Origin of the sequence: Curtobacterium sp. MCBD17_023 (assembly GCF_003224415.1) — a bacterium.
Classification (GTDB): Bacteria; Actinomycetota; Actinomycetes; order Actinomycetales; family Microbacteriaceae; genus Curtobacterium.
Window position 1 is genome coordinate 1 of the sequence record NZ_QKLJ01000016.1, and the last position, 56926, is coordinate 56926.

The following is a 56926-nucleotide window of genomic DNA, read 5'->3' on the forward strand; positions in this document are numbered from 1 at the left end:
GTCCGCACCCGACCGGGAGCAGGCATCGACGTCATGCGACCAACCTATCCCCGTCCCGCCGGTCCACCCGCCGTCCGACGGCTCACGCCGCAGCGGCGAAGCCGCGCTCCAGGTCCGCGATGACGTCGTCGACGTGTTCGAGGCCGATGGACAGCCGGATGAGCCCCTCGCCGACGCCCGCCGCGGCCCGCTCGGACGGGGTCATCTGCACGTGGGTCGTCGACGCCGGGTGCACGACGAGGGAACGGACGTCGCCGATGTTCGACACGTGGTCGAAGAGCTCGAGCGCGGACACGAAGCGCCGCCCGGCCTCGACCCCGCCGGCCAGGTCGAACGCGAGGACGCTCGACGGCCCGTTCGGCACGTACCGCTGCTGCAGGTGGTGCCACGGGGAGCTCGGCAGGCCGGCGTAGTGCACGTGCTCGACCTGGTCGTGTGCATCGAGCCAGGACGCGACCGTCGCGGCGTTCGACACGTGCCGGTCCATGCGGAGCGACAGCGTCTGGATGCCCTGCAGCACCAGGAAGGCGTTGAACGGGGCGATCGCCGGGCCGAGGTCGGCGGAGAGCTTCGAGCGGGTGCGCTGGATGAACGCACGGCGACCGAACTTCTCCGCGAAGTTCGTACCCGAGAAGCCCGAGTGCTCGGTCGTGGTCAGCTGCGGGTACTCGTCCGGGTGTGCCGCCCAGTCGAAGTTGCCGCTGTCGACGATGAGTCCGGCGATGGCGCTGCCGTGCCCGGCGAGGTACTTCGTCGCGGAGTGCACGACGATGTCCGCGCCGTGCTCGATCGGCCGGACCAGGTACGGCGTCGCGATGGTGTTGTCGACGATGAGCGGGACGCCGGCCTCGTGCGCGACACCCGCCACCCCGGCGAAGTCGAGGACGTCCCCGCGCGGGTTCGGGATGGACTCGCCGAAGAACGCGCGCGTCTCGGGTCGGACGGCCGCGGCCCACTCGTCCAGGTCCGTCGGGTCCTGCACGAACGTGAACGCGATGCCGAGGTCACGGAGCGTCGACGCGAAGAGCGTGTACGTCGCGCCGTAGAGCGACGCGCTCGACACGATGTGGTCCCCGGCACGGGCGAGCCCGAGCACGGCGAGCGACGTGGCCGCCTGCCCGGACGCGAGCGCGAGCGCGGCGACCCCGCCCTCCAGGTCGGCGATCCGCCGTTCCAGCGCCGCGGCCGACGGGTTGTTCACGCGGGAGTACGTGTGCCCGGGTGCGTTGAGCAGGAACCGGTCGGCGGCGTCCTCCCCCGACGGGTAGACGAAGGCGGCGGTCTGCGCGATCGGCGGCACGTTCCCGCCGAAGCCCGGGTCGGCCTTGAACCCGGCGCGGATCTGCCGGGTCTCGAACGCCCAGTCGTCCTCGGCGGCCATCAGGACACCGTCTCCACGGGGACGGACGCGCGCACGAGCGGGATGACCTGCTCGCCGAAGCGCTCCATCTCCTCGAGCTGCGGCGAGAACTGCAGGAGCAGGGTGTCCACACCCGCCTCCTCGTACTCGCGGATCCGTGCGGCGACCTGCTCCGGCGTCCCGACGAACTGCGGGCGCAGGCCCCGGTTCGACACCGAGTAGTCCTCGAGCGACGGCACGTGCTCGAGCTGCGACTTCGAGATGAAGTCCTGGTACGACTCGTACGCCTTGCCGTGCTGCACGTCGGTGATGCGCGCGAGCTCGGCCTGCGCTTCCTCCTCGGTGTCGCGCACGATCGCGTACGCGGCCATGCCGAACGCCTCGAACGGCGGGAGCCCGGCGTCCTCGCGGCGCCGGCGCATCTCGGCGATCTTCGTGCGGAGCTCCTCGACGGTGCCGCCGTGGGTGACGTAGGCGTCGGCGTAGTGCGTGATGCTCGCCTTGCCGGCCTCGCTCTCACCGCCGGCGTAGATGCGCGGGGTGACGCGGGGCTTCGGCTCGAGGTGGGCGTTCTCGATCTCGTAGTACTCGCCGGAGAAGCTGTACGGGGTCTCCCGCCACAGCCCCTTCATGATCTCGACGAACTCCGCCGTGCGCTTGTACCGGTCGTCGTGCTCCGAGAAGATGCCGCCGTACTGACGGGCCTCCTCCGCCCACCAGGCGCTCACGACGTTGAAGGTGAACCGGCCGCCGGAGATGTCGTCGATCGTCGCCGCCTGCTTCGCCGTCACCGCGGGCAGGTGGTACCCGGGCCGCATCGCCGCCATGATCTCGAGGCGCTCGGTCGTCGCCGCGATCGCCGCCGCGAGCGCCCACGCCTCCAGGCTCGGCGCCGCGACGCCCTTGATGTCGTTGAGGTTGAGCTCCGGCACGAGCGTCAGGTCGAACCCGATCCGCTCGGCGCGCTGCGCCAGGAGCTTCACGTAGTCGAACGTGACCGGCATCTGCTCGTCGTCGACGTTGCGCAGCCAGCCGCCGAAGAGCGGGGTCCAGTATCCGAATCGCACGGGGGTTCCTTGCTGGTGGAGATGACGGTCCGGAGGCTCGGTGCCGGTGGCGAGCCGGGCCTCCAGACCGGTGGGTGGGTCAGGCGGTGCGGTGTGGTGCGGCGGTGTCGTGTCGCCGGTCAGGCGTGCGCCGCCGGTGCGGCGGCCGTGGCGTACTCCGCGTCGAGCAGCCCGCCGAGGTAGCGGGCGATCGACCGCGGGCCCGAGGCCGGTGCGGCCTCCTCGACGGCGGGGTTGTAGTTCGTGTTCGTGTTGATGTCGTAGACGACCGTCCGACCGTCGGTCGTCTCCATGAACTCGACGCCGGCGATCGTGATCCGCTGGTCGGCGAGGAACGTGCGGAGCTGCTGCACGAGCGGGTGCTCCGCCGTCACCTCGGTCCGGACGCTGAACGCCGGCGGGGCGCCGAGCGCCTCGGTACCGGGGACCTCGCAGACCGCGCCGGCGATGACCTGAGGCACCTCGCACGCGTCCGCGGGGCAGAGCTCGAAGCTGCCCGCACTCGTGTCGACGCGGACGGCGTAGACGAACTCGCCCCCCACGAACTCGACGCGGGTGATGAACGGCTCCCGGGCCGTCAGGTACTCCTGCAGCAGCGTGATGCCGTCCACCGGCTCCTCGAACTCCGGGCTGTCGACGTAGGCGTCGAACTCGGCGAGCGAGTCGAAGCGCCGGACGCCGAGGCCCTTGCCGCCCTGGTTGTGCTTCGTGATGAAGGGGCCGTCCTGGCCGCCCGTGAAGTCCGCGGCCGCCTGCTTGAGCGTCGCCGTGCCGAACACCGCGGTGGTGCGGGGCACGTCGAACCCGGCCTGCTGCAGGAGCCCGTGCTGGGCGACCTTCGAGACCTCGAGCTCGAGCACGTGGCTGCCGCCGACGACCTGGCGGCCCGCTCGTTCGAGCCAGCCGAGCACCGCGCGGGTGTACTCCTTGCTGTGCTCGTGCCCGCGTGTGTGCGAGCTGGCCGACATGCGGCTCCAGTACACACCGGGCTCCGGTTCGGCGCCGAGGTCGATCTGCCCCTCGGTCAGCAGGAGCTCCCGCACCGGGACGCCCTCGGCCTCGAAGGCAGCGGCGAGCGGCGGGAACCACTCGGGGTTCTCGTGGATGACGGTCACGCGCGGAGTGCTCACCGCCCCACCCTAGGCACGCACGTGTGGGGGCTGCCAGGTGTGTGACGTGGTGTTGCGGCCGACGCTCAGGCGAAGGTCTGCTGGCCGAGGACGCCGAGCAGTTCGAGCTTCTGGGCGTCCTCGCTCCCCGGCGGTGCCGTGAAGAGCAGGAGCGCCTGTGCCTGGTCGTCCGTGTGCAGCACCTGACAGTCGACGGTGATGCGACCGAGCTCGGCCTGCATGATCGTCTTGTTGTCCGACCAGCGGAGGGCGACCTCGTGCAGCGCCCACAGCCGGGCGAACTCGGGACTGCGCCGCTCGAGTTCGGCGACGAGTTCGGTCGCCCGACGATCGCCGGGTCCGGCGAGACCGACCGCCGCCCGCAGTGACGCCACCACGACCCGCCCCAGTCGTTCGTGCTGCTCCGGTGCGTACCGGTCGAGCTCGGTGCCGGTGACGAACCACCGCCATGCCTGGTACCGGTCGTTGCCCGACAGGCCGACCGACGTGCCGAGGAGCGCCACGGCGAGCCGGTTCTCGACGAGGGTCTCCCCCAGGTGACTGACGACGATCGCCGGCGTGTCCGTCAGCCGGTCGAGCACCCGGAGGATCGCCGGGTCCACGTGGTCGGCGCGGTGCATGCGCACCGGCGCGTTCTGCCCCGCGAGGTGGAACAGGTGGTCGCGCTCGTCGAGGGAGCAGCGGAGGGCACGGGCGATCGCGGCCACCATCTGCTCGGACGGCTGCGGTCCGCGCTGCTGCTCCAGGCGCGTGTAGTAGTCGACCGACATGCCGACCAGCGCGGCGACCTCCTCACGACGGAGGCCCGGGGTGCGCCGACGAGCGCCGGCACCGAGCCCGACGTCCTCCGGGCGCAGGAGCTCGCGTCGGCGGCGCAGGAAGTCGGCGAGGGCGGCACGGTCCATGCGTCCAGTCTGCTGCTCGGCGCGGCCGGGAACCAGGGACCGGCGGTCCCCCGATGTGCGGGCTCTGGATGCGTCGACACGGCGCGGGCATCGTGGTCGTCATGGACACCACCAACAGCACCGTCTTCATCCCCGGCGCGACCTCGGGCATCGGCCTGGCGCTCGCGCTCCGCCTGCAGGCCGCGGGCAGCACCGTCGTCATCGGCGGGCGCCGACAGGCCCTGCTCGACTCCCTCGCCGAGGAGCACGGCCTCGGCACGGTCCAGATCGACGTCGCCGATGCCGATTCGATCCGGGCGGCCGCCGACCAGGTCCTCGCCGCACACCCCGGACTCGACACCCTCGTGACGATGTCGGGCATCATGCGGAACGAGGACCTCCGCGACCCCGGCCACATCGAGGACGCCCTCGAGACGATCCAGACGAACCTGGTCGGGACGATCCGCCTGATCGACGCGTTCCTGCCGCACCTGCTCACCCGCCCGGCCGCCACCGTCATGACGGTGTCGTCGGGGCTCGCGTTCGTGCCGCTCACCGCGACCCCGACCTACAGCGCCACCAAGGCCGGCGTGCACTCGTACACGCAGGCACTCCGACAGCAGCTCGCCGGCACCGCGGTCGAGGTGCTCGAACTCGCTCCGCCGGCCGTGCAGACCGACCTGATGGGCGGAGCGGACTTCGGCGGCATGCCCCTCGACGCCTTCGTCGACGAGGTGATGACGATCATCGAGGCCGGCGGGACGTCGGAGGTCCTCGTGCAGAACGTCCAGCCGCTCCGGTGGGCCGAACGTGACGGCACCCACCAGCAGATCCTCGAGATGATGGCGGGCCGCGAGCACTGAGCCCGCTCTGCGGCTCAGACCGCGGCGAGCAGGTCCCGCAGTCCGGTTTTCGCCTCGGGCATCCGCTCCGGCCCGGTGAGACGTTCACGCGTCGCCGACAGCCGGACGGTGCCCGGGCGGGGGCCGTCCTCCGTCGTGAGCAGCACCGACTCCCGGTCGGCGGACGTCCACCGGGCCGAGGGACGCTTCCCACCCCGGCGCTCCGAGGTCGGGCCGTGCCCGAACGCGGCGGCCGCGACGACGACCGCGCGGTCGAGCACCGCCTCCCGGTCGCCGTCGACCTGCCGTGAGGCCGAGACGGCGAACGTGCCGTCGGAGCGCTGCCCGGGGACACGGAGGCCGCGGGACTGCTCGTAGCCGACGGCGACGCTCTGCGCCCACCAGGGGTCGACGCCCTGACCGACGAGCCAGGCGGCGATGGCCGTGTGGCCGATGGTGCGCCCGTCGGCTCGGTCGAGGCGGTCGTACCAGTCGTCCGGCGCGGCACCGGTGGCCGCGACCACGCGCTCGGCGGGGATTCCCCGTGCGTGCGAGCGGACGACGTCGTCGGTCATGGAGCGAGCGTACCCAGCGCGGACCGGATCCTCCGCCGGACGGCCGCCAGGTGTGGCGGGGTCAGGACGCGGCGCCGCCGGCGGCCGCGAGGACGGTCCGGCCGAGCCGCACGAAGTCGTCCACCCCGAGCTCCTCGCCGCGGGCGGTCGGAGCGATGCCCGCCGCCTCGAGGACCTCCGACGCACGGGCGCTGCCGCCGAGGACGCCGGACAGTGCCTGCCGCAGCATCTTCCGCCGCTGCTGGAACGCCGCGTCGACGAGGGTGAAGACCCGCGACCGCAGCTGTTCGTCCCCCGGCGGTTCGTGCCGGTCGAAACCGACGAGCACGCTGTCCACGTTCGGCACGGGCCAGAACACCTGGCGGCTGACCTGCCCCGCGATCCGCCACGAGCCGTACCAGGCGGCCTTGACGCTCGGGGACCCGTAGACCTTGCTGCCCGGGTCCGCCGCGAGCCGGTAGCCGACCTCGGCCTGCACCATGACGAGCGACCGGACGAGGGACGGGAAGGTGGCGAGGAGGTGCAGGAGCACCGGCACGGAGACGTTGTACGGCAGGTTCGCGACGAGGTGCGTCGGCGCCACGGGCAGGTCCTCGGCGGACACCTGGAGTGCGTCCTGGTGGACGACCGTGAGGCGGGCGTCGGGCTGCATCGCGGCGACGGTGGTCGGCAGGTGCACGGCGAGCCGGGCGTCGATCTCGACGGCGGTCACGGGAGCGCCGGTCTCGGTCAGCCCGAGCGTCAGGGAACCGAGCCCGGGACCGACCTCGAGCACGCGGGAGTCCGGCGTCACCCCCGCGACCGAGACGATGCGTCGCACGGTGTTGGCGTCGTGCACGAAGTTCTGGCCGAGCTTCTTGGTGGGGGTGACGTCGAGCGTCGCCGCGAGGTCGCGGATCTCCGCCGGACCGAGGAGGGCACCCATGACTACTCCCCCACCGTGGTCGGCTCGTCGTCCCACGAGCCGTACACGAGCTCGGTGTTGGACGAGATCTGCTCGGCGAGCGTCGACGGGTCGGTGCCGAGGGTCTCCGCCATCGACCGCACGGTGAGCGGGATGAGGTACGGCGCGTTCGGCCGGCCGCGGAACGGCGTCGGTGTGAGGAACGGGGCGTCGGTCTCGACCATGATGAGGTGCCGCGGCGCCACGTGCAGGGCGTCCCGCAGGTTCTGCGCGTTCTTGAACGTGACCGTCCCGGCGAAGGACATGTACCAGCCGCGTTCGGCGCAGAGCCGCGCGAGTTCGGTGCCGCCGGAGAAGCAGTGGAAGACCGTCCGTTCCGGAGCGCCGACGCGCTCGAGGACCTCGACCACGGCGTCGTGGGCGTCCCGGTCGTGGATCGTCAGCGCGAGGTCGTACTCCTTCGCGATCCGGATGTGCTCCTCGAACGAGCGGACCTGGGCGGCTCGGCCGTCGTCCCCGGTCCGGAAGAAGTCGAGTCCGGTCTCGCCGATCGCCCGGACGCGCGGCAGCCCCGCGAGCGCTTCGATGCCGGCCAGGTGCTCGTCCAACAACCCCTGCTCGTCGAGCACCGGCGCTTCGTTCGGGTGCAGGGCCACCGCCGCGAGGACGCGCGGCTCACGGGCTGCGATCGACGCGGACCACTGCGAGGTGGCCAGGTCGGTCCCGACCTGCACCACGCCGCGGACACCGACGCTCGCGGCGCGGTCGAGGTGCTCGCCGTACTCGAGCGGACCGTCCCCACCGTCACCGACGCCGTCGGCGATCTCCATGTGGGTGTGGTTGTCGTACACCGGGACCGCCAGGGCCTGCGGCAACGGCGGGTACGTCAGGTCCCGCTTCTGCCGGCCACCGTCGCCACCGCGTGCGCGGACGTGCGCGTCCGTCACGCGGCGCCCTGCTCCGGCTGCTCGATGCGCGGGAACAGCCCGGCGGCGAGGGGCGTCACCGTCTCGGAGCCCTGCCACTCCCAGGCACGGTCGACGCGCTGCTCGGCGATCGACCCGCCGGCACCGATCGACGCCCAGAGCTTCTCGGTGGCCTTCGGCATGACCGGCGACACCAGGACCGCGACGGTCCCGAGTCCGCGGAGCGCCGTGACGAGCACGGTCGCGAGCCGCGCACGCTGCGCCTCGTCCTTGGCGAGGGCCCACGGCTCCTGCTCGGTGATGTAGCCGTTGAGGGCGTCCACGAGCTCCCAGACGGTGCTGATCGCGTCGTGCGGCGCGAAGGCCTCGATCGCGGCGTCGGCACGCTCGGTGACGGCCTGCGCGAGGGCGTCGATCGCAGCGTCGGACTCGGTCAGCTCCCCGCGCTCGGGGACGGCACCGTCGAAGTAGCGGTTCAGCATCGCGACGATGCGGGACGCCAGGTTGCCGAACCCGTTCGCGAGCTCCGCCTGGTACCGCGCCGAGATGTCCTCCCAGCTGAAGTTGCCGTCCTGCCCGAAGGTGATGGCACGCAGGAAGTAGTAGCGGAACGCGTCGGACCCGAACGTGTCGGTGATCTCGCTCGGGGCGATGCCGGTCAGCTTCGACTTCGACATCTTCTCGCCGCCGACGAGCAGCCACCCGTGGCCGAACACGCGCTCCGGCACCGGCAGTCCGGCCGCCATGAGCATCGCGGGCCAGATGACAGCGTGGAACCGTGCGATGTCCTTGCCCACGATGTGCACGCTCGGCCAGAGGCGCTGGAAGGCCTCGTCGTCCTCCGTGCCGTAGCCGAGTGCGGTGACGTAGTTGAGGAGCGCGTCGAACCAGACGTAGAGGACATGGTCCGAGTCCCAGGGGATCTGGATGCCCCAGTCGAAGCTCGACCGCGAGATGGACAGGTCGCGCAGGCCCTGCTTGACGAACGACACGATCTCGTTGCGGACGCTCTCCGGCTGGATGAACTGCGGGTTCGACTCGTAGAGGTCGAGCAGGCGCTGCTCGAAGTCGGACATGCGGAAGAAGTAGTTCCGCTCGGCCAGGACCTCCACCGGGATCGAGTGGATCGCGCAGACCTGCTGGCCCTCGTACGGACCGGTCCCGGGCACGAGGTCGCTCGGCTGCTTGTACTCCTCACACCCCACGCAGTAGAAGCCCTCGAACTCGCCCGCGTAGATGTAGCCGTCGTCGTACAGCTTCTGCAGGAACGCCGTCACGCCCCGCTCGTGCCGCTCGTCCGTCGTCCGGATGAAGTCGTCGTTGGCGACGTCCACCGTGTCGAGCAGCGGCTTCCACGCGTCGGTGACGAGCCGGTCGGCCCACTCCTTCGGTGTGACGTCGTTCGCCGAGGCGGTCCGCAGGATCTTCTGCCCGTGCTCGTCGGTGCCGGTCAGCAGCCAGGTGTCGTCGCCGCGCTGCCGGTGCCAGCGCGCGAGGACGTCCGCGGCGACCTCCGTGTACGCGTGCCCGATGTGGGGCACGTCGTTGACGTAGAAGATCGGCGTGGTGATCGAGAACGAGCTGCCGTCGGCCATGCGGACCATCCTAGAGGCGACTCGAAACCGCGTGACGCGCCTCCCGGCCGCCTGTGGATGACCGGACAGGAGGCTCGTCGCGACGTCGCCACGGGCCTCCCGTCCGACTCCCCCCGGTCGGTTCAGCGCGCGGCGAGCGCGCCTTCGTAGAGGTCCCGCTTCGACAGCCCGGTCGCGTCGGCCACCGCGGCGGCGGCTTCCTTCATCCGCGCTCCCGCGGCCACGCGCTCGAGCACGAGGCGGACACCGTCCTCGATCGTGGCGTCCTCCCCCGACCCGGTGGCCCCGGCGACGACGACGCAGATCTCGCCGCGGACCCCGTCGGCCGCCCACTCGGTCAGCTCGGCGAGGGTGCCGCGACGGACCTCCTCGTGCAGCTTCGTGAGTTCACGACAGACCGCGGCGCGCCGGTCGGCACCGAAGCCGGCGGCCATGTCCCCGAGCGTGTCGGCGATCCGGTGCGGGGACTCGAAGAAGACCATCGTCCGCTGCTCCCCGGCGAGCGCTGCGAAGACACGACGCCGCTCCCCGCCCTTCCGGGTCGGGAACCCCTCGAACGTGAAGCGGTCGGTCGGCAGCCCGGAGAGGGCGAGGGCGGTGAGCACGGCGCTCGGGCCGGGGACGGCCGTGACGGTGACGCCTGCGGCCGCGGCGGCCTCGACCAGCGGGAACCCGGGGTCGCTGATCGCCGGCATGCCCGCGTCGGTGAGCACCACGACGTCGTCCTCGCGTGCGAGCTCGACGACCTCGGCCGCGCGCTCCCGTTCGTTGTGCTCGTGCAGCGCGATGAGCCGCGGTCGGTTCTCGATGCCCAGGGCACGCATGAGGTGGATCGCGGTCCGGGTGTCCTCGGCGGCGACCACGGAGGCGTTCGACAGCGTCTCCACGAGTCGACGGGAGGCGTCACCGAGGTTGCCGATGGGGGTTGCTGCGAGGACGATCACGTCCCCATTGTCGTCGCCACGCCTGCGACCTGTGGACAGCGCAGCCGACGCGTGCGCGGCCTCCGTAGGATGCTGCGCGTGACCACGGACCTGGCCGACCCGCTGCAGACCGTGCCGGACGTCCCCCGTGGCTCGCGGCTCGACGACTGGTGGGCGCGCACGCTGTCCGTCGGCTGGCGGGTCGCCGCCTGGCGCTGGGGCGGCCCGATCGCGGTGACGGTGCTGGCCGCGGTGCTCCGCCTGGTCGACCTCGGGCGACCGCACTCCCTGGTGTTCGACGAGACGTACTACGTCAAGGACAGCTGGTCGCTCGTGCACCTCGGATACGAGGGCACCTGGCCGGCGAACCCGAGCGACGAGGGCGCGCCGACCACCGACGACCGGTTCGCGAGCGGGCAGACCGACATCTACTCCCGCGCCGCCGAGTTCATCGCGCACCCGCCGCTCGGCAAGTACCTCATCGGCCTCGGCATGCTGGTGTTCGGGCCGGACAACGCGTTCGGGTGGCGGTTCACGGTCGCCGTGCTCGGCATCGCGACCGTGTTCCTCATCGCCGTCATCGCGCGGTCCTTGTTCCGCTCGACGCTCGTCGGGACGCTCGCCGGCGGTCTCCTCGCCGTGGACGGGCAGGCGATCGTGATGTCCCGGGTCTCGCTGCTCGACGGCATCGTCACCTTCTTCGTCGTCCTCGCCTTCGGCGCCCTGCTGCTCGACCGCCGCTGGTCCGCCCGCCAACTCGACCGGTGGACCGACCGGCGGGCAACGGCCGGACGGGCCACGCTCTGGGGCCCGGTGCTGTGGTGGCGACCGTGGCTGCTCGCGATGGGCGTCGCGCTCGGGCTGGCGTCGTCGACGAAGTGGACCGGGATGTACTTCCTGGCGTTCTTCGCGGTGTACTCGGTCCTCAGCGACATGATGCTGCGACGACGGGCAGGCGTGGTGTTCTGGTCGTCCAGTGCGGCGCTGCAGCAGGCACCGGTCACGTTCCTGCTCACCGTGCCGGTCGCCGCGGTGACCTACCTGGCCTCGTGGTCCGGGTGGTTCCTGACGAAGGGCGGCTGGGACCGCGACTGGATCGGCGGCGGCGGACAGCGCTGGACGGGCGTGCTCGCGTGGGTGCCCGACAGCCTGCAGAACTGGTGGCACTACCAGTCCGAGATCTACGCCTTCAACATCGGCCTGCACACGCCGCACTCGTACCAGGCGAACCCGCTGCTCTGGCTCGTGATGCAACGCCCCACGTCGATGTACTACCAGGGCACGAACGCGGGCCAGGACGGCTGCGGGTTCGACCGGTGCGGCGCTGCCGTGACCGGGATCGCGAACCCCTTCATCTGGTACGCCTCGGTGATCGCCGCCGTGGTGCTGCTCGTGCTCTTCGTCACGCGTCGGCGATGGGAGTACGGGCTCGTCCTGATCGGCATCGGCGCGGGGTACCTGCCCTGGCTGATGTACCTGGACCGGACGGTGTTCCAGTTCTACACGATCGCCTTCGAGCCGTTCCTCGTGACGGCCCTGGCCGCGGCGATCGCGCACCTGATCGGGTCACGGGACGATCCGCGGCGACGGCGGACGCGGGCGCTGCTCGGGCTCGGCGTGTACCTGCTGGTCGTGGTCCTCGCATCGGTGTACTGGTACCCGATGTGGACGGCGATGCAGGTCCCGTGGGACTTCATCCGCTCGCACTACTGGCTGCCGAGCTGGTTGTAGCGCTCGGCCGATCACGCCGTCGCAGGCACGCGCCGTCGCGGGCACGCGCGGTCGCATCCGCGTGCCCTCGGGGGCACCTGGGACGCCGCCGTCAGGACTGCGGCTGCATCGACCGCTCGAGGGCGTCGCGGTCGAGCGGCACGCCGACCATCGGGTCCTGCCGGGCCTGCGGCAGCACGCCGTCGACGAGGACCTGGGCGTAGCGCTTCCAGGCGTCCGGGTCGTGGTTCCGGGTCGCGTCGGCCACGGCGCCGACCATCGTCGTGAGGATGGGCAGGTCACGGGCGTCGAAGCCCGGCCGGACGACCCCGGCCTCGCGGGCACGACGGATGATCTCGGCGACCTGCCGCTCGAGACGGTCCCGCTCCTGCATGACCGACGGTCGGGCCTTGCCCGCGCGGACGATCGCGTCGGCGAGCGCTCGGTCGCGGGCGCGGAAGGCGAACACGCCCATCAGGTACAGGCGGAGCGACTCACGGGGGTCGGTCTCCTCGGCAGCGGCAGCGGCCGCGGCGTTCAGCGCCTCGAACTTGGCGCTGAGCAGGGCCGCGATCAGGGAGTCCTTGTCGGCGAAACGTCGGTAGACGGTGCCGACCCCGACCCCGGCCTCGTGGGCGATGTCGTTCAGGGTCACCGACAGGCCGCGCTCCGCGAAGCACTTCCGTGCCGTCTGCAGGATCAGTTCGCGGTTCCGCGCCGCGTCGGCACGGAGGGGCCGGTCGAGGTCGAGAGGCCGATCGAGATCGGCTGCGGGTCCGGTGGTGCTCACACACCGAATGTAATCGACCTCTCTGGGAACAAGCGGATGCGGTTGCTCCGTTTCGATGTACAGTGACCACAAGCGGATGCCGCGCATCCGCTTCACCCTCCTCCGGGACGCCCGACGGCGCGCGCCCCTCCCCTTCCATCCTTCGAGAAGGAGGCTGTCATGACGGCAGAACAGACCGCGCCCGCTCCCACAGGAGCGACGCCGACGACCGCGGGCACCACCCCGGCCCGCACCGACCACCGCTGGATCGCCCTGGCGGTCATCGCGCTCGCCCAGCTCATGGTCGTCCTCGACGCCACCATCGTGAACATCGCCCTGCCCTCCGCGCAGGAGGACCTCGGGTTCGCCACCGACCAGCGCCAGTGGATCGTCACGGCGTACTCGCTCGCGTTCGGCTCACTGCTCCTGCTCGGCGGTCGTCTCGGCGACCTGTTCGGCCGGAAGAACACCTTCATCATCGGCCTGGTCGGGTTCGCCGTCGCCTCCGTGCTCGGCGGGCTCGCGGACTCGTTCGGGCTGCTCGTCGCCGCCCGCGCGCTGCAGGGCGTCTTCGGTGCGCTGCTCGCCCCGTCCGCCCTCGGCATGCTGACCACCACCTTCCGCGACCCGAAGGAACGCGGGCGCGCGTTCGGCATCTTCGGGTCGATCGCCGGGTCCGGGGCCGCCATCGGCCTGCTGCTCGGTGGCGTCCTGACCGAGTACGCGTCGTGGCGCTGGTGCCTCTACGTCAACGTGGTCTTCGCGGTCCTCGGCGTGATCGGCGCACTCGTCTTCATGGCGAAGCCGCCGAAGGTCGAGCGTCCGCGCATCGACGTCGCCGGCGTCGTCACCATCACCGCCGGTCTCGTCGGGGTCGTCTACGGCTTCTCGAACGCCGAGACGAACGGCTGGGACGCCCCGCTCACGATCGGCATGCTGGTCGGCGGCGTGCTGCTCATCGCCGCGTTCGTCGTCATCGAGACCCGGGTCGCGCACCCGCTGCTGCCGCTCCGTGTCGTGCTCGACCGCGACCGCGGTGGTTCGTTCGTCGCGATCGGCCTCGTCGCGATCGGCATGTTCGGCATCTTCCTGTTCCTGACCTACTACCTCGAGCAGACCCTCGGGTTCTCGGCGCTGCAGACCGGCCTGGCGTTCCTGCCGATGCCGCTGTCGATCATGATCTCCGCCACGCAGATCGGCGGTCGCCTGCTCCCCCGCGTCGGCCCGAAGGTGCTCATCTTCGCCGGGGCACTCGTCGCCGCGACGGGGCTCCTGCTGCTCCTCCGCACCGACCTCGACAGCTCCTACGCGGGCACGGTCCTGCCGGCACTCGTCGTCATCGGCCTCGGGATGGGGACGATCTTCTCGTCGGCCATGAACACCGCCACGACCGGGGTCGCCCGGTCGGACGCCGGCGTCGCGTCGGCCACGGTGAACACCATGCAGCAGATCGGTGGCTCGATCGGTACCGCGCTGCTGTCGACGATCTTCGCGAACGTGGTGGAGAGCAGCCTGTCCGGGCTGACCGCGGCTCCGACGGCGCTCCAGCAGGCGCAGGCCACGCTCGACGGCTACCACGCCGCCTTCGCGATCTCGGCCGGGGTGCTCGTGGTCGTGGCGATCGCCAGCGGACTGCTCATCAACCGCCAGTCCGTCCGTGTCGCCCGTCTCGAGCGGGCCGGGGCCGGTACGACCGGCAGCATCCCGACGGCTGCGCACTGAGCGACGGAGCTGCTGCGACGCACGACACCACGGGACGGACACGGCACCGCGCGGTCGCACGGTGCCGTGTCCGTCCCGTGCTGCGTCGTCCCGTCCGTGCCGGATCGCGCGGCACAAGTCGCCCCGTTGCTCACACCCTGTCGCGGGTCAGGGGTCTGGTTTACCGTGTGGGCATGGCCCCCGTCCTGACCTCGCCGCTCGTCTCGACGCAGTGGCTCGCCGACCACCTCGGTGCGGACGACCTGCTCGTGCTCGACGCGTCGGTGCACACGGACGGCCGCGGCCTCGACATGTCGTGGCACTCGGCGCGCGACACCCACGAGCGCCGCGGCCACGTGCCGGGCGCCGTCTACGCCGACCTCGTCGAGGAGTTCTCCTCGCCCGACACGGGACTCCCCTTCACCCGTCCCGGAGCCGAGCGGTTCGAGGCCGCAGCCCGCGCGCTCGGCGTGAGCCGTGCCTCCACGGTCGTGGTCTACGACGACGGCATCGGCGAGTGGTCAGCACGGCTCTGGTGGATCTTCCGCTCCTTCGGCTTCCGGACGGTCGCCGTGCTCGACGGCGGGTTCGCGAAGTGGCGCGACGAGGGCCGGCCGGTCCGCGTCGGCGCACTCTCGCGGACCCCACGGCGTGCCGCGGACGACGACGCCTTCGTCGCGGGCGAGGAACTCCCGCTGTGGGCCGACCGGTCGCGCGTGCTCCGCGCCGTGGACGGGTCGGAGCCGGCAGCACTCGTCCTCGCCGCAGACCCCGAGGACCTCGGTGACGACCACCCGCCCCTCGTCCCGGGCACCACGACCATCCGGGTGCGGGACCTCCTCGGCGAGTCGAACGCGTTCCTCCGTCGGTCGGAACTCGAACAGGCGCTCGCACCGGTCCTGACGGCGGACGAGGTCGTCACGTACTGCGGGGTCGGGAGCGCGTCGTGCGTGGACGCCCTGGCCCTGACGATGCTCGGGCACGAGAAGGTCCGCGTGTACGACGGGTCGCTGGCCGAGTGGTGGCGGGAGCCGATCGCCTCCTGACCGGAGCGGTCGACACCGCCGAGCCGACGTGGCCCGGGGGCTAGCGTTGGCGCCATGAGCAGCAGACGCGCGGTGGTCCTCGGCGGGACCGGCGGCATCGGGTCCCAGGTCGCCCGCGAACTCCTCGACCTCTCGGGTCGGGGTGGGGACGACTGGTCCGTCGAGATCGTCTCGCGGCACGGCGGTCCCGTCGCCGACGACCTCGTCGCCGCCGGTGCGCTGGCCCGCCCCGGCGACCGACGGGACACCGCGCTGCTGCGGGACCTGCTGCGGCCGGGGGCGGACCTGCTCGTCGACACCGTCGGCGTGACCCGGGACGACGCCCTGCAGCTCGCGCCGTTCCTGGACGACGTCGGCTCGACCGTGTTCGTGTCGTCGAAGGCCGTCTACGTCGACGAACAGGGGCGGCACGCCAACTCGGTCGACAAGCCCGTGTTCGGCGGCGCGGTCACGGAACTCCAGCCGACGATCGCGCCGGGCGACGGCGACCCGACCTCCCGCGACGGGTACGCTGCGGCGAAGGTCGCCGCCGAGCAGGTGCTGCTCGACCACGGCGCACCGGTCACCGTCCTCCGCCCGTCCAGGGTGTACGGCGTCGGGATCGGACGACCCCGCGAGTGGTTCGTGGTGCGGCGGGTCCTCGACGGACGGGAGCGGATCCTGCTCGCCGACCAGGGGCGCAGCGTCGACCACACGACGGCCGCGTCCGGCATCGGCTCGCTCGTCCGGCTGGTCGCGGAGGCCCCGGACCGCCGGATCCTCAACGTCGCGGACGAGACCGCCCCGACCGCGCTCGAGATCGTCCGCACGGTCGCCGGACACCTCGGCCACACGTTCGACGAGGTCCTGCTCGGCGAGGACGCACCGGCGTTCGTCGGACTCACGCCGTGGTCCACCCCGTCCCCGTCCGTGCTCGACACGACCGCAGCCCGGGCGCTCGGATGGGTCCCGCCACGGTTCGCGGAGGCGGTCCGGTCGGAGGTCGACTGGCTCGTCGGGACCGCCCACCGGACCCCCGCGGACGGCGACGTCCCGTGGGCCGACGACCCGTTCTGGGACCGGATGTTCGACTACGGGCCGGAGGACGCGGCGCTCGCGCTGCTGTCGTTGGGGCTCGGCTGAGCGGCTCGCCCTCCACAGGACGGCCTGGAGGCCCGCCCACACAGGCCGGGCGGGGCACGCTGGGTGCATGAACGACAACCGGCTCGGATCCGCGGTCAGCCCGTACCTCCGCCAGCACGCCACCAACCCGGTGGACTGGCGGGAGTGGGGAGCCGAGGCGTTCGCCGAGGCGCGCGAGCGGGGTGTCCCCGTCCTGGTGTCGATCGGGTACGCCACCTGCCACTGGTGCCACGTCATGGCCCGGGAGAGCTTCTCCGACCCGGAGGTCGGCGAGCTGCTGCGGCGGGACTTCGTCGCGGTCAAGGTCGACCGTGAGGAACGCCCGGACGTCGACGCGAGCGCGATGGCCGCCGCGAGCGCCTTCACCGAGCAGCTGGGCTGGCCGCTGACGGTCTTCATGACGCCGGATGCGCAGGTCTTCTACGCCGGCACCTACTACCCGCCGCAGCCGGTCGGGCAGCACCCGTCGTTCCGCCAGGTCACGGCCGCGGTGCTCGACGCATGGCGGGACCGTCGGCAGGAGGTGGACGCGAACGCGTCGGCCATCGCGCGGGCGATCCGGCAGGGTGCGGAAGCGGACGCGGCCTCCGCGCAGGCGGGGCGCACCGACGGAGCCGGCTCGGGCCTCCCGTCCGTCGACGCGATCCGCGGGGTCGTGACCGACCTCGAGCGAGCGGAGGACGCCGAGTACGGCGGCTTCGGGGGCGCACCGAAGTTCCCGAACGCGCCGCTGTTGGAGTTCCTCGGTGATGCCGCAGCCGACGGGGTCGAGCCGGCTGGCGGTCTCCTCCGCCGCGCGCTGGGCGCCATCGCCGGGTCGGAGCTGACCGACGCGGACGGCGGTGTCTTCCGGTACGCCACGCGCCGCGACTGGTCCGTCCCGCACTACGAGCGGATGCTCTACGACAACGCTGGGCTGCTCGCCGTCGCCGACCCCGCTCGTGCCCGCGGCATCGCCGACTTCCTGCGCGACACGCTCCGGCGGCCGGACGGCGCGTTCGTCGCCGCCCAGGACAGCGAGTCGACGATCGACGGTCGACGGGTGGAGGGCGAGTGGTACCGCCTGCCCCTCGACGAACGCACCCGGCTCGACCCACCACCGCTCGACGACCAGGTCCTGACCGGGTGGAACGGCCTGGCGGTCCGAGGATTGGTGTCAGCCGGAGCACGAAGCGGGGACGACGAGATGATCGACCTCGCTCGTGCCGCGGCGGACGCGGTCATCGCCGCACACCTCCGGGACGGGCACGTCACCGTCCGCTCGAGCTCGGGTGCCGGTACGTCGGCGGCGGCGCCGACCCTGGAGGACCTCGGGCTGTTCGCCGAGGGGCTCCTCGAACTCGCGCTCGCGACGGGCGAGCTGCGCTACGCGACGATCGCCAGGACGCTCGTCGACGACGGCCTGTCCGGTGCACTCGAGGTCGACCCGGTCCTCGCCGCGGCCGGGACGGCGACCGGCGAGCAGCCGCAGACCGCGCTCCGGTCGGGGACCGTCGCGCTCGCGAGCGCGGCTGCGGTCCTCGCCGCACTGACCGGGGACGACGATCGGCGGACCGCTGCGGCACGGCTCATCGCCGACCGCGCGCGGACCGGAGTGGATCGCCCGCTCGGGCACGCCGACGCCCTCGGACTCGCGCTCGCCCTGCAGCGTCCCTCGCGCGAGGTCGTCCTCGTCGCTGACGACCGGTCAGTGCCCGAGGTGACAGCGATGCTGCGCGCCCTCCGGTCCACACGTCGGCCCGGGACGATCACCGCGGTGCTGACGCGAGCGCAGGCGGCCGAGTGGGCGGAAGCCGGGTTCACGCTCATGGAGGGACGGGACACCGCGGACGGCGTGACCTACGTCTGCCACGACCGCGTCTGCGCCCTGCCGGCACGCACCGCCGACGAGCTCGCGGCGCAACTCGTCTGATGGTGGACCCGCCCGGGCGGTATCCTGGAATGCTCATGTCGAATCCCCCCGTCATCACGTACCCGCCGGAACTGCCCGTCTCCCAGCGGCGCGACGACATCGCCGCTGCGATCCGCGACAACCAGGTCGTCATCGTGGCCGGGGCGACGGGTTCGGGCAAGACGACGCAGCTGCCGAAGATCTGCCTGGAACTCGGACGCGAGAACATCGGCCACACGCAGCCCCGCCGCATCGCCGCGCGGACGATCGCCGAGCGAGTGGCCGACGAGCTCGGCGGTGAGCTGGGCGACCTGGTCGGGTACCAGGTCCGCTTCACCGACAAGGTGAGCGCGAACACCCGTATCAAGCTGATGACCGACGGCATCCTGCTGAACGAGATCCACTTCGACCGGGACCTCGAGCGGTACGACACGATCATCATCGACGAGGCGCACGAGCGGTCCCTCACCATCGACTTCCTGCTCGGGTACCTCAAGCGACTCCTCCCCCGCCGGCCCGACCTCAAGCTCATCATCACGAGTGCCACGATCGACCCGGAGTCGTTCTCACAGCACTTCGGCGGCGCCCCGATCGTCGAGGTGTCCGGGCGCACCTACCCGGTGGAGATCCGCTACCGGCCGCTCGTCGCCGACGAGGACGCCGCTGGCGACGACGAGGACGAGGACGAGTTCGACGAGCGTCCTGCCGGCACCCGACCGGCGACGTCGAAGGGCGGCGCCGCGGGCCGCACCGGGAGCCCGACGGCCGGCGATGACCGGGACCCGCTGCAGGGCATCACGGACGCGCTGGACGAACTCGCCCGCGAGGACCCGGGCGACGTCCTCGTGTTCCTGTCCGGCGAGAACGAGATCCGCGACGCCCAGGACGCCATCGAGGGCAAGCACTACCCGGGAACCGAGGTCCTGCCGCTGTACGGGCGGTTGTCCGCAGCCGACCAGCACCGGGTGTTCCAGCGCTCGACGACGCCGGGCGTCCGCCGTCGGGTGGTGCTGGCGACGAACGTCGCCGAGACCTCCCTGACGGTCCCCGGCATCAAGTACGTCATCGACACCGGGACGGCCCGCATCTCGCGGTACTCTCCCCGCGCCAAGGTGCAGCGACTGCCGATCGAGGCGATCTCGCAGGCGTCCGCGAACCAGCGCTCCGGTCGAGCCGGCCGCACGAGCGCGGGCATCGCGATCCGCCTGTACTCGGAGGACGACTTCGACCGTCGTCCCGAGTACACCGACCCGGAGATCCTCCGGACGAACCTGGCCGCCGTCATCCTGCAGATGATCTCCCTCGGCTTCGGTGACATCGAGTCGTTCCCGTTCCTGCAGCCGCCGGACTCGCGCGGCGTGAAGGACGGCCTCGACCTGCTGCGGGAACTCCGCGCCGTCGACACGGCCGGCGCCATCACGAAGACGGGCAAGCAGCTGACGCGGCTGCCGATCGACCCCCGCCTGGGTCGGATGGTGCTCGAGGCGAGCCGGCAGGGCGTCGGCCGGGAGGTCATCGCCATCGTCTCGGCCCTCAGCATCCAGGACCCGCGTGAGCGTCCACTCGAGAAGCGCGCGCAGGCCGACCAGCTGCACGCGCGCTTCGCCGACCCCACCAGCGACTTCCTGACCCTGCTCGGCCTCTGGAACCACCTGGAGGAGAAGCAGGAGGAACTGTCCTCGAGCGCGTTCCGCCGGATGTGCAAGGCGGAGTTCCTCAACCACCTCCGCATCCGCGAGTGGCAGGACCTGTACCGCCAGCTCTCGAGGGCGGCGAAGCAGGTCGGGATCCACGTCGGCAAGGAGCGCAAGGACGACCCCGACTCGGTCCACCGCGCGTTGCTCGCCGGGCTCCTCAGCCAGATCGGCCTGCGCGACCGTGAGAAGCGCGACTACCTCGGTTCGCGGAACACCCGCTTCGTGGTGTTCCCGGGCAGCGTGCTCGCGAAGAAGCAGCCGGACGCGGTGATGGCCGCCGAACTCGTCGAGACCAGCCGTCTGTTCGCCCGGACAGTCGCACGCATCGACCCAGCGTGGGTGGAGCCCCTGGCGGGTGACCTGCTCAAGCGCACCTACGGCGAACCGCACTGGGAGAAGAAGCAGGGCGCGGTCGTCGCGTTCGAGCGCGTCACGCTGTTCGGTGTGCCGATCGTCCAGCGACGCCGGGTGCAGTACAACCGGATCGACCCGGTGCACTCGCGGGAGCTGTTCATCCGGCACGCCCTGGTCGAGGGTGAATGGGACTCGCAGCAGGCGTTCGACCGCGCGAACCGGAAGCTCCGGCGTGAACTCGAACAGCTCGAGGAGCGGACCCGACGACGGGACATCCTGCTCGACGACGAGACGGTCGTCGAGTTCTACGACGCCCGCATCCCCGCCGAGGTCGCCACGACCCGCGACTTCGAAGGCTGGTGGCGCAGGACGCGCCGCGACCAGCCCGACCTCCTCACGATGCGCCGCGAGGACCTCCTCGACGAGTCCGCCGCATCCGCCGCTGAGGACGACGCCGAGTACCCGACCCAGTGGCGGAGCGGCGACCAGCGCCTCGCCGTCCGCTACCGCTTCGAGCCCGGCGCCGAAGACGACGGCGTGAGCGTCCAGGTGCCGCTCGCCGTCCTGCCGCGCATGCGGGAAGAGGGCTTCGACTGGCAGGTCCGCGGGCTCCGGAAGGAACTCGTCACCGCGCTCATCAAGGCGCTGCCGAAGCAGATCCGCAAGAACGTCGTCCCAGCCGCGGACTGGGCGGAGAAGATCGTCGCCGAACTGCCGGACGACGCCCCGACGACGCCGACCGAGAGCTTCCGCGCGACCCTGGCGAAGACGATCCAGCGGCTCGTGCACGTGCCCGTCTCCGAGTCCGACTTCGACATGTCGCGGGTGCCCGCGCACCTGTTGCCGACGTACGCGGTCGTCGACGAACGCGGACGCCGGGTCGAGGCCGGCAAGGACCTCGCCGCCCTGCAGACCAAGCTGAAGGACCGCACGCAGCAGAGCGTCGCCGCCGCCACGCAGCGGCAGGGCCGGCCGGGAGGCTCGTCCCGGGTCGCGGACGCCGGCTCGGGTCGCCGCATCGAACGGTCCGGCCTGACCGCTTGGCCGGACGAGGACCTGCCCGAGGTGCTCGACACGAAGCAGGCCGGTGGGGTGATCCGCGCCTACCCGGCACTCGTCGAGGAGGGCAGCGGGCCGAAGGCGACCGTCGGCGTGCAGCTCCTCGCGACGCCGGGAGACCGCGCCGTCCAGATGCCCGCGGGGGTGCGTCGACTCGTCATGCTCGCGGTGCCGTCCCCCGTCTCCTACATCCAGCAGCACCTCACCGCGCAGGAGAAGCTCGCCCTCGCCGCGAGTCCCTACCCGTCCACGTCGGCGCTGTTCGACGACGTCCTGGCCGCCGTGGTCGACGCCGGGATCCGCCGGACCCACCCGGACGGTCTCGTCTTCACCCGGGCAGCGTTCGAGCAGGTCCGGGATGCGGTCTCCGCGACGGTGGTGGACACGATGTTCACCGCCGTGTCCGAGGTCGCGGCCGTCCTCACCGCGCAGCGGAACGCCGAGCGGGCGCTGAAGCAGGCGACGAACATGGCGCTGCTGCCGGCACTGTCGGACATGCGCCAGCAGATGGAACGGCTGGTCTTCGCCGGGTTCGTCTCGGTCGCCGGACTCGACCGGCTGCGACGCATCCGCGTGTACCTGCAGGGCATCGAGGCCCGGGTGACGAAGCTCCTGCAGAACCCCGGCCGGGACGCCGGCTGGATGCGCGAGGTCACCGGCGCGACCGATCGCTACGTCGAGGCCGGGGGCGCGTTCCCGCCGGTCGTGGGGTCGCATCCGGAGCTCGTGCACGCCCGGTGGATGCTCGAGGAGTTCCGCCTCAGTCTGTTCGCGCAGGAGCTCGGCACCGCCGAGACCGTCTCCCTGCAGCGGATCACGAAGGCCCTCACCGCGGCCTCACGCTGACCGGAGGACGGCTCCTGCCCACGAGGACTACGGTGACCGCCATGATCGGCTCACTCGACGTCGTCGTCCTCGACTGCCCGGACCCCGCGGCCCTCGCCCGCTTCTACGCCGAGCTCCTCGGGGGCGTCGTCGAGGAGGCCGAGACGCTCACTCCGGACGACGAGTGGGTGGAGGTCACCCTGCCGTTCGCCGGGCACCGCCCCCTGCTCGCCTTCCAACGGGTCGACGACTACCGAGCGCCGGTGTGGCCCGGGCAGGACGTGCCGCAGCAGGCCCACCTCGACGTCAAGGTCGACGACCTCGACGCGGGCGAGCGAGCCGTGCTGGCGATCGGAGCGGCCGCGACCGGCGAGGGGACGGACACGTTCCGCGTCTACCTCGACCCGGCCGGGCACCCGTTCTGCCTGGTCCGACCGCAGGACTGACCGCGAGCCGTCAGCCGACCTGCTCGGAGCCCGTACCGGTGCCTGCATCGGCATCGGCATCGGCATCGACATCGGCCGCGTCGGCGTCGGCGGCGGGTTCGACCGCGAGCCCCTCGACGACCTCGACCCGGGGCAACGCGGCGAGCACCGCACCGGGCAGGAACAGCTTCGCCCCGCGCACGCCCGCACCGATGACGACCTCGGGCGCCTCGAGCACCCGTGCGTCGACGTACACGGACCAGTCGGCGGGCAGCCCGATCGGGGTGATCCCGCCGTACTCCATGCCGGTGCGCTCCACGGCGTCCTCCATCGGCGCGAAGCTGACCTTCCGGGCGCCGAGCAACCCCTTCACGGTGCGGTTCACGTCGAGCTTCGTGGAGGCGAGCACGACGCAGGCCGCGTACGTCACGGTGTCACCCCGCTTGCCCGCGACGACGATGCAGTTCGCGCCGCCCGCGACCGGGAAGCCGTACGCCTCGGAGAACGCCGCGGTGTCGGCGAGCTCGGGGTCGATCGGCGCGGCCTCGATGCGTTGCAGCACCTCGAACGGCAGGGCGACCAGGGCCTCCGCGACCGGGATGGCGATCGAGCCGGTGGCGAGCAGGACGGGCATGCGGTTCAGCGTGGGCATCCCCCCACCCTAGGGACGGGAACCACCGCGACTGGTCAGGAGTCGACCCGTCCGCAGCGGACAGCCCGTGCGGACGCCCGGGGACGCACGGGCACCCGTGCCCGGTAGCCTCGCGACATGGGGGAGGAACCACGAGTCCATCGGCCGGACCGGTGGCGTGTGCTGCGCGACGTCCTCATCGCGGTGCCGCCCGGCATCGAGACCGTCGTCGTCATCGTCGGGCTCGTGGCGTCGATCGATGCGCCGTACGAGAGCGAACGAGCCTGGGCACCGTGGGCGTGGCCGGCGCGGGCGACGCTGTGGACCTTCCCGCTCGCCCTCGTCGCGGTGGCCGTCGCGGTCGGTCTCCGGCGGGTCGCCGGTCGGACCACCGCAATCTGGCTCGCGGCCGCTTCCGCGGCGCTCGGGGTCCTCCCGTTCGTCGTCGCGGTCCAGATCGCCCTGCGCGCGGTCTGACGACCGGCGCCCGGTCCCCGCGCAGACCCCGCGACGCCCCCACGCCGACGCCCACAGCTGGACACCCAGCCCGAGGGCGATGGAGCCCGCTGTCAGCCCGCCGGTCGCCATCGGCAGCGCTGCTTCCGCGCCACCCAGGGCGGGCGGCCGGCGGGCGCTCCGTGCTGAGCGACACCGTTCGCAGACCGCAGCCCGAGGGCCGTCGCCAGGCGGGGACCGTGCAGTGGGCACGACGGACGGGAGGCCCGCGACCGACTGGTCACGGGCCTCCCGTCCGACGCACCGCGCTCCCCGCGGTGGGCGTCTCCGGCTGGTTCCCCGTCAGCCGACGACCTCCCAGGTGACCAGTCGCGCGTCGCGGGTGGTCACCTCGTGGACGGGCCCCACGACCGCGATCCGCGCTCGCGGAGTCGCCGTGCCGGGCACCGCCGGCGCCGCGGTCGCTCGCTCGTTGACGATCGCGCCGCCGGTCGACGCGTCGACGTCCGCGACGGAAGCAGAGGCCGCCGCGTGCGACCCGACCCACACCTCGACGTCACCGGGCTCGACGATCCGGACCATGCGCCGGTCGCTGAACGCCAGACGCGTGGTGGGCACCGTGAACGCGAGCCGGACGGTCTCCCCCGCGTCGAGGTCGACACGTGCGTAGCCGAGCAGCTGCACGACGGGCCGGGTGACCGAGCCGTGGACGTCGTGCCCGAAGAGCTGCACGACGTGCCCACCCGCGACCGAGCTGGTGTTCGTCACGGTGACGCTCGCGGTGAAGGTGCCCCCGGCCTGCACCGAGCCGTCGACGACCAGGTCCGAGTACGCGAAGGACGCGTACGACAGGCCGAAGCCGAACGGCCGGACCGGCGTGGAGTCGGTCGCGGTGACGTCCGACGGACCGCCGAGCACCGGGTGCAGGTACGAGTACGGCTGCGCCCCCGCGGACCGGGGCAGCGAGACCGGCAGGCGACCGGAGGGGTTCACCCGCCCGGTGACGACGTCGGCGATCGCGAGTCCGCCGCCCTCGCCGGGGAAGAACGCCTGCAGCACCGCCGCCGGACGGGGCTGGTCCCCGTCGAGCGCCCAGCTGATCGCGTACGGGCGGCCGGTGAGGAGCACCAGGACGACGGGCGTGCCGGTGGCGACCACGGCCTCCACCAGGTCGCGCTGCACGCCGGGCAGGTCGAGCGACTCGGAGTCGTTGCCCTCGCCGACGGTGCCGCGCCCGAAGAGGCCGGCCTGGTCGCCGACGACGACGACGGCGAGCTCGGCGTCGGCAGCGGCGGAGACGGCAGCGGCGATGCCGGTCCGGTCCTCCCCCTCGACCGTGCAGCCCTCGACGACACGGACCGATGCGCCGGCGAGCGCGTCGGTCAGTGCCTCGGCCACGGTCGGGATGGAGAACCCGAGCGGCAGCCCGGGGTGAGCGGCCAGGACGTGGTTCGCGAACGAGTAGCAGCCCTGCAGGGCCTCGGCCCGGTCGGCGTTCGGGCCGATGACCGCGACGGAGCGCGGTGTCCGCCGGACCGGGAGCACGCCGTCGTTGGCGAGCAGCACGACGGATTCCTCGGCGAGCCGTCGGGCGAGGGCCTGGTGCCGCGGCGAGTCGAGGTCGACCCCGGTGGGCGGCTCGTCCTCGTACGCGTCTGCGTCGAGCAGGCCGAGCGCCTCCTTCTGCGCGAGCGCACGGAGGACGGCACGGTCGACGAACGCCTCGTCGAACTGCCCGGACCGCACCCGGTCGACGAGCGGCTGCAGGTACGCGTCACCGGTGGGCAGCTCGACGTCGATGCCGGCCTCGAGGGCGAGCGCTGCCGCTTCCCCACGGTCGGCGGCGACGGCGTGCATGACCTCGAGGAAGGCGACAGCGAAGTAGTCCGCGACGACGGTGCCGTCGAAGCCGAGCTGCTCACGGAGCACCCCGGTCAGGTACTCGGGGCTGGCCGCCATCGGGACACCGTCGGTCTCGGTGTACGAGTTCATGACCGAACGGGCGTTCCCGTCGAGCAGTGCCATCTCGAACGGCGGCAGGAACACGTCGCGGATCTCCCGCGGCCCGGCGGACACCGGTCCGTGGTTCCGTCCACCCCGCGATGACGAGTAGCCGAGGAAGTGCTTCAGCGTGGCGTGCACGCCGGCGTCCTGCAGTCCGCGGACGTAGGCGGTGCCGACGGTCCCGACGAGGTACGGGTCCTCGGCGATGCACTCGTCCACCCGGCCCCAGCGGGGGTCCCGGATGACGTCGAGCACCGGGGCGAGGCCCTGGTGGATGCCGAGTTCGCGCATCGAGTCGCCGATGGCGCGGCCGACCTGCTCGACGAGCTCCGGGTCGAACGACGCACCCCACGCGAGCGGGGTCGGGAAGGTCGCGGCCTTCCACGCGGCGAGCCCGGTGAGGCACTCCTCGTGCACGAGCGCGGGGATGCCGAGTCGGGTCTCCCGCTTCAGGCGCCGCTGCTCCTGCCAGAGCCACGCGGCTCGCTCCTCGGCGTCGACCGGTCGGGTCCCGTAGACGCGGGTGTAGTGCCCGATGCCGTCGCGGGTGACCTCCGGCAGGGTCGCCTGGGCGTCCTGCGCGGCCGCCATCTCGCCCTGCATGGGGGCGACGACGCCGTTCTGGTCGAGCCAGTAGCCGACGATCTGCGCCGCCTTCTCCTCGAGGGTCATCCGGGCGAGCAGGTCGCGGACGCGGTCACTCACCTCGGGGACGGCCGGGAGGCCCGGGGTCGGGTCCGCCAGGTCGGTCCGGGCCGCGCCGACGGCGCGGTCCCCCGACGTGTGCCGGGGCTGGTTCGTGATCGTCATCCCTTGACCGCCCCGGTGAGCCCGCCGACGATCCGACGCTGGAAGATCGTGAAGAACACGAGGGCGGGGATCATCGACATGGACGTGAACGCGAGCACCTTGGCGGTGTCGACCGAGTACTGCGACGAGAACGCCTGCACACCGAGCGGCAGGGTGTAGCTGCCCTCGTTGTTGAGGATGAACAGCGGCAGGATGTAGCTGTTCCAGCTGGCGATGAACGCCAGGATGCCGACCGTCACGACACCGGGCAGGGACAGCGGCACGATCATCCGGAAGAAGAAGCCGAGGCGGCTGGCGCCGTCGATGGACGCGGCCTCCTCGAGCTCGTCGGGGATGGCCCGGAGGAACGGCACCAGGATGATGACCGTCGTCGGCAGGGCGAAGGCGATCTGCGGCAGGATCACGCCGGCCAGGCTGTTCGTGAGACCGAGGTCCTTGATGAGCAGGTACAGCGGCGTGATCGCGACGGTGATCGGGAACATCAGGCCGGCGGCGAACAGGGCGTAGAGCGCGCCGCGGCCGGCGAACCGGTAGCGGGCGAGCACGTAGCTCACCATCAGGCCGAGCACGACGACACCGGCGGTGGTGGCGACGGCGCTGATCGTCGAGTTGCCGAGCTCACGCCAGAAGATCGAGCTGCTCAGCACCGAGCCGTAGTTGCCGAGTTCGAACGGCGCCGGCAGACCCGCCGGGCTCGTGGTGATCTGCGAGTTCGTCCGGAACCCGCCCAGCACGATGTACAGCACCGGGGCGAGGTTGGCGGCGACGAACAGGATCGCCACGACGTAGGTGAGCGGGTTGGCGCGACCGATGGCCGCACTCGACCGGCGCTCCCGCGTCGCCCGTCGCCCAGGGGCGACGATGCTCGTGGTGGCCATCACTTCTTCCTCTCGGTGATCGCGCCCGCGGTGTCCCGGCGGAGCACGAAGTGCTGGTAGATCAGCGCGACGGCCAGGGAGATGACGAACATCACGACGGCGACCGCGCTGCCGAAGCCGAAGTTCCCGGAGTTGCGCCCGTTGCCGACCATGTACGTGGCCATCGTCGAGGTGCCGGCGGTCGAGGCGATGTACTGCCCCCAGATGATGTAGACGAGGTCGAACAGCTGGAGCGACCCGATGATGGACAGGAACGCCCAGATGCGGATCGTCGGGCCGAGCAGCGGCAGGGTGATGCGACGCTGGATCTGCCAGTAGCCGGCACCGTCGATCGCAGCCGCCTCGAACAGCTCCTCGGGGATGCTCTGCAGACCGGCGAGGAACAGGATCACCGCGAAGCCGATGTACTTCCACGAGATGATCACGAGCAGCGTCCAGATGGCGATGTCCGGGTTGGACAGCCAGTCCGCCCGCAGGCCGCCGAGGCCGATCGTCTGCAGCATGTCGTTGACGGCGCCGTTGGACTGCAGGAGCAGGCTCCACCCCGTGCCGACGATGACCTCGGAGATGACGTACGGCACGAAGACGAGCACGCGGACGAGTCCGCGGCCGTGCATCTTCTGGTTGAGCAGCAGTGCGAGCACGATGGCGATCGGCCCCTGCAGCACCAGGGAGAGCACGACGATGAAGCCGTTGTGCATGAGGACCGAGTGGAAGGCCTGGTCCTGGAAGATGATGAGGTAGTTCTGCAACCCGACGAAGTCGGTGGGCGGGCCGTAGCCCTGCCACTTGAAGAACCCGTAGTACGCCGCCATGGCGACGGGCAGGATGACGAACGTCACGAAGACGATCACGGCGGGACCGGCGAGGACGGCGATCTCCGCGCGCTGCCGCCAGTCCGCGAGCCGCTTGGCGGGCCGACGCCCGGCGGGGCGCGGTGCGCTGGACGCACCGCTCCCCGCCGGCGTGGACCCCGCGGCGCCGTCCGACCCGGTGGCCGGGGTCGTGCCGAGCGAGGTGTTGAGGGTCATGGTCAGCCTTTGGCCGCAGCCTGGTTGGTGGTGGTGACGATGTCCTTCGCGGTCCCCTTGCCGGCGAGGACGTCCACGACGCTGGTGTTCAGCGCGTTGCCGACGTTCTGGCCGTACAGGGTGTCGAGGTACTGCGAGACGAACGGGGCTTCCTTGTAGGCGGCCAGGGCCGACTTCAGGTACGGCTCCGACACGACGGACTGTGCGTCCTGGTTGACGGGGATCGCCTGGAAGGCCTTGTAGTAGCCCTCCTGGTTGTCCTTCTGCACGATGAAGTTGAGGAAGTCGGTGCACGCCTTCTTCGGGGCCTGCGCGGTGCAGGAGTAGCCGTCGACGCCACCCATCATCGACTTCGGGTCACCCTTGCCACCCTCGACCGCGGGGAACGGGAACCAGCCGAGGTCGGGCAGCGGCTTGGCGTCCGGGGTGAGCGAGGAGATCACGCCCGGGTCCCACGCGCCCATGAGTTCCATGGCCGCCTTGTGGTTGGCGAGCAGACCCGCGGAGCTCCCCGCGCCCTGCTGGGCGGCGGTGGTCAGGAAGCCCTTGTTGAACGGCTTCGTGTCGTTGAAGTCCTCGAGCTGCTTGCCGGCTTCGGTCCAGCACTTGTCGTCGAACTTCAACGACTCGGCGGCACCGGTCAGGGTCTTCTCGCTGCAGGCGCGGAGGGCGAAGTTGTAGTACCAGTGCGCGGCCGGCCAGGCGTCCTTCGCACCGACGGCGACGGGGTCGACACCCGAGTCCTTGAGCTTGGCGATGTCCTCGTTGAGCTCGTCCATCGTGGTGGGGGTGCCCTCGATGCCGGCCTTCTCGAAGAGGTCCTGGCTGTACCAGATGCCCTCGGGGAGCACGGCGACGGGCATCGCGTAGGTGCCGTCCTTCGCGTCGTAGCCCGAGAAGGTCCCGGCGCTGATCGACTTCTTCGCGTCGGCGCTGATCGAGTCCTTGATGTCGAGCAGCTGCCCGGCGTTGATCATCGCGTTGAGCTTGCCGCCACCGCGCTGCAGGAACACGTCGGGGCCGTCGCCGGAGTTGAGCGCGGTCTGGAGCTTGCCGTCCAGGTCCTCGTTCTGGATCGCCTGGATCTTGACCGTCACGTTCGGGTTCTTCGCCTCGAACGCCTTGACGGTGTCCTCCCAGTAGGCCTTGCCGGGGCCGGTGGTGGAGTTGTGCCAGAAGGTCATCGTGACCTTGCCGTCGCCGTCGTCGGCGGCTCCGCCGCTCGAGCAGCCCGTGGCGAGCAGTGCGGTGCCGGCTGCGATGGCGATGGCCGCCGCGAACCTGTTCTTCCTCGTCATTGTGGAGTCCCTCGGTAGTCGTCGTTGACATGCGACCGCGAGGCCGCAGGGAGAGCATGCACGGCGGTCCGAGCCGCTGTCAATCGATTTCGATAACGATTTCTGTCCGGTGCGCGGCATGGACGGTCGATGTCGCGCTCCATGCCTCGGACTCGGTCGTGGCGTGCCGGACGGAGCCCGTGGACGAGTACGGTGTCGACGTGGATGCCATCGCCCGTCCTGCTCCCCTCCCGGGGCGGACCACCATCAGCGATGTCGCGCGAGCCGCCGGCGTCTCGGTGCCGACCGTCTCGAAGGTCATCAACGGGCGCGACGGTGTCGCCGCCGCCACCTCGCAGCGGGTGCTCGCCGTGATCGAGTCACTCGGGTACGAGAGCTCCCTCGTCGCCCGGAGCCTCCGGCGCAGCCGCACCGACGTCATCGGCATCCTCGTCACGGAGTTCGAGCCGTTCTCCACCGAGCTCCTCAAGGGCATCTCGTCGGCCGCCGACGGCACGGGCTACGAACTGCTCGCCTACGCCGGACTCGTCAGCGGGGAGGCCCGGCCCGGCTGGGAGCGCCGGTCGCTCTCCCGCCTCGCCGGCACCCTGATCGACGGCGCGATCGTCGTCACGCCGACCACGCTCATGGCGAGCACGCCGATCCCGGTCGTCTCGATCGACCCGCACACCGGACCCGAGGGCCACGCGGCCATCGACTCGGACAACATCGGCGGGGCCCGAGCGGCGACCGAGCACCTCATCGGCCTCGGACACCGCCGGATCGCACACATCCGGGGTCGCGCGGACCTGGCGTCGGCCGAACTCCGCGAGATCGGCTACCGGCAGTCGCTCGAGGCCGCGGGCATCCCGTTCGACCCGGACCTGGTGTGCGTCGGCGACTACCAGACCACGGTCAGCGCCGAGGTCGCCCGCGAGCTCCTCTCCCGCCCGGACCGTCCGACCGCGGTCTTCGCGGCGAACGACAGCTCGGCGATCGGGGTGCTCCAGGTCGCGGGCGAACTCGGACTCCGGGTGCCGCAGGACCTCTCGGTGGTGGGCTTCGACGACGTGCCGCAGGCCGCGAACGCCGCTCCCCCGCTGACGACCGTCGCCCAGCCGCTGCACGACCTCGGCGCCGAGGCCCTCCGGATGCTCCTCGAGCTCCTCGGCGGGCGGGACGTCCCCGCGCACGTGCAGCTGCCGGCGTCGCTCGTGGTGCGTGCGAGCACCGCCCCACCGCCCGGCGCGTGAGACGCCCCCGGGCACGGAGGACGCCGCCGCCGTATCCCGCGGCGTCTCGCCTGGTCGGCGGCGTCGTCGGCAGACGGGGGTGTCTCGCCCCCGCCCCGCGCGCTGGACAGGAGGCCCGGTGCCCGACCGAGCCGCGCCTCCCGTCCCGGCAACCTCGGCGCGCGAGACACCGGCGTCTGCGCACGACGCCGCCCTGCCCGCGAGACGCCGCCACTTCCGGCGGCGTCTCGCCTGGCCAGGGGCGTCTCGCGTCGGCAGCGGCGTCTCGCCTGGCCAGGGGCGTCTCGCGTCGGCGGCGGCGTCCGTCGGCAGACGGGGGCGTCCCGCCTCCGCCCGCGCGCAGGACGGGAGGCTCGGTGCCCGACCGAGCCGCGCCTCCCGTCCGGTGTCCTGACGCGCGAGACGCCGGCGTCCGTGCACGACGCCGCCCCACCCGCGAGACGCCGGCACTTCCGGCGGCGTCCCGCCTGGCCAGGGGCGTCTCGCGTCGACAGCGGCGTCACACCTGGTCGGCGGCGCCGCCGGCAGACGGGGGCGTCCCGCTGACGGGCGACGACGTCGCACACACCCCTCGAGTCCGCGAGCCGGACCTGATACGTTGCCGCTCACAACAAATCGGGAGGCCGTCGATGGCGACGCACCAGGACACAGCACACCGGACCGGCGAGGCGGTCGTCACCGTCACCGACGCGGACGGCGCTCCCGTCGCGGACGCCGACGTCCGAGTCGAGCAGCGGCGGCACGCGTTCGGCTTCGGCAACATCGGCTTCGACTTCGTCGGGCTGGCGAACGGCGAGCCGGACGTCGGGACGCCGGAGCTCGCGGACCTGTGGCTCGACGTCTTCAACACCGCGACCCTGCCGTTCTACTGGGGCCGGTTCGAGCCGGAGCGCGGGCAGCCGGACACCGGACGACTCCAGCGCACCGCCGGGTGGTTCCGCGACCGAGGCGTCGCGACGAAGGGACATCCCCTCGTCTGGCACACCGTGCAACCCGACTGGCTGCTCGGCCTGGGGAACGACGAGGTGGAGCGCCTGCAGCGCGAGCGGATCCGCCGGGAGGTCAGCGACTTCGCCGGGCTGGTGGACACGTGGGACGCGATCAACGAGGTCGTGATCATGCCGCACTTCGCGAACGGCGACAACGCGATCACGCCGCTCGCACTGGCACGCGGCCGCCTGGCGATGATCCGGATGGCCGTCGAGGAGGCCCGCACCACGAACCCCGCCGTCACGCTGCTGCTCAACGACTTCGACCTCTCGGACGCCTACGAGTGCCTGATCGAGGGCGTCCTCGAGGCCGGCATCCGCATCGACGCGATCGGGCTGCAGACCCACATGCACCAGGGCTACTGGGGTGAGGACACCATGCTCGCGATGGTCGACCGGTTCGCCCGGTACGGCCTGCCGCTGCACCTGACCGAGACGTCACTCGTGTCCGGCGAGCTCATGCCCGCGCACATCGTCGACCTCAACGACCACGTGGTCGACTCGTGGCCGTCGACGCCCGAGGGCGAGGCACGTCAGGCGGACGAACTCGAACGGCACTACCGCAGCCTGGTCGGGCACCCGGCCGTCGAGGCGATCACCTACTGGGGCATCACGGACGAGGGGGCGTGGCTGGGCGCACCGATCGGGCTCGTCCGGGCCGACGGCACCCCGAAGCCGTCCTACGACGCCCTCCGTCGGCTGGTGAAGGACGAGTGGTGGACACCGCCGACCACCCTGCGCACCGACGACGCCGGGCGGGTGGTGTTCCGCGGGTTCCGCGGCGAGTACGCCGTCCGCGTCGGGGCACAGGAGACCACCGTCACCGTCGGCGACGACGGCCCGGCGCACGTGCGGGTCCGCACCGTCGGCTGACGACCGCGCTACGGTGCTGTCATGCGAGCGACCGTGCGGGACGTGGCCGCCCTCGCGGGGGTGTCGCCGAAGACGGTGTCCAACGTCGTCAACGGCGGTGTCGTCGTGCGCCCGGAGACGCGGGCCCGGGTGGAGGCCGCGGTCGCCGAACTGGCGTACGTGCCGAACCTCTCCGCCCGTGGCCTCCGCAACGGCCGGACCGGCGCCATCGCCCTGACGCTGCCGGAGCTCGCGAGCGCGTACTCGGCGGACCTCGCGCGGTGGTTCGTCGAACTCGCGCACGACCGAGGGCTCGTCGTGCAGTTGGAGCAGACCGCCGACGACCCGGAACGCGAACGCGAACTGGTGTCCCGCGCGCGGGCACACCTGGTGGACGGTCTCGTGCTCAACCCGGTGTCGCTCAGCGCGAGCACCCTCGCGAACACCGAGGGTTTGCCGCCGACGGTCGTCATCGGCGAGGTCGAGCCCGAGCAGGTCGACCAGGTGCACGTGGACAGCCGAGCAGCGGCCCGGGAGGTCACGACGATGCTCCTCGACCGAGGGCACCGGCGCATCGCCGTGGTCGGGGCACCACGGCGCGACGGGGTCACCGCGACGGCGCGGCTGCGGCAGCTCGGCCACGACGACGCGGTCGGCAGCGCAGACCTGCACGTCGACCCCGCACTCCGGGTGCCGCTCCCCGAATGGACCACCGCCGCCGCCGCCACCGCCTTCGCCACCTGGCTCGACGGGAACCCCCTGCCCGACGCCGTGTTCGCGTTCACGGACTCGATCGCGTTCGGCGTGCTGCACGTCCTGGCAGCTCGGGGTGTGCGGGTGCCCGAGCAGGTGAGCGTCGTCGGGTTCGACGACGTCGACCAGGCCGCGTTCGCGATCCCCGCGCTCACCACGGTGTCGTTCGACCGTCGGGCCTTCGCGGACGCCGCCCTCGACCTGTTGGAGCGGCGGATCGCCGACCGGGAGGCACCGGTCCGGACGGTCGTCGTGCCGCACCGGATCGTGGAGCGCGCGAGCGTCGCCACCCGCTGACGAACGGGCCCCGGAGGAACGGACCACCGGAGGAACGGACCACCGGAGGAGTGAGGCCCGGCGGAGTGGTGCCCGGAGGAACGGGCCCAGCGGGAGCAGCACGCCGCGGGACAGGACGCCGCGGGACCGAGCAGGTCGCCCGCTCAGTCGCCGTCCGCCGCGCGCAACACCGCGACGGCGGTCCGCCGGTCGGCGAGGATCCGGAAGTGCCCGCCGAGTTCGAGCTGCACGTTCTCCGCCCCGGCGAGCTCACACCCACCGGGGATGAGCGTGTCGTACACCCCGTACACCGAGGTGATGCGGCTGTTCGCGTCCAGCTCCCGCGCCAGCCCGGCGAGCACCGGGTCCGCCGCCCGGAAGACCCGGAGGTGCCGCACGGGCGCGAGCACCGCGTACTTCGAGCCGGCGAACGGCGTCGACACGGCGACCATGCGGTCGATCCGCCCGTGCGGATCGAGTCGGGTCATCGCGTACTTCCCGATCAGCCCGCCCTTGCTGTGCGCGACGACGAGGACGTGCTGCAGGTCGTGCTCGTCGAGGTACGCCATGACCGCCTCCGCCGACACCGGGACGGGTCGGACGTTGTGGCGCAGGTCGGTGAGCACGTGCACGGGGTGGCCGCGGTCGTGCAGGACGTCCATCAGGGGACGCATGAAGTGCCACGTCTCGTACACGCCCGGGATGACGACGACGGCCTGCCGGTCGCCGGTCCGGTAGTCGTCGGCCGTGGTCGGGCCGAGGCTCCGGACCTGCCACACCCCGGCGTAGAGCCAGTCGAGCAGTGCCCACCGCACGCGTCGGAGGAGGCCGACCCGGACGGGAGGCCCACCCGCCGACACGTCGATCGGCGCACCCGGGTGCGGGGTCGGGCCGGTCACAGCACCACTCCGTCGCGCGCCGACTCGAGCGTCTGGACCCGACGGAACTCGTCCACCAGTCGGGCGACGGCGACCGGCTGGTGTTCCTGCACGTGGTGCGGTCCGGGCAGTTCGACGAGGGCACCGCGCGTGGCGGTCTCCGCGAGCCGCACGGCCCAGTCGTGCTTCGCGACCGGGTCCTGCGCACCGCGGATGACGAGCACCGGGACGGTCAGGGCCCGGACGCCGTCGGTCATCCGGAAGTTGCGCATCGGCCGGAGTTCGCGGAGGTACTGGGGCATGCTCCGGAGGTAGTCCGAGAGGACGATCGCGTTCATCCGGGCGCCCTCGAGCAGGACGTCCACGCCGAGTGCGGCGGCGAGCCGGACGAGGGAGCGGCGGCGGTCGTCGACGACCGGACCGACGAGGACGACGGAACTGACGACGTCGGGGTGACGGAGGGCGGCCTCGACGGCGATCTGCGTGCCCATCGACTGTCCCAGGACGACGACGTCCCCCGCTCCACGGGCGGTGACCGCGCGCACGACGAGGTCGGCGTACTCGTGCTCCTCGAACCGACGGCGGCCGTACGGCAACCCGCCGAACCCGGGCAGGTCGACCGACACGGTCCGGTGCGTCCGGGACAGCGCCGTCTGCACCCGGTGGAAGGACCGGTGCGACATCCCGATGCCGTGCACGAGCACGACCGTGGGGGCGAACGAGTCCCGCACCCGACCGGCCGGCGCCATCGTCCGCAGCCGGACGGGGTGTCCGTCGACCTGGACGGTCTCCACCAGTGCACGCATCCCCCGACCCTATGCCGACCGGGCCGCAGCGCCTGGGAACCGTTCCGCTGCCGGGCTCCAGGCGCTACCCTCGCCCACATGCGGAAGGTCACTGCGGGACTGTTCACCTCGGTCGACGGCGTCGTGCAGGACCCGTACGAGTTCCAGTACGACAGCTTCGACGACGAGCTCGGTGCCGCGATGACCGCGTGGATGGCGGCCACCGACACGGTGCTGCTCGGTCGGAACAGCTACCTGGAGTGGTCCGAGTGGTGGCCAGCGCACGCGGACGACCCCTTCGGCCAGTGGATCAACCCGATCGAGAAGCACGTCGCGTCGACCACCCTCGGCGACGACCTGGCGTGGGAGAACAGCACCCGGATCCCCGGCGACGTGCCGGCGTTCGTCCGCGAGCTGCAGCGACGGGACGGAGCCGACATCGCCGTGTGCGGCAGCGTCACCCTCGTCCGGAGTCTGCTCTTCGCCGGGGTGCTCGACGAGTTGCAGCTGATGGTGCACCCGGCGATCGCCGGACACGGTCGGAAGCTGTTCGAGCCCACGGACCCGCCGACGCGGCTCCGCCTGGTCGCGAACGCCGTGACGAGCAAGGGGAACGTGCTGAGCACCTACGGGCGGTTCGACGCCTGACGGCGGTGATCCGCGCCTCCCGGCTCTTGTCCGGAGCGTGGACAGCGGGTCTGCCTGATCGGCGTACCCTTCTGGGTGGCCCAGACCGCACGACCCCCGGAGCTCACCATGCCGCAGGACACCCGCCCGCACGTCGTCGTCGTCGGCGGTGGATTCGCCGGGATCGCCGCGATGCGCGAGCTCAAGGACGCACCGGTCCGGGTGACCCTCGTCGACCGGCACGTCTACAACATGTTCCAGCCCCTCATGTACCAGGTGGCGACCGGCGGGCTGAACGCCGGTGACGTGACGTACTTCCTCCGCAGCCTCCGCGCACGCCAGGCGAACGCGGACTTCCGGCACGGGCTGCTCACCGGCATCCGGCACGACGAGCGCATCGCCGAGATGTCCGACGGCGAGCACCTGCACTACGACTACCTGATCCTGGCCAACGGCGTGAACACGAGCTACTTCGGGACGCCCGGCGCCTACGAGTACGCGTACTCGATGTACTCCCGCTCCCAGGCCCTGCGCATCCGGGACGAGCTCTTCACCCGCCTGGAGCAGGCCGCGGCGAAGCAGGGTCCGGACGAGATCCGCGTCGTCATCGTCGGCGGCGGTGCCACCGGCGTGGAGATGGCCGGTGCGCTCGCGGAGCTCCGCGACCAGGCGCTCGTCGGCGCCTACCCGGAGATCGAACGCGGCAACATCTCGATCACGCTCGTGCACCGCAGCGGCGAGCTCCTCAAGCCGTTCGCCCCGCGCCTCCGCCGGTACGCGGCCAAGATCCTCCGCAAGCGCGGTGTCGTCCTGCGCCTGAACGCCGGTGTCGAGGAGGTCCTGCCCGACGGCGTCCGCCTGGCCGGCGGCGAGGTCATCCCGGCGTCGCAGGTCATCTGGGCGACCGGTGTCGCGGCGCACAAGGAGGTCGGCAACTGGGGCCTGCCGCAGACGCACGGCGGTCGCATCCAGGTGAACGACGACCTCAGCGTGAAGGGGGTCGAGCGCATCTTCTCGGCCGGGGACATCGCCGCGCAGGACGATGCCCTCGCCCAGCTCGCCCAGCCGGCGCTACAGGGCGGCAAGCACGTCGCCGAGCAGATCAAGCGACTCGTCGCCGGCAAGCCGACCGAGCGCTTCAAGTACTTCGACAAGGGCACGATGGCGACGATCGGCACGAACGCCGCCGTCGCCCAGCTCCGCGGCGGCATCACGATGGTCGGGCCCGTGGCCTGGGCCGCGTGGGTGTTCGTGCACATCACGAGCCTGCTCGGCAACGGCAACCGCATGTCGACGCTGACCCACTTCTTCGTCCGCTACGTCTGGTTCATGCGGAAGCGCTCGATCCCGATCGTCGGCGACGTCCGCCCGGTGCGCCCGAACGGCGACCGCGAGCCGGAGCACTGGCAGCTGCAGAAGGCGGAGTAGCGCCCCGCGCGACCACGGACCGGACGGGAGGTCCGTCACCAGCGGGTGACGGACCTCCCGTCCGCCGTCCGGCCCGGTCCGTGCGGTCAGGGAACCGCGCGCTCAGTTCCGTGCGGCCGTGTAGGCGCCGGCGGCGATGTCCTCGAGCAGGGTCGGTCCGGTCGGCTGCCAACCGAGGAGATCCCGAGTGGCCGTCGACGTCGCGGCCATCTCCATCGCGTAGAACGGTCCGACGAAGCCGAAGTGGTCGACCGCCTCGGCCGGCTCGATCGTCGTCACCGGCACGCCCAGGGCGTCACCGATCGCTCGCGCGATGTCCCGGGTCGGCACGGCGTCCTCTGCGGTGACGTGCATCCGAGTGCCCGCCGGTGCACCCTCGAGGCCGAGTCGGACCAGGCGCGCGGCGTCCGTGCGGTGGACCGCAGCCCAGCCGTTCGACCCCTCGCCGATGATCGCGGCGGCCCCGTGCCGACGGGCGGCCTCGGTGATGAGCGAGACGAAGCCGGAGTCGCCGGAGCCGTGGACGGTCGGGGCGAAGCGCGCGATCACGGTCCGGACGCCCTGGTCGACGAAGTCGAGCGCACGGTTCTCACCACCGCCGCGCATGGAGTGCGGACCGACGGCCGGGTTCGGGTCCGCCTCGGTCGCGGCCCGGTCGCCGGCCAGTCGGGCCACGCCGGACGCGACCACCAACGGTCGCCCGCTGCCCACGAGCGCTTCGCCGAGGGTCTCGACGGCGGCGCGCTCGGCAGCGTCGCTGACTCCGGGGTGCGCGAAGTCGTGCTTGTTGGCGAGGTGGACGACGCCGTCGGCGGCATCGGCCCCACGGCGGAGTGCCTCGAGGTCGTCGAGGTCGCCGCGGAGGACCTCGGCGCCCTTCGCCTGGACGGCCGCGGCTGAGGTGTCGGACCTGGCGAGCCCGGTGACGCGGTGGCCGGCGGTGAGGAGCTCGTCGACGGTGGCGGAGCCGATCCAGCCGGAGGCTCCGGTGACGAACACGTGCATGATGGTGCCCTTCTCGTTGATGTCACTTGCTGACATCAAGACGGTACACCCGATGTCAGGCGCTGTCATCATGACTGGTCCGTCGGTACACTCAGAGGATGGCGAGATGGCAACCGGGCACGCGGGAGCGCCTCCAGTCGACGGCTCTGGAACTGTTCCTCGACCGGGGCTTCGAGGCCACGACGGTCGCCGACATCGCCCGTGCCGCTGATGTCACCGAGCGGACCTTCTTCCGGCACTTCGCCGACAAGCGCGAAGTCCTGTTCGCGAGCCAGGACGCCTTCATCGGGCTGTTCGTCGGACCCGTCGAGGACGCCCCGGCCGACATCCCGCCGATCGAGCTCATCGCACGGGCGCTCGACGGTGCCGGCTCGTTCTTCCCCGACGACCGCCGCGAGTGGTCCCGCCGCCGGCAGACCGTGATCGACGCCGAACCCGCTCTCGGCGAGCGCGAACTCGCGAAGCTCTCCGGTCTCGGACGCAGGCTCGCCGAGGTCCTCCGCGGGCGGGGCGTCCCCGAGCCGGCCGCTACCCTGCTGGCGCAGTCCGGTGTGACGGTGTTCCACCTGGCCTTCGCGCAGTGGATCGCCCCGGGCGAGACCCGCACCCTGCCGGAACTCGCGACCGAGCGGCTCGACGCACTGGCCGCGTCGATGGTTCGACAGCAGGCCTGACAGGCCGGAGCCGGTTCATGGACAGCGGGAGCACACTGGGACGATGACCCGGATCGCACCCCCGACGGACACCGTGCCCGTCGTCGCGCCGTCCGTACCCGCCGCGGCCGCGCCCGTGGCGGCCCCGCCAGCTCCGGCGTCGCCGCCGGGTCGCGCCCTCCCGCTGGACGGCCTCCGAACCGTCGCGATCGTCATGGTGGTCCTGTACCACCTGCACGTCCCGCAGTTCGAGGGCGGGTGGATCGGCGTCACGGTCTTCTTCGTGCTCTCCGGGTACCTCATCACGACACTGCTCCTCCGCGAGCGGCAGCGGACCGGCACCATCCGGCTCGGGTCGTTCTGGTGGAAGCGCCTGCTCCGGCTCTACCCGGCACTCGTCGCCCTCGTCGTGGCCGGACTGCTGCTCTGGAACTGGGTCGGCGACTACAAGGGCGCGTCACTCTCGGCGGGGTCGGCGGCGTTCATCGCCCTGACCTACACCGGGAACCTCTACCGCTCGTTCTGGGACACCACGCAGGGGGTCTTCGCGCACACGTGGAGCCTGTCGATGGAGGAGCAGTTCTACCTGGTCTGGCCACCGGTGCTGCTGCTCCTGCTGTCGCTCGGACGTCGTCGGCGGGCACTCGTCCTCGGCCTGTCCACCGTCGTCGTGGCGGCGTCGGCAGCGTCGTGGCTCAGCTACCGCACCCCCTCGGGCGGCTCGACCCCGGACGTGTACTTCTCCCCCGTGCTCGGCGTCGTGCCGCTCGCCACCGGGTGCGTGCTCGCGCTGCTGCTCGACGACGAGCGGTGCCGTTCGTTCGCCTCCGGCCTCGCCGGACACCTGGGCACCTGGGCGGGCGCCGCGGCGGTGGTCGGCGTGCAGTTCTGGATCGGTGACGACTGGACCGACCACGCCTGGACCTTCGGCCTGCTCATGCCGGCCACCGGACTGGCGGCGGCGGTCCTCATCGGCGGGCTGGTCTCGGTGCGGACCCCGGTGTCCGTGGCCCTGTCCTGGTCCCCGGTCGCCTGGTTCGGACGCCGGGTGTCGTACTCCGCCTACCTCTGGCACCCGCTCGTGATCGCCCTGCTCGGCACGTTCGCGATCGGCTGGTTCGGGAACGTCTGGCTCTTCGCCGCCGCCGTCATCGTGTCGATCGGGGCGGCGTACGCGATCGAGGTCCCGGTCGAGAAGCTCCGCGCGCGTGTTCGGGAGGCCCGTCGCCTGGTCGCCGAGGACCACGCCGCCCGCAGCGCCGCCGCGAGCTGACGCGGACCCGACAGCGGGGCCGGTCGGTCAGCGGCTTCGGTCGGTCAGCGGCGTCGGTCGGTCAGCGGCGTCGGCTGGCCTGGCGTCGCGTGTGGTTGTGGTCGATCGCCCGTCGCACGAGCGCCTGCAGTGCCGGGACGTCGACGTCGTCCCCCTCGGAGTACTTGATCGCGCGACGCTGGTTCCCACCGAGCTCGTCGTTGAACAGGCCGTCCGGGTCCTCGAGGGCCGCGCCGTACATGAAGCCGAGCTTCACGGCCGCCCTGAAGACGTTGCCGACGACGAGGATGCCGTCGAGCTCCCACACCGGAGCGCCCCGCCACTTCCAGGTCTCCTCGATCGCCGGGTCCACGGCCAGGACCGCGGCACGGGCGTCGGCGAGGACCGATCCGCGCCAGTCCGCGTGCGCCGCGATCATCGCATCGATGTGCTGTGCCGGCGTCGGCTCCACTGCCGGTGTCTCGTCGGTTGCTGCCATGCGCTCACGCTAGTGGTCGGCGCCCCTCCGACGCCCGCCCGGTCGTGCAGAACGCGATTCAGCGGCGGGTGGTGCCGTCCTCGTCGAGCTCGATCTCCTCGTGCGCGACGTCCTCGGAGACCTGCTGCTGCTCGGTGACGGTCTCGGTGCCGAGGCGGACGCGCTCGACCGGGACGGTCTCCTTGTCGACCACGACGCGCTCCTCGCTGAGGGTCACCTCGTGCTCCTCGTCGGACAGGGCCGGGCCGTCGGTCGCCGCGCCGACGTTGCCGTCGGTGATCGGCTCGGTCTCGAGGCGGACCTCTTCGTGCTGCACCGGCACGGTGACGGACTGCTGTTCCGTGACGACGTGCTTGCGGAGGCGGGCACGGCCGGTCTGGACCTTCTGGGTGCCGACGTCCAGGCGCTCCTCGGACCGCGTCATCGCGTCGTCCGTGTTCGCCCCGGACGTGTCGTGGCCGGCGCTGCGGTCGACGTCGGTGACGTCACCGGTCGTGCCGGAGCCGGAGGCCGTGCCTGTGGTGAGGTCCGGGTCGGTGCCGGTCGTGCCGGTCGTCGACTCGGTGCCGAAGCTGGCCGAGGTGTCGGTGCCGGTGGTGGTGCTGCTGCTGCTGCCCAGGCCGTAGTGGTCGAAGATGCGGTCCTGCTCGTCGTCGCTGAGGTCGCCGTCGGCGTCGATGCGCGGTGCGTCCTTGATGCGGTCCTTGTCGTACGCGACGCGGAGTTCGTCACCGGTCAGGTCGGCGCCCTCGAGGGGGACGAACGACTCCGAGGTGCCGAAGAGGCCGGTGGAGACGCTGGCGAACAGCGGGTGGCCGTCGGTGTTGTCGACGTAGACCTGCTTGACGGTGCCGACCTTCTGGCCGTCCGGGTCGATGACCTTGGCGTCGAAGACGCTGTTGATGTTGTTCGTGTCGATCATGGTCGTTCCCTTCGTCGTGCGGTGGTGGTGTGTCAGGTGGGTTCGTGGGGGCAGAGCGCCCGGGGCGGTGCCTCGGCTCAGCGGCCGAGACCGACGCGGTCGACCTTGCGGTGGTACCGCATGCCCGTGAGGCCGCCGAGGACCGCGCCGACCAGGCTGATGACGGCGACGACGATCACGGTGATGATCCCGGTCACGGTGAGCGTGCCCTCGTCGACCGGGATCCGCGGGAAGCTGTTGAGGTTCCCGAGGACGTTGAACTGGCTGCCCGCGACGGCGGTGATGATCGCCACGACGATCGCGATGACGACCGCCCAGATCCAGACGGCGATGCCCTGCTTCGCACCGGAGAACCGGGCCATGCGGCCGGCGACGTAGCCACCGGCGTAGTACGCGACGAACAGGATCACGGCGAGTGCGATGGCTCCGACGATGCCGACGACGTCGCCGTTCTGCGTCACGTCCTGGGCCGCGTCGTCGACGTCGCCGCCGTTCTGGCCGAGGCCGACGCCAGCGCCGACGGCGGTGAGGAGGGCCGTCAGGATGACCGCGGTGCCGGTGGCGGTGAGCCAGCCGAAGAACGCCGAGCCCCACTTGAAGCCGGCGAACTCCTCCTTCTCGCGTTCGAGGACGGTCTCACGCTGGGTCGCACCGCGCTCGGCGCGTCCGGCAGCACCCGCAGCGACGCCGTCGTTCCGTGCGTGGTCGCGTCCGTCGTTCCGGTCGTCACCGGGAGCGGCGACCGCGTGAGCGGCGTCGCCGTCGTGGTGCGTCTCGTCACGACCCGTGCCGTCGTGCGCGCCGGTGCCGCGGACGGGCCGGGTGTCGTCGTCGGGTGTGCTCATGGGTGCCTCCTGGCGGTGGTGCTCGTGCTGGTGGTCGATCCGCACGGAACGGAACTCGGGTGCGCCCGAGAGGGCTGGCAGATCCGGCACCTGGTGCGGTTCGCGGACAGTCGGGACCGGTCGGTCAGGAGCCCGCGGACTCCTCGACCGTCACGTGTCGGACGCTCCGCGTGGCGGCCGCTGCCACGGTGGCGAGGACGATGAGCGCGGCGCACCCGAGCAGGGTCTGCACCGTTCCCACGGTGTGTGCGAGCGGTCCGACGAGCGCTTCGCCGACGGGCACCGCGACGACCGAACCGACCGCGTCGTACGAGTACACGCGGGCGAGGACGTCGCGCGGCACGTTCGTCTGCAGGGACTGGTCCCAGGCGATGGAGAACACCTCGATCGCGACGCCGGCGCCGGCGAAGGCGACGACCAGCGCGACGACCGACGGGGTCAGCGCGAGGGCGAGCACGGGCACGGCGGCGACGACCATCAGTGCGACCCCGATGCCGAGTGCGTGCCGGGGTCGCCACCGGAGCGCGATGCCCGCGCCGATCGCGAGCCCCACGGAGAGCGCGGCGACGACGAGCCCCCACGCGGCCCGACCGAAGGACGCGTCCGCCACGACGGGCCCGAGGACGGCCGTCGCGCCGACGAACGCCGCGTTGAGCACCGCGAACTGCACCACGACGATCCACACCCACCGGCGGCTGGCGAACTCGCGCCACCCCTCCTGCAGGTCGGACACGACCGACCGCGACGTCCCGCTGTCCCGGTCGGCCGCTGCCGCGCCGGTCCGGGGCAGCCGCATCCGTGCGAACAACAGGCCGGCGACGGCGAAGCCGGCCGCGTCGACCGCGAGTCCCCATCCCGGCCCGACGAGGGCGACCAGGCCGGCACCCGCCGAGGCACCGAGGATGCTCCCGCCGTTGAGGCCGAGCCGGAGCATCGCGTTCGCGGGGCGGAGCATCGGCGCGGGCACGGTGTCCGGCACGAGTGCCGCCGCGGCGGGGAGGCTGACCGCCGCGACGGCTCCGTTCAGGACGCTGAGGACGACGAGGGTCGGGATGCTCGCCGACCCCGTGAGGACGAGCGCAGCCACCACGCCCTGCGTGACGGCGGCAGCGCCGGACGTCCCGACGAGGACGACGTCGCGGGGCAGGCGGTCCGCGACCACGCCGCCGAACAGCAGGACCGCGACGTTCGCCACCGACCGTGCGGCCACGACCAGCCCAAGGTCGGCCGCCGACCCGGTCAGGTCGAGCACGGCGAACGCGAGCGCGATGGGCGCGACCGCGTTGCCGAGGATGCTCGTCGTGCGGGCCGCCAGGAGCCACCGGAAGGGTGCGTGCCGGAGCGGACCGAGACGGTCGACCGTGGTGCTCACCGTCGTGCTCACCGTCGTCGCACCGGGAACAGCGCCGCCGTCATCGACACCGGCTGGGTGCCGGGTGTCCGCGGCGGGCGTGCGGCGGCGTGCAGGAGGGCGGCGGTCTGCCCGACGTGGTGCACCACGCGGCGCCACGTCTCCGGGTCCACCCAGAGTTCGGCGTCGGCGGACATGCCGGGGCCGTCGACCTGGTCGAGGGCTCGCCGCCGGAGCTCGTCCGCGACCAACCCGAGGTAGGCGACGCGCTCCTCCGCCGTGTCCGGGTCGAGCGGGTGCACGTCGTGGACGTCGAACGGCACCGACGACGCCTCGTGCCGGTAGCGCTTGGCGTCACCGCCCCGGAGCCGGACGACCTCGACGACCCGGACGAGTCCGGCACGCTCGAGCACGCGCAGGTGGTAGCTCGCCGTCGCCTGCGAGAGCCCGAGCTCCCGGCCGGCTTCGGCGGCGCTCATCGCGACGCCGGTCAGGAGCGAGAGCAGTCGCAGGCGGACGGGGTGAGCGGTGGCGCGGAGCTCGTCGATGGCGGACACGGCGTCATGGTGACACTCGCGAGGCGGCACCGTCAAAGGGCTCTTTGGGGGTCGTGGTGGCGTTCCCGGCAACCGGTGGTCCGGCCGTGCGTAGGCTCGGCCCGTGACCACGGACACCACGGACGTCCTCGTCGTCGGCGGCGGACCGGTCGGCCTGTTCCTCGGCGCGCTCCTGGCGGCCAGGGGAACCGCCGTGCAGGTCTGGGAGCGCCGGACCACCGACCCGGTCGGCTCGCGGGCGATCGGGATCCACCCGCCGTCGCTCGACGCGTTCGCCGAGGTCGGGTTGGCCGACACGGTGCTCGCGGAGGCGGTCCTCGTGCGGACCGGGGTCGCCCGGAGTCGCGGTCGGGTCCTCGGCACGCTGTCGTTCGACGGCGCGTCCGACACGCACCCGTACGTGGCGACGCTCGACCAGCACCGGACCGAGGTGCTCCTCCGCGACCGGCTCGATGCCGGTGCACCCGGAGCACTCCGGACCGGCACCGCACTCGTCGGGCTCACCCGGCACCGCGACCACGTGGACGCGACCGGCACCGACCGCGACGGCCGACCGGTCGAGGTCCGCGCGTCCTTCGTCGTCGGCGCGGACGGCGCCCGGAGCCTGGTCCGCGACCTGCTCGGCATCGGGACGACCGGCCGGGACTACCCGGACCGCTACGTGATGGGCGACTTCGCCGACCCCGAGGACGCGGACGCCCGTTCGGCCGCCCTCGTCGACGTCGGCGCGGCGGGCGTGGTCGAGTCCTTCCCGCTCCCCGACGGCCGCCGACGGTACGTCGTGCTCCTCCCCCGGGACGACGCCCTGGCGGACCCGGCCGTCCCCGCGGCCGCAGCCGACGCGCCGGAGGCGGACCGGGCCTCCCGGCTGGCGGCGATCGTGCGGAACCGCACGGGTGTCGCGCCGGACCCCGCCACCTGCTCGATGCTCAGCGCCTTCCGCGTGCGTCGCCGCACCGCGGACCGCGTCGGACTCGGCCGGGTGGTCCTGGTCGGCGACGCGGCCCACGAGATCAGCCCGATCGGTGGACAGGGCATGAACCTCGGGTGGCTGGACGCGGCCGACCTGGCACCGGTCCTCGCCGACGCGGTGCGCACCGGTGCGGCCGGACCATGGCCGGTCTACGCGCGCCGGCGGCAGGCCGCCGCACGACGGGCCGGACGGCAGGCGGAGGCGAACATGGCCCTCGGCCGCGCGGTCCCCGACGTGGTCGGCGTCGGCCGGGAGGCGCTGCTCCGGTCCGTCCTGGCGCTCCCGACCGCGCGTGCCCTGGCCCGGCTGTACGCGATGGCCTGGGCGTAGTCGACCTCCCGTCCGTCCGACGGGCCTGCGAGACGGGCCCGTCCGAGCGGAACGCCGCCGAGTGGTCGGGACGCCGCGGGAGGTGGCGGCGCCTCGGAGCCATCGAGGCGTCCCGAGCAGACGCCGCCGTCAGGCGGTGACCGTGTGCGGGTAGGCGGCCGCGCGGCCCTGGAAGGCGAGGATCGCCTCGTTGCGGACCTGCCCGTGCTCGATCTCGATCGCCCGACGGATCGTGTCCGACTCCGCCCACGCCGACGGACCCGACATCACCGTCCGGAGGAACGGCATCAGCGCCTCGCTGATCTCCCACGTCGACGAGTTCCAGAGCAGTGACGGGCTGTGGTCGACGGCGTAGTAGTTCGTCGACCCGCCGACGGTGACCATGGGCTCGGCGAACGACGTCGGCCGTGCCCAGCTGAAGCCCATCCCCTCGTCGATCGAGACGTCGACGACCAGGCTCCCCGGGCGGAAGGCCTCGAGGTCCTCGGTGCGGAGGTAGGTCAGGGGCGCGTTCGGGTCCTGGAGCGTGCAGTTCACGACGATGTCGTTCCGCGCCAGGTACGGCGCGAGCGGGACCGAGCCCTCCCGGGTCCGGACCGTGCTGCCCGTCGGTGCGTCCTCGTCGTGCTCGATCTGCAGGATGTCGACGGACGGGATCGGCGACCCGACGGCGGCGATGTCGCGGTTCGTGAGGACGCGGACGTCGTGGATGCCGTGGGCGTTGAGGGCGGTGACGGCCCCACGGGCGGTGGCACCGAAACCGATGACGACGGCGGTGAGCCGACGCCCGTAGTCCCCGGTGGAGCCGCAGAGCTGCAGCGCGTGGATCACCGAGCAGTACCCGGCGAGCTCGTTGTTCTTGTGGAAGACGTGCAGGCCGAAGCCGCCGTCGGCCCGCCAGTGGTTCATCGCCTCCCAGGCGATCAGGGTCAGGCGCTTCTCGATCGCGAGCTGCGTCAGCGCCTGGTCCTGCACGCAGTGCGGCCACCCCCAGAGCACCTGGCCGTCCCGCAGGTCGGCGAGGTCCGGTGTCTGGGGCTTCGGCAGGAGCACGACGTCGGCGGTGGCGACCACCTCCGCACGCGTGGCCATCGCTCCGACGAGGGGTTCGAGCTGCTCGTCCGGGACGCCGAAGCGATCGCCGTACCCGCGCTCGAGGACCATCCTGGCGCGGAGGTCGGGGTCGATGCGTTCGACGTGTGCGGGGTGGATCGGCAGGCGACGTTCATCGGCCTTCCGGGAGACAGCCAGCACCCCGAGCCGGAGCAGGTGGGGTGTCGGCGTGGTTTCGGTCATGGTGCACTGTACGGTCCGCACGGTCGAGGGCCCCGCGTACCCGGACGCGGGGGGGCCGTTCACTCCGCCGCGGTGAGAGCAGCCAGCGCGCGCTCCAGGTGGCGCCGACCCGCGTCGTCCAACGGTGCGAAGAGCTCGTCGAGCACGTGGACCGCGATCGCGTGGCCGTCGTCGAGCGCTGCGCGGCCGGCGTCCGTCAGGGTGTGCACGAGACGGCGCCCGAGTCCCGCCGACCGTTCGATGAGGCCGCGTTCGACGAGCCGTGTCGCGAGCGTGCCGAACGCCTGGTCGCTCTGGAACGTGGCGACGGCGAGGTCGTGGCCGGAGGCTCCGGGCATCCGGTCGACCGCACGGAGCGCGTCCCACTGCACGAGGCTGACCCCGACGTCGCGGAGCGCAGCGTCCATCGTCCGGTGGTTCCGGTACTGCGCCCGCTTGAGCATCTGTCCGAGCAGTTCGAGGTCCGTCGCCATGGTGCTACGGTATCAACATCATTACATCAACATGTTGAGACAGGTGGACCATGACCAGCACCCTCCCCACTGACCTCCCCGTCGACCAGGACGGCGACCCCGCCGCGCGGATCGCCCTGGTCCTCCACGGCGGCGGTGGCCCGCAGACCGTCGCACCGATCGTCGGGCACCTCGCGGCGACCATGCACGCCGTCGCGCCGACCCACCCCGGCTGGGACGGCACCGCCCGGCCGGAGGCCATCGCCTCGGTCGCCGACCTCGCGCACGCGTACCTCGACCACCTCGTCGACCGCGACGAGCACGACGTCGTCCTGATCGGTTCGTCGATCGGCGGGTGGGTCGCCCTCGAGATGGCCGTCCAGGCGGCCGCCGATGACCGGTACCGCGGACGGATCGGTGCCGTCGTGGTGATCGACGGCGTCGGCGTCGTGGTGGACGGTGAGCCGATCGCCGACTTCTTCGCCCTCGACGCCCGCGGACTGGCCGAGGTGGCATGGCACGACCCCGAGCGCGGGTACCGGGACCCGGCCGGCTCCACCGACGAGCAGCGCGCGGTCCAGCAGGCGAACGGCCGCACCATGGCTGCCGTCGCCGGCACGAGCATGAGCGACCCGACGCTCCTCGGCCGTCTGGGGGCGGTGGACGTCCCGACCCTCGTCGTGTGGGGTGCCAGTGACCGCGTCGTCACGCCCGCGTACGGCAGGGCCGTCGCCGCAGCCGTTCCCGGTGCGCAGTTCGTCGAGGTCCCGGCGGCCGGGCACCTCCCGCACCTGGAGGCCCCGGACGCGACGTGGGCGGTCATCGACCCGTTCCTGCGCCGGTCCTGATCGGGCGCTCCGCACGCCCTGGCGTCGGTCTCGCCCTGGGGCTGGTGTGCGGGCGGCGGCGGCCGCGGCCGCGGCTCAGGCCACCAGGGCCGCTCCCGCGAAGCCGAGCTCGACGACGAGCACGAGCGACGACGCGATCACCAGGCGGAACAACGTGCGGGTCGGCGGCCCGGTCAGCACGAGTCGCACCCCGACCGCTGCCAGGACGACCACGACGACCGCACCCAGCACGGCCAGCACAGCGCCGACCCCGCGGACCGGGTCGTCGCCGCCGAGCTGGCCGACGAGCACCAGGACGGCCGCGACGACGAGCGAACCGAACGCGACGACCCCGGACGCGTGCAGGCCGAGCCGGTGCGGGAAGCCGCGCACCCCGGTCGCCTCGTCGTCGACGAGGTCGGGCAGGACGTTGGTGCAGTGGATCGCGACGCCGAAGACCGCACCGGTCGCGATCGCCCACGCGGCGGGCCACCTGACGTCGGGCCCCGCCGCGATCGCGACGACCGGGAGCAGCCCGAACGCGACGACGAACGGCGCGACCGACCAGACCGTGCGCTTCAGGCCGGCGTCGTACGCCCACCCGGCCGCGACGAGGACCACGTGTGCGACCGCGGCGACCGGCCCGAGGAACAGCGACAGCACGACGGCGATGCCCGCGGTGACGACGGCGGCGGCGCGGACCGTCCCCACGGCGATGAGCCCCCGGGCCACCGGCTTGTCGCTCCGCCCCACGGCTCGGTCACGGTCGGCGTCGATCCAGTCGTTGGCGAGCCCGATCGAGAGCTGGCCGGCGACCACGGCGAGCGCCACGAGCACGACGGTCCCCACCGGGTGCCCCACCGCGGCGGCGAGGACGGTGGCGAGGACCGTCACCGTCACAGTCGGGCCGGGGTGCGAGGACGCGACGAGCAGGCGGACGGTCGAGGGCCTGCGCGGAGGGGTCACCGTGCCAGCGTACGGAGCGGGCGCGTGCTCGGTCGCCACGAGCCATGCCACCGGGCAGTGCGACGGCCGGCGGTCCCCCTCGTGGGGTCCGCACACGGAGAACCTGGACGAGCACACGACCACCTCCGGCCTAGGGTCCGATGGGCGTCGACCACGGGGCGCACGCGGGAGGGATCACCATGACCACGACGAGCATCCCGGCCGGACGGCGGGGGTTCCTGCGCCGGATGACCTTCGCCTGCGCGTGGGGCGAGGGCCTGGACGGGTTCGACCTCGGCGTGATCAGCGTCGCCCTGCCCGCCATCACCGTGGCGCTCGGCCTGGACCCGGTGCTCGCAGGACTCATCGGTGCGAGTTCACTGATCGGCATCTTCATCGGAGCGCCGCTCGCCGGCTGGCTCACCGATCGGTTCGGCCGCAAGCGCGTCTTCACGATCGACGTGCTGGCGTTCATCGTCCTCGGTCTCGCGCAGGCGTTCGTCGCCGACGGCTGGCAGCTGTTCGTCGTCCGGGTACTGCTCGGGGTCGCGATCGGCGCGGAGTACGCGATCGGTGCCGCGATGCTCGCCGAGTTCGCCCCCGCGAAGGACCGCGGCCGGCGGCTGTCCGGGTTGCTCGTGTGTTGGTACGGCGGCTACCTGATCGCCGTCGTCACCGCCTACGTGATGATCGACGCGTTCGGCCTGAGCTGGCGGTGGGTGCTCGTGACGAGCGCGCTGCCGGCCGTCGTCACCGCCGTCGCCCGGATCAGGTTCCCGGAGTCGCCGCGGTGGCTGCTCGCCCGCGGCCGGGTGGACGAGGCACGGACGATCGTCGCCGAGCACCTCGGCGGCGACGCGTACTTCCGCGACGAGCAGTACGCGGCGGAGCAGCAGAAGGCCGGCGGGTACCGCGTCCTGTTCTCGAAGGAGAACCGGCAGCGTCTCGCGTTCATCTCCCTCTTCTGGGCGTGCAACGTCGCGCCCTACTTCGCGATCTTCACGTTCGCCCCGACGGTGCTGAAGTCCCTGCAGCTGCACGACGAGGCCGCGGGCACGATCACGGTGAACGCGATGGCGGCGGTCGGAGCACTCGTCGGCATGCTCACGATCGAGCGGCTCGGTCGTCGCCGGCAGCTGATCCCGCCGTTCTGGATCATGGCCGTGGCGCTCGCCGTCGTCGGACTGTGGGGATCCGCGCCCGGCGTCGTCGTCGTGCTGTGTTTCGCGGTGTTCTCGTTCATGAACGCCGTGCAGGGCAATCTGACCGCGGTCTACCCGATCGAGGTGCTGCCGACCGAGGTCCGCTCCACCGGCGTCGGGTTCGCCGCCGCGTGCAGCCGCATCGGCGCGGCCGCGGGGACGTTCCTGCTCCCGGTCGGCATCTCGACGATCGGCATCGGTGCGTGCATGCTCATCGCCGCGGCCGTCTGCGTCGCCGGCGGGATCCTGTCGCAGGTCATGGCACCCGAGACGACGGGCAAGGGGCTGCACGACACCAGCACGCAGCCGCTCCGGCAGCAGACGCCGTCCGCCGCAGGGCGCTGACGCGCGGGCTCGTCACCGACCGGCCGCCGCCGCCCCTTGCTCACCGGCCGGCGCCGGAACCGACCGACGCCGCGACCTGATCAGGCCCGACGCCAGGGCGATGCCGAGGAGCACGACGAGACCGCCCACCGGCTCGTTCCACCGCAGCGGCTCCCCGAGCACGAGGACGCCGAGTGCGACCCCGACGACCGGCGTCAGGTAGGTCACGGTGGAGGCGCGCCCGGCACCCCAGGCCCCGACCAGCCGGGTGTTCCACGCGTACGCCAGCCCCGTGCCCACCGCGCCGAGCGCCACCATCGCGGCTCCGATCCTCCAGTCCAGCCGCACCGGACCGGTCGCGATGACGGGTGCGACCAGGAGCATGAGCACCGCGGCGAGCGTCAGCTGCACCGTCGCGACGGTGGTCGGATCGATCCCGCCGCCGACGCCGAAGCGGCGGAGCCACGCGAGGCCGATGCCGTAGGACGCCGTCATGCCGAGGAGCGCGAGCTGTCCCGGCACGCTCGCCAGGACCTCCGGGTCGCCGAGCACGTCCCAGGGACCGACGAGCACGAGGACCCCGACGATGCCGAGCACGATCCCCCCGACCTGCCGCCGGTCCAACCGCTCGGTCGGCACCAGGACGGCCAGCGCGAGCAACGTCATGATGGGCGTCGTCGCGTTGTAGATGCTGGCGAGCCCGGACGGCACGGTCTGCTCGGCCCACGCCATGAGGGACGACGGCACGGCGTTGAGGAACACCGCGACGACGAACAGGTGCCCCCACAGCCGCCGTTCACGCGGCCACCGCCGGCGCGTGACGAGCAGCACGACGACGAGCGTCAGTGCGCCGAGCACGGTGCGGACCGTGGCGACCTGCTGGGGCGCCAGGCCCTCGAGCCCGATCTTCGCGAAGAAGAAGCTCGAGCCCCACGTGAGGGCGACGAGGACGTAGAGGAGGGCGTTCACGAGGCCTAGTCTCGGGAGTGTCCGGTCATGCGGCAAACGCATGACGCTCATGCCGTCATGAAGGAAGCGCATGCCCGTCTCGCTCCCCCAGCTCCGCGCGTTCGTCGCGACCGTCGACGCCGGCTCCTTCACCGCGGCCGCGCTCGCGCTCGGTGTCGGGCAGTCGGCCGTCTCGCACGCGGTCGCCGGACTCGAACGCGAGGTGGGCGGCCCGGTCGTGCTCCGCGGCGCCGCCACCGCGCCGACGCCGCTCGGCGACCGCCTGCTCGCCCACGCCCGGAGCGTGCTCGCCTCGGTCGACGCCCTGGAGGCCGTGGTGCGGCCCGCCCCGGCACGCGGCACCGTGCGCCTCGCCGCCGTCCCGACGGTGTGCCAGGGGCTGCTCCCCCGGCTCCGCGAGGTCTGGACGGTCACGCTGCCGGACGTCGACGTGCAGGTGTACGAGGGCGACGACGACGAGATGCCGGAGTGGCTCGAAGCGGGCACGGTCGACGCCGCGGTGCTCGTCGACCCGACCGCGGTACCGGACGGCGGGGTCGTCGTCGCACAGGACGAGATGGCCGCCGTCGTCCGCCGGGACCACCCGCTGGCCGAGCTCCCGGCGCTGACCCTCGACGACCTGCACGAGGACGGCCTGGTCGCGGGCGGCGGTGGCTGCGAGCACCAGATCCAGCTCATGCACGAGCGGGCCGGACAGCCGTTCCGCTACGCCCACCGCGTGCGGGAGATGAGCACGATGTTCGGCATGATCCAGCGCGGCGAGGGCGTCTCGATCGTGCCGACGCTCGGCCGCGTGATGCTGCCGCCGGACCTCGTCATGCTGCCGATGTCGCCCGGGTACCAGCGGACGCTGGTGCTGAGCGGGCCGTCCTCGCGGCCGTGGCACCCCCTCGCCCGGGCGCTGGTCGACGCCGTCTGAACCCGGAGTCGTTCCCGGTCGGCAGGATGGGGTGATGGCCTCGACGCACACGAAGACCTTCACGGACCCGGACGAGGCCGCCGCCGAGGCAGCCGGCCTCGAGTGGCTCGCCGAGGCCGAGGAGACCGGTGGCACCCGGATCGCCCGCGTCCTGGGGCGCCCGCACCCGACCCTGCTCGAACTGGAGCTCATCGCGGACGGGACGCCGACCCGTGCGCAGGCGGCGCGCTTCGGTCGCTCGCTGGCCCACACGCACGCCGCCGGTGCCGCGCACTGGGGTGCCCCGTCGCCCGGGTTCCCGGCGAACGGTCCGCTGCGGATGGGCCGCTCGCGCACGCCGTTCGTCCCCGCGTCCGAGGCCCCGTCGTCCTGGGGTGCGTTCTTCGCCGAGTACCGGATCCGGGACTTCGTCGAGCGGATCGTCGACGCCGGCGGGTACGACGGTGCCGAGGCCGACGTGTTCGAGCGGGTCTGCGACCGCCTGGAGGACGGCTCGCTCGGGTCCCCGCAGCCGGCGCTCGTCGGGGAGGGTCCGGCCCGACTGCACGGCGACCTCTGGGCGGGGAACGTGCTCTGGCCGCGGGCGGCGGACGCACCGACCGGTGCCATGCTCATCGACGCGACCCCGCACGGCGGTCACGCGGAGACGGACCTGGCGCTGCTGGCGCTGTTCGGCCTCCCGGAGCTCGGGACCGTGTTGGCCGCGTACGACGAGGAGTCGCCGCTCGCGCCCGGGTGGCAGGACCGCGTGGCGCTGCACCAGCTCGCCCCGCTCCTGCTCCACGTGTTCCTGTTCGGTGGCTCGTACACCGACGCCGCACTGCGCGCCGCCCGCCGCTACGCCTGACGGCCCGGACCGCATCCACGCCGTCGCGACCGTGCCGAGCTGACCCGTGCCCGGGCGTGGCACGGACAGGTGGACCTCCGCGACGTCGAACCCGACGAGCGCAGGAGCATCACCGGGCAGAGCGGCTGGTCGCTCGCCCTCGTCACGGGGGCAGGACGCCTCGGGGTGATCGCGCGTCCCGCCCTGGGATCGCCGCTCCGCGCGAGCGCCCGGAAGCAGGACGACCTCATGCGGGCCGTCCGGTCCCTGCGGCAGGAGCTCCAGCACACGCCGGCACCCCGCGGCTCGTCCCTCCCGTGACCCTCCCCGGAGAACGCTGCCGCGGCGTTGACTTTGCGTTTACAGCGCTGTAAAACTGGGCTGGCGCGACGGAGCGCGAAAGGGAGTGACCATGGGCATGGGCAGCACAACGGCACGATCGGCTCTCAGCCGGCGCGGGTTCCTCGCCGGCGCGGTCGGCGGGCTCGGGCTCGGCACACTGGCGCTCGCCGGGTGCTCGGCCCCCTCGGCCGGTAGCACCGCGGCGGGCGGCAGCACCCTGCGCTTCTACGAGCAGAAGCAGGAGGTCATCGCCTACTTCGACGACCTGCTCCGCCGCTTCGAGCGCGAGAACCGCGGCGTGCGGGTCGTGCACGACAGCACCGTCGCCATCGCCCCGCAGTTCGTCCGCGGTGAGCCGGCCGACGTCGGCTGCTTCAACGACAACCTCGAACTCGCGCGCTACATCGAGCGCGGGGTGCTCCGTGACCTGAGCGACCTGCCCTCCGCCGGTCGGGTCCGGAAGAGCATCGACGGCCTGACGAACCAGTACGCGAAGTACGAGGACCGCACGAGCGTGCTGCCGTTCTCGCTCGCGGCCGCCGGCGTCATCTACAACAAGCGCATCTTCGACGAGCAGGGCCTGCCGGTCCCGACCACCTGGGACGAGTTCGTCGACGTCTGCACCGCGCTCCAGGAGGCCGACATCACCCCGGTCTACGCGACCGACCGGGACACCTGGACCCTCTGGCAGGGCCTGTTCGACTACTCGGTCGGGAGCCTGGTCGACACCGGCTCGTTCTTCCGGAAGATGAAGGCCCTCGGGACCGACGTCGGGCCGGACGCCGAGGTGTCGTTCGAGAAGGACTTCGCCCTCCCGATGGAGCGCGCGAAGACGATCTCGTCGTTCTTCAACCCCGACCACGCCACCCGCTCCTACGCGGACGGCAACCTCGCCTTCGGACAGGGCAAGGCGGCGATGTACCTGCAGGGACCGTGGGCGCTCAGCCAGATCGCCCTCGTCGACGAGGACCTGCCCGTCGGGACCTTCGCACTCCCGGTCTCGAACGACCCGGGTGACCGGAAGGCACGCGTCAACATCGACCTCGGCCTCTGGATCCCGACCACCACCCCGCACCTCGAGCAGGCGCAGGAGCTCGTCGAGTTCCTCATGCAGCCCGACGTGATCAACGCCTACAACCTGGACAACCTCGCGTTCTCGACCACGGAGGACGCCGCCCCGCAGACCGACGAGCGCATCCAGGGACTGCAGCAGTACGTCGACGACGGCGCGTTCTACCAGGGTGCCGGCACCTTCATCCCCACCTCCATCCCGCTCGGCAACTACCTGCAGACCGCCATCCGCAGCGGCGACTTCGATTCGATGCTGCGGCGGCTCGACACCGACTGGCGACGACTCGCCGGCCGCTCGGCAACGGTCTGACCGGCGCGACCAGGAACAGCCGGACCGGACCCCAGGAGCGATCATGACCATGCAGACCCCCCTGACCCCCGAGACCGAGGACCCCCGTCCCGGCCCCGCCACCGCAGCGACCCGCGTCCACCGCCGCGTCGGCTCCCTGCACCGCACCGAGGGCATGTACTACCTGTTCCTCGTGCCCGCCCTCGTGCTGTTCACGGCGTTCGTCGTCGCGCCGGCATGCGTCGGCATCTTCTACAGCTTCACGGACTACCTCGGGTTCGGGCAGTGGCACTTCCTCGGCATCGAGAACTACCGCGCACTCGTGTCCGACCCGGCGATCCTCGGGTCGTACGGGTTCACGCTCGGCTTCGCGGTGGTGACCGTCATCGTCACGCAGACGATCGCGCTGTCGCTCGCCATCGCCCTGTCCAAGCGGGTCCGTTTCGCCGCGGGTCTGCGGTCGGTGTTCGTCATCCCGATGGTCGTGTCCGGCATCATCGTCGCCTACGTCTTCAACTACCTGTTCTCGAACACGTTGCCGGCCCTGGCCACGTCGGTCGGGTTCGGCCCGCTCGAGCAGAGCATCCTCGGCGACCCGAACCTGGCGTGGCTCGCCATCGTCATCGTCTCGGCGTGGCAGACCATCCCGGGCGCGCTCCTCATCTACACCGCCGGACTCACCTCGATCCCGGCCGACGTGTACGAGGCCAGCTCCCTCGACGGCGCCGGGACGTGGAAGCAGCTCCGGTCGATCACCCTGCCGCTCATCGGTGGCTTCATCGTCATCAACACCGTGCTCGGCGTGAAGGGCTACCTCGGCGCCTACGACGTCATCGTCGGCCTGACGAACGGCGGGCCCGGCTCCGCGACGAGCAGTGTCGCGATGACGATCTTCACCGGCTTCACCAGCGGTGACTACGCCTACCAGATGGCCAACGCGACCGTCTTCTTCATCATCACCGTCCTCATCTCGGTCCTGCAGCTCGCAGTGACGCGCGGAAGGAACCTCCGACTCGCATGAGCGCCATCGACACCCGGTCCCCGGCCACCGCAGCCGCCCGCACCACCCCCGACCAGCCGCGCCGCCGCCGCCTCGAGCGCGTCAACTGGCCGCTGACGATCATCCTGGCGCTCGCGTCCCTGACCGTCCTCGTCCCGCTGTACGTCACGGTCGCCATGGCGTTCAAGACGAGCGCGCAGGCGGTCGACGGCAACGCGCTGTCCCTGCCGACCCCGTTCAACCCGGCGAGCTTCGCCGAGGCGTGGGCGCTCACCCGCTTCCCGGTCTCGTTCTCGGTGTCGCTCGGCGTCGCCGCACTCACCGTCGTCGCGACGCTCCTGCTC

At 72.1% G+C, this 56926-nt stretch carries 52 protein-coding genes (1 of these 52 cut by a window edge); 25 read left to right on the forward strand and 27 right to left on the reverse strand.

Translation table 11 applies throughout. The features are described from left to right. Nucleotides 1-82: 82 nt before the first annotated feature. The 4 genes from DEI84_RS13500 to DEI84_RS13515 form a co-directional block, all read right to left on the reverse strand. Nucleotides 83-1381, reverse strand: coding sequence for an O-acetylhomoserine aminocarboxypropyltransferase/cysteine synthase family protein (locus DEI84_RS13500; RefSeq protein WP_110891231.1), 1299 nt, complete (start codon nt 1379-1381; stop codon nt 83-85). Next, a complete protein-coding gene (locus DEI84_RS13505) occupies nt 1381-2427 on the reverse strand; it encodes an LLM class flavin-dependent oxidoreductase (protein WP_110891232.1) in 1047 nt (348 codons plus the stop codon). The genes DEI84_RS13500 and DEI84_RS13505 overlap by 1 nt, the downstream gene beginning before the upstream one ends. A 119-nt stretch (nt 2428-2546) precedes the next feature. Beyond that, nucleotides 2547-3557: a RimK family alpha-L-glutamate ligase gene (locus DEI84_RS13510; RefSeq protein WP_110891233.1), complete on the reverse strand. Its 1011-nt coding sequence runs from the start codon at nt 3555-3557 to the stop codon at nt 2547-2549. Nucleotides 3558-3622: 65 nt separating this feature from the next. Beyond that, nucleotides 3623-4462: a helix-turn-helix transcriptional regulator gene (locus DEI84_RS13515; protein ID WP_110891234.1), complete on the reverse strand. Its 840-nt coding sequence runs from the start codon at nt 4460-4462 to the stop codon at nt 3623-3625. Between the two features lie 101 nt (nt 4463-4563). On the opposite strand from DEI84_RS13515, the gene DEI84_RS13520 reads away from it, so the two are divergent. Next, complete coding sequence (locus DEI84_RS13520) at nt 4564-5304, forward strand: SDR family oxidoreductase (RefSeq protein WP_110891264.1); 741 nt, start codon at nt 4564-4566, stop codon at nt 5302-5304. 14 nt (nt 5305-5318) lie between these two features. Here the strand turns inward: DEI84_RS13520 and DEI84_RS13525 are convergent, their stop codons facing one another. The 5 genes from DEI84_RS13525 to rsmI form a co-directional block, all read right to left on the reverse strand. Next, nucleotides 5319-5858 (reverse strand): hypothetical protein, encoded by a 540-nt coding sequence (locus tag DEI84_RS13525; protein ID WP_110891235.1) that lies wholly within the window; start codon nt 5856-5858, stop codon nt 5319-5321. Nucleotides 5859-5919: 61 nt separating this feature from the next. Then, entirely contained in the window at nt 5920-6783 is an 864-nt protein-coding gene (rsmA, locus tag DEI84_RS13530; RefSeq protein WP_110891236.1) for a 16S rRNA (adenine(1518)-N(6)/adenine(1519)-N(6))-dimethyltransferase RsmA, read from the reverse strand. A gap of 2 nt (nt 6784-6785) precedes the next feature. Then, entirely contained in the window at nt 6786-7709 is a 924-nt protein-coding gene (locus tag DEI84_RS13535) for a TatD family hydrolase (RefSeq protein ID WP_110891237.1), read from the reverse strand. Further along, nucleotides 7706-9283: a methionine--tRNA ligase gene (gene metG / locus DEI84_RS13540; protein WP_110825970.1), complete on the reverse strand. Its 1578-nt coding sequence runs from the start codon at nt 9281-9283 to the stop codon at nt 7706-7708. Before metG ends, DEI84_RS13535 begins: the two co-directional genes overlap by 4 nt. Nucleotides 9284-9405: 122 nt before the next feature. Beyond that, complete coding sequence (gene rsmI / locus DEI84_RS13545; protein ID WP_110825969.1) at nt 9406-10227, reverse strand: 16S rRNA (cytidine(1402)-2'-O)-methyltransferase; 822 nt, start codon at nt 10225-10227, stop codon at nt 9406-9408. A 78-nt stretch (nt 10228-10305) separates the two neighbouring features. On the opposite strand from rsmI, the gene DEI84_RS13550 reads away from it, so the two are divergent. Then, nucleotides 10306-11937 carry a phospholipid carrier-dependent glycosyltransferase gene (locus tag DEI84_RS13550; protein WP_181420465.1) on the forward strand — a complete coding sequence of 544 codons (1632 nt, stop codon included), beginning with the start codon at nt 10306-10308 and terminating at the stop codon, nt 11935-11937. Nucleotides 11938-12028: 91 nt separating this feature from the next. On the opposite strand, the gene DEI84_RS13555 is transcribed toward DEI84_RS13550, so the two are convergent. Further along, nucleotides 12029-12706 (reverse strand): TetR/AcrR family transcriptional regulator, encoded by a 678-nt coding sequence (locus DEI84_RS13555; protein WP_181419618.1) that lies wholly within the window; start codon nt 12704-12706, stop codon nt 12029-12031. 159 nt (nt 12707-12865) lie between these two features. Here DEI84_RS13555 and DEI84_RS13560 point away from each other — a divergent pair, with 159 nt between their 5' ends. From DEI84_RS13560 to DEI84_RS13585, 6 genes are all read left to right on the forward strand, one after another. Then, a complete protein-coding gene (locus tag DEI84_RS13560; protein ID WP_110891239.1) occupies nt 12866-14407 on the forward strand; it encodes an MFS transporter in 1542 nt (513 codons plus the stop codon). Between the two features lie 173 nt (nt 14408-14580). Then, entirely contained in the window at nt 14581-15432 is an 852-nt protein-coding gene (locus DEI84_RS13565; RefSeq protein ID WP_110891240.1) for a sulfurtransferase, read from the forward strand. 54 nt (nt 15433-15486) lie between these two features. Then, the gene (locus tag DEI84_RS13570) at nt 15487-16554 is read left to right on the forward strand and encodes an NAD(P)-dependent oxidoreductase (RefSeq protein ID WP_110891241.1); all 1068 of its coding nucleotides are present in this window, start codon (nt 15487-15489) and stop codon (nt 16552-16554) included. Between the two features lie 67 nt (nt 16555-16621). Then, entirely contained in the window at nt 16622-18466 is a 1845-nt protein-coding gene (locus DEI84_RS13575; RefSeq protein ID WP_110891242.1) for a thioredoxin domain-containing protein, read from the forward strand. Between the two features lie 35 nt (nt 18467-18501). Continuing rightward, entirely contained in the window at nt 18502-22401 is a 3900-nt protein-coding gene (gene hrpA / locus DEI84_RS13580; protein ID WP_110891265.1) for an ATP-dependent RNA helicase HrpA, read from the forward strand. Nucleotides 22402-22442: 41 nt separating this feature from the next. Further along, entirely contained in the window at nt 22443-22826 is a 384-nt protein-coding gene (locus DEI84_RS13585) for a VOC family protein (protein WP_110826050.1), read from the forward strand. A gap of 10 nt (nt 22827-22836) precedes the next feature. Here the strand turns inward: DEI84_RS13585 and DEI84_RS13590 are convergent, their stop codons facing one another. Beyond that, nucleotides 22837-23457 carry a YbaK/EbsC family protein gene (locus DEI84_RS13590; RefSeq protein WP_110891243.1) on the reverse strand — a complete coding sequence of 207 codons (621 nt, stop codon included), beginning with the start codon at nt 23455-23457 and terminating at the stop codon, nt 22837-22839. Nucleotides 23458-23574: 117 nt separating this feature from the next. Between DEI84_RS13590 and DEI84_RS13595 the strand changes: the two genes are divergently transcribed. After that, nucleotides 23575-23913 carry a hypothetical protein gene (locus tag DEI84_RS13595; RefSeq protein ID WP_146236380.1) on the forward strand — a complete coding sequence of 113 codons (339 nt, stop codon included), beginning with the start codon at nt 23575-23577 and terminating at the stop codon, nt 23911-23913. A 321-nt stretch (nt 23914-24234) separates the two neighbouring features. Here the strand turns inward: DEI84_RS13595 and DEI84_RS13600 are convergent, their stop codons facing one another. From DEI84_RS13600 to DEI84_RS13615, 4 genes are read right to left on the reverse strand one after another with little or no spacing between them, the layout of a single operon-like run. After that, on the reverse strand, nt 24235-26706 hold the full coding sequence (locus DEI84_RS13600; protein ID WP_110891245.1) for a glycoside hydrolase family 3 N-terminal domain-containing protein: 2472 nt from the start codon (nt 26704-26706) through the stop codon (nt 24235-24237). Next, nucleotides 26703-27584 (reverse strand): carbohydrate ABC transporter permease, encoded by an 882-nt coding sequence (locus tag DEI84_RS13605; RefSeq protein ID WP_110825959.1) that lies wholly within the window; start codon nt 27582-27584, stop codon nt 26703-26705. Before DEI84_RS13605 ends, DEI84_RS13600 begins: the two co-directional genes overlap by 4 nt. Next, on the reverse strand, nt 27584-28615 hold the full coding sequence (locus tag DEI84_RS13610) for a carbohydrate ABC transporter permease (protein WP_110825958.1): 1032 nt from the start codon (nt 28613-28615) through the stop codon (nt 27584-27586). The genes DEI84_RS13605 and DEI84_RS13610 overlap by 1 nt, the downstream gene beginning before the upstream one ends. 2 nt (nt 28616-28617) lie before the next feature. After that, nucleotides 28618-29913 carry an ABC transporter substrate-binding protein gene (locus DEI84_RS13615; protein WP_110825957.1) on the reverse strand — a complete coding sequence of 432 codons (1296 nt, stop codon included), beginning with the start codon at nt 29911-29913 and terminating at the stop codon, nt 28618-28620. A gap of 200 nt (nt 29914-30113) precedes the next feature. Here DEI84_RS13615 and DEI84_RS13620 point away from each other — a divergent pair, with 200 nt between their 5' ends. The 3 genes from DEI84_RS13620 to DEI84_RS13630 all read left to right on the forward strand — a co-directional run bounded on the left by DEI84_RS13620 (nt 30114) and on the right by DEI84_RS13630 (nt 34036). Further along, nucleotides 30114-31145: a LacI family DNA-binding transcriptional regulator gene (locus DEI84_RS13620; RefSeq protein WP_258367569.1), complete on the forward strand. Its 1032-nt coding sequence runs from the start codon at nt 30114-30116 to the stop codon at nt 31143-31145. Between the two features lie 629 nt (nt 31146-31774). Further along, on the forward strand, nt 31775-33007 hold the full coding sequence (locus tag DEI84_RS13625) for an endo-1,4-beta-xylanase (RefSeq protein ID WP_110891247.1): 1233 nt from the start codon (nt 31775-31777) through the stop codon (nt 33005-33007). A gap of 21 nt (nt 33008-33028) precedes the next feature. Further along, nucleotides 33029-34036, forward strand: a complete 1008-nt coding sequence (locus tag DEI84_RS13630; RefSeq protein ID WP_110825954.1) for a LacI family DNA-binding transcriptional regulator — start codon at nt 33029-33031, stop codon at nt 34034-34036. Between the two features lie 143 nt (nt 34037-34179). On the opposite strand, the gene DEI84_RS13635 is transcribed toward DEI84_RS13630, so the two are convergent. Together DEI84_RS13635 and DEI84_RS13640 are read right to left on the reverse strand one after the other, a co-directional pair. Beyond that, nucleotides 34180-34914, reverse strand: coding sequence for a triacylglycerol lipase (locus DEI84_RS13635; RefSeq protein ID WP_258371791.1), 735 nt, complete (start codon nt 34912-34914; stop codon nt 34180-34182). Continuing rightward, nucleotides 34911-35699 (reverse strand): alpha/beta fold hydrolase, encoded by a 789-nt coding sequence (locus DEI84_RS13640; protein WP_110891248.1) that lies wholly within the window; start codon nt 35697-35699, stop codon nt 34911-34913. The genes DEI84_RS13635 and DEI84_RS13640 overlap by 4 nt, the downstream gene beginning before the upstream one ends. A gap of 78 nt (nt 35700-35777) precedes the next feature. Here DEI84_RS13640 and DEI84_RS13645 point away from each other — a divergent pair, with 78 nt between their 5' ends. Together DEI84_RS13645 and DEI84_RS13650 are read left to right on the forward strand one after the other, a co-directional pair. Beyond that, nucleotides 35778-36326, forward strand: coding sequence for a dihydrofolate reductase family protein (locus DEI84_RS13645; protein WP_110825952.1), 549 nt, complete (start codon nt 35778-35780; stop codon nt 36324-36326). Between the two features lie 75 nt (nt 36327-36401). Then, complete coding sequence (locus DEI84_RS13650) at nt 36402-37733, forward strand: NAD(P)/FAD-dependent oxidoreductase (protein ID WP_258368264.1); 1332 nt, start codon at nt 36402-36404, stop codon at nt 37731-37733. Between the two features lie 102 nt (nt 37734-37835). On the opposite strand, the gene DEI84_RS13655 is transcribed toward DEI84_RS13650, so the two are convergent. Then, nucleotides 37836-38774 (reverse strand): SDR family oxidoreductase, encoded by a 939-nt coding sequence (locus DEI84_RS13655; RefSeq protein WP_258371792.1) that lies wholly within the window; start codon nt 38772-38774, stop codon nt 37836-37838. 62 nt (nt 38775-38836) lie between these two features. On the opposite strand from DEI84_RS13655, the gene DEI84_RS13660 reads away from it, so the two are divergent. Together DEI84_RS13660 and DEI84_RS13665 are read left to right on the forward strand one after the other, a co-directional pair. Then, nucleotides 38837-39412, forward strand: coding sequence for a TetR family transcriptional regulator (locus DEI84_RS13660; RefSeq protein ID WP_110891250.1), 576 nt, complete (start codon nt 38837-38839; stop codon nt 39410-39412). A gap of 43 nt (nt 39413-39455) precedes the next feature. Then, complete coding sequence (locus DEI84_RS13665; protein ID WP_110891251.1) at nt 39456-40664, forward strand: acyltransferase; 1209 nt, start codon at nt 39456-39458, stop codon at nt 40662-40664. 61 nt (nt 40665-40725) lie between these two features. Here DEI84_RS13665 and DEI84_RS13670 read toward each other — a convergent pair whose 3' ends face one another. The 5 genes from DEI84_RS13670 to DEI84_RS13690 form a co-directional block, all read right to left on the reverse strand. Further along, a complete protein-coding gene (locus DEI84_RS13670; protein ID WP_110891252.1) occupies nt 40726-41142 on the reverse strand; it encodes a DUF1801 domain-containing protein in 417 nt (138 codons plus the stop codon). A gap of 58 nt (nt 41143-41200) precedes the next feature. Next, nucleotides 41201-42064, reverse strand: coding sequence for a DUF2382 domain-containing protein (locus DEI84_RS13675; protein WP_110891253.1), 864 nt, complete (start codon nt 42062-42064; stop codon nt 41201-41203). Between the two features lie 77 nt (nt 42065-42141). Then, nucleotides 42142-42909, reverse strand: a complete 768-nt coding sequence (locus DEI84_RS13680; protein ID WP_181420466.1) for a hypothetical protein — start codon at nt 42907-42909, stop codon at nt 42142-42144. Between the two features lie 124 nt (nt 42910-43033). Beyond that, nucleotides 43034-44281, reverse strand: a complete 1248-nt coding sequence (locus DEI84_RS13685; protein WP_110891268.1) for an MFS transporter — start codon at nt 44279-44281, stop codon at nt 43034-43036. A gap of 8 nt (nt 44282-44289) precedes the next feature. Further along, on the reverse strand, nt 44290-44817 hold the full coding sequence (locus tag DEI84_RS13690) for a helix-turn-helix domain-containing protein (RefSeq protein WP_110891255.1): 528 nt from the start codon (nt 44815-44817) through the stop codon (nt 44290-44292). Nucleotides 44818-44920: 103 nt separating this feature from the next. Between DEI84_RS13690 and DEI84_RS13695 the strand changes: the two genes are divergently transcribed. Then, nucleotides 44921-46120, forward strand: coding sequence for an FAD-dependent monooxygenase (locus DEI84_RS13695; RefSeq protein ID WP_110891256.1), 1200 nt, complete (start codon nt 44921-44923; stop codon nt 46118-46120). Nucleotides 46121-46249: 129 nt separating this feature from the next. Here DEI84_RS13695 and DEI84_RS13700 read toward each other — a convergent pair whose 3' ends face one another. Together DEI84_RS13700 and DEI84_RS13705 are read right to left on the reverse strand one after the other, a co-directional pair. Beyond that, a complete protein-coding gene (locus DEI84_RS13700) occupies nt 46250-47416 on the reverse strand; it encodes a N(5)-(carboxyethyl)ornithine synthase (RefSeq protein WP_110891257.1) in 1167 nt (388 codons plus the stop codon). Between the two features lie 59 nt (nt 47417-47475). Further along, entirely contained in the window at nt 47476-47889 is a 414-nt protein-coding gene (locus DEI84_RS13705; protein WP_110825943.1) for a MarR family winged helix-turn-helix transcriptional regulator, read from the reverse strand. A gap of 50 nt (nt 47890-47939) precedes the next feature. On the opposite strand from DEI84_RS13705, the gene DEI84_RS13710 reads away from it, so the two are divergent. Beyond that, on the forward strand, nt 47940-48716 hold the full coding sequence (locus DEI84_RS13710; RefSeq protein WP_110825942.1) for an alpha/beta fold hydrolase: 777 nt from the start codon (nt 47940-47942) through the stop codon (nt 48714-48716). Nucleotides 48717-48791: 75 nt separating this feature from the next. Here the strand turns inward: DEI84_RS13710 and DEI84_RS13715 are convergent, their stop codons facing one another. After that, complete coding sequence (locus DEI84_RS13715) at nt 48792-49661, reverse strand: UbiA family prenyltransferase (RefSeq protein WP_110891269.1); 870 nt, start codon at nt 49659-49661, stop codon at nt 48792-48794. 179 nt (nt 49662-49840) lie between these two features. Here DEI84_RS13715 and DEI84_RS13720 point away from each other — a divergent pair, with 179 nt between their 5' ends. Then, complete coding sequence (locus DEI84_RS13720; RefSeq protein WP_110891270.1) at nt 49841-51187, forward strand: MFS transporter; 1347 nt, start codon at nt 49841-49843, stop codon at nt 51185-51187. 12 nt (nt 51188-51199) lie between these two features. Here the strand turns inward: DEI84_RS13720 and DEI84_RS13725 are convergent, their stop codons facing one another. Further along, entirely contained in the window at nt 51200-52135 is a 936-nt protein-coding gene (locus tag DEI84_RS13725; RefSeq protein WP_110891258.1) for a DMT family transporter, read from the reverse strand. 70 nt (nt 52136-52205) lie between these two features. Between DEI84_RS13725 and DEI84_RS13730 the strand changes: the two genes are divergently transcribed. From DEI84_RS13730 to DEI84_RS13755, 6 genes are all read left to right on the forward strand, one after another. Continuing rightward, nucleotides 52206-53054: a LysR family transcriptional regulator gene (locus DEI84_RS13730; RefSeq protein WP_110891259.1), complete on the forward strand. Its 849-nt coding sequence runs from the start codon at nt 52206-52208 to the stop codon at nt 53052-53054. A gap of 34 nt (nt 53055-53088) precedes the next feature. Next, nucleotides 53089-53901, forward strand: coding sequence for a fructosamine kinase family protein (locus tag DEI84_RS13735; protein ID WP_110891260.1), 813 nt, complete (start codon nt 53089-53091; stop codon nt 53899-53901). A gap of 69 nt (nt 53902-53970) precedes the next feature. After that, nucleotides 53971-54201, forward strand: coding sequence for a hypothetical protein (locus DEI84_RS13740; protein WP_110891261.1), 231 nt, complete (start codon nt 53971-53973; stop codon nt 54199-54201). A gap of 97 nt (nt 54202-54298) precedes the next feature. Beyond that, a complete protein-coding gene (locus DEI84_RS13745; protein WP_110891262.1) occupies nt 54299-55603 on the forward strand; it encodes an ABC transporter substrate-binding protein in 1305 nt (434 codons plus the stop codon). Between the two features lie 43 nt (nt 55604-55646). Beyond that, nucleotides 55647-56603 carry a carbohydrate ABC transporter permease gene (locus DEI84_RS13750; protein WP_110825937.1) on the forward strand — a complete coding sequence of 319 codons (957 nt, stop codon included), beginning with the start codon at nt 55647-55649 and terminating at the stop codon, nt 56601-56603. After that, nucleotides 56600-56926, forward strand: the start of a protein-coding gene (locus tag DEI84_RS13755) for a carbohydrate ABC transporter permease (protein WP_110891263.1). The gene runs 570 nt beyond the window's last position; the window shows 327 of its 897 coding nt (coding positions 1-327); the start codon lies at nt 56600-56602; its stop codon lies beyond the right edge, outside the window. The genes DEI84_RS13750 and DEI84_RS13755 overlap by 4 nt, the downstream gene beginning before the upstream one ends.

Excerpts from the sequence above, each read along its gene's own strand:
- DEI84_RS13500 (WP_110891231.1), bottom strand. The coding sequence starts at position 1,381 with ATGGCCGCCGAGGACGACTGGGCGTTCGAGACCCGGCAGATCCGCGCC.
- DEI84_RS13515 (WP_110891234.1), bottom strand. The coding sequence starts at position 4,462 with ATGGACCGTGCCGCCCTCGCCGACTTCCTGCGCCGCCGACGCGAGCTC.
- DEI84_RS13520 (WP_110891264.1), top strand. The coding sequence starts at position 4,564 with ATGGACACCACCAACAGCACCGTCTTCATCCCCGGCGCGACCTCGGGC.
- DEI84_RS13525 (WP_110891235.1), bottom strand. The coding sequence starts at position 5,858 with ATGACCGACGACGTCGTCCGCTCGCACGCACGGGGAATCCCCGCCGAG.
- rsmA (WP_110891236.1), bottom strand. The coding sequence starts at position 6,783 with ATGGGTGCCCTCCTCGGTCCGGCGGAGATCCGCGACCTCGCGGCGACG.
- metG (WP_110825970.1), bottom strand. The coding sequence starts at position 9,283 with ATGGCCGACGGCAGCTCGTTCTCGATCACCACGCCGATCTTCTACGTC.
- DEI84_RS13560 (WP_110891239.1), top strand. The coding sequence starts at position 12,866 with ATGACGGCAGAACAGACCGCGCCCGCTCCCACAGGAGCGACGCCGACG.
- DEI84_RS13565 (WP_110891240.1), top strand. The coding sequence starts at position 14,581 with ATGGCCCCCGTCCTGACCTCGCCGCTCGTCTCGACGCAGTGGCTCGCC.
- DEI84_RS13570 (WP_110891241.1), top strand. The coding sequence starts at position 15,487 with ATGAGCAGCAGACGCGCGGTGGTCCTCGGCGGGACCGGCGGCATCGGG.
- DEI84_RS13575 (WP_110891242.1), top strand. The coding sequence starts at position 16,622 with ATGAACGACAACCGGCTCGGATCCGCGGTCAGCCCGTACCTCCGCCAG.
- hrpA (WP_110891265.1), top strand. The coding sequence starts at position 18,502 with ATGTCGAATCCCCCCGTCATCACGTACCCGCCGGAACTGCCCGTCTCC.
- DEI84_RS13585 (WP_110826050.1), top strand. The coding sequence starts at position 22,443 with ATGATCGGCTCACTCGACGTCGTCGTCCTCGACTGCCCGGACCCCGCG.
- DEI84_RS13590 (WP_110891243.1), bottom strand. The coding sequence starts at position 23,457 with ATGCCCACGCTGAACCGCATGCCCGTCCTGCTCGCCACCGGCTCGATC.
- DEI84_RS13595 (WP_146236380.1), top strand. The coding sequence starts at position 23,575 with ATGGGGGAGGAACCACGAGTCCATCGGCCGGACCGGTGGCGTGTGCTG.
- DEI84_RS13600 (WP_110891245.1), bottom strand. The coding sequence starts at position 26,706 with ATGACGATCACGAACCAGCCCCGGCACACGTCGGGGGACCGCGCCGTC.
- DEI84_RS13605 (WP_110825959.1), bottom strand. The coding sequence starts at position 27,584 with ATGGCCACCACGAGCATCGTCGCCCCTGGGCGACGGGCGACGCGGGAG.
- DEI84_RS13610 (WP_110825958.1), bottom strand. The coding sequence starts at position 28,615 with ATGACCCTCAACACCTCGCTCGGCACGACCCCGGCCACCGGGTCGGAC.
- DEI84_RS13615 (WP_110825957.1), bottom strand. The coding sequence starts at position 29,913 with ATGACGAGGAAGAACAGGTTCGCGGCGGCCATCGCCATCGCAGCCGGC.
- DEI84_RS13625 (WP_110891247.1), top strand. The coding sequence starts at position 31,775 with ATGGCGACGCACCAGGACACAGCACACCGGACCGGCGAGGCGGTCGTC.
- DEI84_RS13630 (WP_110825954.1), top strand. The coding sequence starts at position 33,029 with ATGCGAGCGACCGTGCGGGACGTGGCCGCCCTCGCGGGGGTGTCGCCG.
- DEI84_RS13640 (WP_110891248.1), bottom strand. The coding sequence starts at position 35,699 with ATGCGTGCACTGGTGGAGACCGTCCAGGTCGACGGACACCCCGTCCGG.
- DEI84_RS13645 (WP_110825952.1), top strand. The coding sequence starts at position 35,778 with ATGCGGAAGGTCACTGCGGGACTGTTCACCTCGGTCGACGGCGTCGTG.
- DEI84_RS13655 (WP_258371792.1), bottom strand. The coding sequence starts at position 38,774 with ATGTCAGCAAGTGACATCAACGAGAAGGGCACCATCATGCACGTGTTC.
- DEI84_RS13660 (WP_110891250.1), top strand. The coding sequence starts at position 38,837 with ATGGCGAGATGGCAACCGGGCACGCGGGAGCGCCTCCAGTCGACGGCT.
- DEI84_RS13665 (WP_110891251.1), top strand. The coding sequence starts at position 39,456 with ATGACCCGGATCGCACCCCCGACGGACACCGTGCCCGTCGTCGCGCCG.
- DEI84_RS13670 (WP_110891252.1), bottom strand. The coding sequence starts at position 41,142 with ATGGCAGCAACCGACGAGACACCGGCAGTGGAGCCGACGCCGGCACAG.
- DEI84_RS13675 (WP_110891253.1), bottom strand. The coding sequence starts at position 42,064 with ATGATCGACACGAACAACATCAACAGCGTCTTCGACGCCAAGGTCATC.
- DEI84_RS13680 (WP_181420466.1), bottom strand. The coding sequence starts at position 42,909 with ATGAGCACACCCGACGACGACACCCGGCCCGTCCGCGGCACCGGCGCG.
- DEI84_RS13700 (WP_110891257.1), bottom strand. The coding sequence starts at position 47,416 with ATGACCGAAACCACGCCGACACCCCACCTGCTCCGGCTCGGGGTGCTG.
- DEI84_RS13705 (WP_110825943.1), bottom strand. The coding sequence starts at position 47,889 with ATGGCGACGGACCTCGAACTGCTCGGACAGATGCTCAAGCGGGCGCAG.
- DEI84_RS13710 (WP_110825942.1), top strand. The coding sequence starts at position 47,940 with ATGACCAGCACCCTCCCCACTGACCTCCCCGTCGACCAGGACGGCGAC.
- DEI84_RS13720 (WP_110891270.1), top strand. The coding sequence starts at position 49,841 with ATGACCACGACGAGCATCCCGGCCGGACGGCGGGGGTTCCTGCGCCGG.
- DEI84_RS13730 (WP_110891259.1), top strand. The coding sequence starts at position 52,206 with ATGCCCGTCTCGCTCCCCCAGCTCCGCGCGTTCGTCGCGACCGTCGAC.
- DEI84_RS13735 (WP_110891260.1), top strand. The coding sequence starts at position 53,089 with ATGGCCTCGACGCACACGAAGACCTTCACGGACCCGGACGAGGCCGCC.
- DEI84_RS13745 (WP_110891262.1), top strand. The coding sequence starts at position 54,299 with ATGGGCAGCACAACGGCACGATCGGCTCTCAGCCGGCGCGGGTTCCTC.
- DEI84_RS13750 (WP_110825937.1), top strand. The coding sequence starts at position 55,647 with ATGACCATGCAGACCCCCCTGACCCCCGAGACCGAGGACCCCCGTCCC.